We start from the raw sequence: 43,769 nt of genomic DNA, 5'->3' as shown, positions 1-43,769 counted from the left end.
GCTAGATATGAAATTTTGCGTCATACATAATCTGGAACCGCCGTATACGGAACCGTACGTACGGTGGTGTGAGAGGGACGGAGGTTAGTCACCTCCCCCTATCTCAATTTCAGATTTAAAGTTTGACAATTTTTTCATTCTAAATGGAGTGATAATCAATACAGCAATTAATACTAGGCCAAGGTAGCCGATAAATGGATACAGGTAGGCAACGAGGTCGGTAAATCCGATAAAGCTTAGTACAAAGGAAATGGCCATTGTAACCGTTAGAATAATGTTGAATTTTTTTGTTCCCGTCTCAACAAATCGGGCGACGAAGCCATAGAACATGGCAATGCCTGTATTAAAGATCATTCCGAAGATAACAATTGACATGATAAAACCTAATATTGGCGACATTTCGTTTACGATTCCGAGCAGCGGCATGTCCAAATCTCCAACATGTTCGATTTTGGAAAAAATAGCAAGGTGACTTAGGATGATTAATATTCCGATACCGAGTCCACCGGCAAAACCACCCCATGCTGCAGTTTTTGTGTTTTTCTCCGCACCGCCCATAACGATTGCCATCGAAGCTCCTACCGCAAGATTAAAAGATGCATAGTTAATGCCAGAAATAAACCAGTTCGGGAGTGTCGTCGGTGTTTCTTTTGCAAGCGCATTCAAGTCAGCATAGCTTCCATCCATTGTCAAAATACTATAAACGGAAATAATAATAACGAAAAGAATAAGAAAAGGTGTCACTCCAGCGATTGCACTAACAACCTTATTTGTCCCAAAAAATCCGACAAATAAAATGAGCAATGTCATAATTAACGTACCGGCAAAATACGGAAAACCAAATTGCTGATTGAGGTTTGAACCAGCACCGGCAAGCATAACGACGCCGATACCAATCAAGGTAAGAATGAGAATGAGGTCAATAATCGATCCGACAAGTCGTCCGCTGATTCTATAAATGACCGGTTTATGGGAAGTTGTTTGGGTACGGCTGCCAAGCCAGACGAGAATCATGCCGGAATAGGCAAATAATGCTGCAGAGATGATGCCTGCAAATATTCCCATCGTCCCAAAACTAGTAAAGTATTGAAGTATTTCCTGACCGGAAGCGAAGCCTGCCCCAACGATAATTCCAATAAAAGCGCTTCCAATTTTTAAAATTTCTTTTATTTGATGCATATGAAAAAATCCCCCTCTGTTTATTCCTAAGTAGGTACTACTTAGGGTTTCATTATAGCAAAAAAAAAATGCAAATGGGTTGTGCAAAAGTAAAAAAAGCAGCATTCTAATTTGTTTAAACGAACAACTAATGATATTTGTCGCTAATTAACTATAGAAGAAGGGATGCGGGGAATTGTGGTAAAATAAGTAGTAGAGACAGGAATCGGAGGGATTTCGTTTTGAGTTATTCAGCTAAAAGAAACAAGCTCCTTGCTGCGAACAAAAAGGATGCCTTTCATACAGCAGATGAATTAGCGGACTACATCGCCGAAATTTTAGAATGTCCCATCACTATTGAAGACTCCAACCATCATTTAATTTCTTACAGCAAACATACCGATAAAATTGATGAAGCACGGATTTCTACCATTATCCAGCGGAAAGTACCTGACAAAGTAATCAACGGGTTATGGAAAAGCGGCGTGATGACGAAATTGTTCGAAGGTGACGATCCGGTTGTCATTCCTGCCATTCCTACCGTCGGCTTAGGCAATCGGGTTGCCGTTTCTGTGCGGAAAAACAATGAAATTCTTGGATTTATTTGGGCCCATACGAATGAAAAAACATTACTTGATGACGAATTGCTTTTGTTAAAGGAAGCGGCGAAACAAGTGAAAAACTATATTGTGCAAAATAATTTGCGCAAGCAAAATTCAGCGGCAGGGTATAAAGATTTCTTTTGGCAACTCATGCTGGGGAATATTAACGATGAACAGAAAATCCTGCAACTTGCTAAACGGTATGACATGGATTTAAAAGGACGCATGGCGGTTGCCATTATCCAGTTTAATAGTGCGGTTTCGAAAACGGTGGAAAAACATGCCAACTATTTGGCAGAGACCCTCTATCATGTTCAGGTGGTTTGCCGTTTGTTTGATGACCAGCAATTGCTCCTTCTCGTTCGTATGAAAAAGGACACGGATACAACAAAAAAATTAAATAATTATATTCAATCATTTATCGAAGAAATAGGCAACCGTTTGGAAATTGACGATATAATTGGCGGAAGCGGCTTAATTTATCAGTCGCCCCTTGACATTCGCCATAGTTATAAACAAGCCGAGAAAGTGCTGCTAATGAAACAGAAATTCCCGGCGGAATTGAGGAATGTTTATACGTATCAAAATCTTGGAATCCACCAGTTTCTTGATGACTTGTATAGGTTAAGAAAAAATGAGAACTATAAAAATGAAATTATAGAGAAGTTAAAAGCTTATGATATGAAGCATCGAACCGAATTGCTTTCTTCATTAAAAGTGTATTTAGAGGCAGACAGTAATGTTTATCAGGCAGCAAAAGAGATTCATGTACATCCTAATACAATGAATTACCGGCTGAAGCGTATTAGTGAGATAGGAGGGATAGATTTAAAAGACCCGAACCAGAAAATTACTGTATATCTTGATTTGCTCTTAGACAACCTAATAAGCAAGTGATTGTGTAAATACACAACTTACTTGCTTGATTTTCATGTTTTTCTATAAGGAAATTTTAGTAAAAAAGATTTACGATTAGATTGTAATTAAATAAAAGGGGGAAATTCACTAATGATTATTGGTGTTCCAAAGGAAATAAAAAATAACGAAAACCGTGTTGCAATGACACCAGCAGGGGTTGTGAATTTAGTTAATGCAGGACAAACTGTCCTTATTGAATCTGGTGCTGGTTTAGGAAGCAGTTTTACTGATGAAGAGTATCGGAATGCTGGAGCGGAAATTATTGAAAGCGCTTCAGAGGTATGGGAAAAAGCTGACATGATCATGAAAGTAAAAGAGCCTCTTGAGTCAGAATATAAATATTTCCGTAAAGGGCTAGTACTCTTTACTTACCTTCATTTGGCAGCGGAACCAGCATTAACGAAAGCACTTGTAGAAAATGAAGTAACTGCCATCGCTTATGAAACAATTACTGTAAACGGCAAATTGCCATTGCTTACACCGATGAGTGAAGTTGCGGGACGTATGGCTGCACAAATCGGTGCTCAATACCTGGAAAAATCAAAAGGCGGAAAAGGAATTCTTCTTGGCGGTATCCCTGGAGTAAAACGAGGTAAAGTGACAATTATTGGCGGAGGAGTTGTTGGGGAAAACGCTGCAAGAATTGCTGTTGGGCTTGGCGCCGATGTAACAATTATCGACTTGAATCCAGACCGTCTCCGTCAATTGGAAGAAATTTTCGGTAAAGATGTACAAACATTAATGTCGAACTCCTTTAACATTGCTGAATCTGTAAAAGACTCTGATCTTGTTGTCGGATCGGTATTAATTCCTGGAAGAAGAGCGCCAAAACTTGTATCTGAAGAAATGGTAAAATCGATGCAGCCAGGATCTGTCATCGTTGACGTAGCCATTGACCAAGGCGGTAACTTTGAAACGATCAATGAGCCAACTTCCCACGACGATCCGATTTTCGTAAAACATGACGTATTGCACTACGCTGTTCCAAATATCCCAGGTGCAGTGCCGCGTACTGCAACAATCGGCTTAACAAACGTAACTGTACCATATGCAATCCAAATTGCTCAAAAAGGAGCAGAACAGGCAATTAGAGACAGTCAGCCAATTTTAACCGGGGTAAACGTAATGGCTGGTAAAGTGACTTACCGTGCTGTTGCAGAGGACCTAGGCTACGAATACGTGCCAGTTGAAGATATAATTAAATAATCTTTGACATACGGAAAAAATACCCTTCATCTTCTGCTGAAGAAGGGTATTTTTTCATCAGCATAGAATATTACTATCATAGGGGGGAACAAAATGAAGTACGGAAGCTATCGTCCTGCCTGGGCGGAAATTTCCCTTGATGCGATCAAAGGAAATGTAAAGGCTTTTAAAAAGCATATCGCAGAGGAAACAAAATTAATGGCAGTAGTGAAAGCCGACGGATATGGCCACGGTGCAGTGGAAGTAGCTGAAGCAGCCATTGAGGCAGGAGCAGATTATCTAGCCGTTGCCCTATTAGATGAAGCGTTAATATTGCGCAAGGCGGGAATCGATTTTCCGTTATTAGTTCTCGGCTACACACCGGCTGAGTCGGTAAAAGAGGCTATTGTTGAGAACATTACGCTAACCGTATTTACGGAAGAAGTTGCAGAAAAAATTCAGCAAATTGCCGATGAAATGAAAAAACTAGTCCGTATTCATATTAAAATCGATAGCGGTATGCACCGGATTGGCATCCGCGACAAATTGGAAGTATATGACCTTATTCAGAAAATAAAAAGCGATTATGTTTATATAGAAGGAATCTATACCCATTTTGCCGATGCGGACAATACCGATTCCGCTTATACGAAGAAACAGTTTCAAAATTATATGGAAGTCATCGATTACTTGCAGGAAAAACATATCGATATTCCGATAAAGCACTGCTGCAACAGTGCGGCAACCATCCAGTATCCGGAAATGCATCTCGATATGGTTCGTGTCGGTGTCAGCTTATACGGTTTATACCCGGAAGAGCACTTGAAAAATATGATCTCCTTAACACAGGCGATGAGCTTTAAAACAAAGCCTGTCTTCGTGAAAACGGTAAAAGCGGAAGAGCCGATCAGTTACGGATGCACCTATACACCGAAGAAGGATTCATTAATTGCAACGATTCCAATTGGTTATGCGGATGGTTTTTCCCGTTCTTTGTCCAATAAAGGATATGTAACGGTAAAAGGAGTAAACGTTCCAATCGTCGGCCGTATTTGTATGGACCAGTCCATGATAGACGTAAGCGAAGTAGGAAATGTCTCCCGCGATGATGTTGTTACGATTTTTGGTGATCCGAATGAAGGCTATATTTCCATGGGAGATGTGGCAAAAATCATGAATACGATTCATTATGAAACAGCTTGTCTGATCGGAAAACGCGTTCCGAGGGTCTATATTAAAAATGGACAAATCATAAAGGAACAAAGCCTTTTAACCAATATAATAAACGCTGAAAATATAACAACGGAAGCATAAATTTCGGATGGAATAAATTGGAATTCCCTTTTCATGAATTCATTATTACGAGCAATTTACGAATATTACACGGCTGACCATGCAAGAAATGGACGGTATTTTCTTGCATGGTCTTTTTTGTCATCTTTTTGCAAAAATCCTTCCAAATTTTGAGCAATGAATCCTCTCATTCTACGTTGTATCATTTGGATATACCAAAAAGGAAGGATGATAGAAAACATGATGAAAAAATTAGGCAAAGTTTTCGTTACCGTTGCTCTTAGTGCAACATTACTATTTCCGGTTGCTGCTTTTGCGGCAAGTTCATATACTGTTACATACGGGGACAGCTTATGGAAAATTGCTGTTAAAACCCAAACAGGTGTAAAAGAGTTAATTAATGCAAATCCACAACTTAAAAATCCAAATCTAATCTATCCAGGCCAAAAGATCAATGTTCCAGCGAAACAAAATTCCCAAGTGGAACAAGAAGTTATTAAACTAGTAAACCAGGAGCGTGCTAAAGCTGGTCTATCTCCATTAAAATATGATTGGGAGCTTGCTAGAGTGGCAAAACATAAATCCCAAGATATGCATGACCGCAATTATTTTGATCACAATAGCCCGACTTACGGTTCTCCATTTTCGATGATGAAAAGCTATGGCATTAAATATAAAGCTGCAGGGGAAAATATTGCCAAAGGCCAACGTTCTGCACAGCAAGTTGTAAATGCTTGGATGAACAGTCCCGGCCACCGCGCAAATATTTTAAATAAAGACTTTACTCATATTGGAGTTGGGTATGTAAAAGACGGACACTATTGGACACAAATGTTTATCAAAAAGTAAATTCACGACTTGAGAGGTATTTCCGGATTTCAGGAAATACCTTTTTTAAAAAAGTAAAATGAATCAATATTTGAAAAATTGTTGGGAATAAAGTATGATTTATACCAATACAGTAAAAGATTCGGAATGGAGGCAGAAATATATGTCAATTGAATCGGTGAAAGAACATTTCCGGAACTGGGGCCGGGAAGGAGATATTATGGAATTTTCTACTTCGAGCGCAACAGTTCAGGAAGCGGCAGATACGATTGGAGTAATTCCTGCACGAATTGCGAAAACTTTATCTTTCCGCGGGGAAGGGGAAGACCCGATTCTTGTCGTAGCTGCTGGAGATGCGAAAATTGATAATAAAAAATTTCGCCATACATTTGGTTTCAAAGCGCGGATGCTTTCCCCTGAGGAAGTATTAGAACAGACTGGCCATGTCATTGGCGGAGTCTGTCCATTCGGATTAAAGAAGAAATTAGATGTATTTCTTGACGTGTCTTTAAAGCGATTTCACACGGTTTTTCCAGCGTGCGGCAGCACGAATTCGGCCATTGAATTAACAAATGAAGAACTGGAGCAGTATTCCTCTGCAAAAGATTGGGTAGATGTTTGTAAAGGCTGGCAAGAAGAAGTACAACAAGCGCAATAATTGGTTTTGAAACATACTGAATCGGCATCGCCGATGCACAGTATGTTTTTTTGTGCAAAAAACACGTTGATATTTTTGAAAATTTATTATAAACTAAATTCAACAAAGTTGAATACAAATTAACATGGTTGAATATAATGTGATATAGTTGAATATAGTAATGATTCCAGAACGAGTGCAGCAGGAAAAACATATAACTGTATAAAGTTCGTCGATGAGTATATGGGTGCCGATTAATTTTAAGGGAGGGATATGGATGGGAAAACTGCCAAATTTCGTTCAAATTAAAGAGGTTGGCCCGCGGGACGGTTTGCAAAACGAGAAAACACCTTTGTCAACGGAAGACAAAATTAAATGGATCAATATGTTGTCGGAAACGGGAGTTACAGAAATTGAATACTCCTCCTTCGTCAATCCGAAATGGATCCCGCAGCTTGCTGATGCGAAGGAAGTCGGGAAAGGGATAAAAAGAAATCCGAACGTCACCTACTCAGCTCTAGTTCCCAATCAAAAAGGGCTGGAATTTGCGCTGGAGGCAGGAATTGACGGGGCAAGCGTCTTTATGTCAGCCAGCGAAACCCATAACCGGAAGAATATTAATAAATCCATCGATGATACTTTTCCTGTTTTAAAAGAAGTGATTGAAAATGCCAAAAAAGCTGGGAAACATGTTACCGGTTATATATCCACAGTATTTGACTGTCCATATGAAGGAAAAATTTCGCCAAATCAAGTTATCCCTATTTGCGAAAAATTGTTTGAATACGGAGTAGATGATATTTCTTTAGGGGATACAATCGGTTCTGCCGTCCCTTCCCAAGTGGAAAAATTGCTGCATCACCTGCTGCCGCGTTTTCCGAAAGAAAAAATCATCATGCATTTTCATGATACGAGGGGAATGGCCATCACAAATATATTTACATCATTACAATACGGCATAACCCGTTTCGACAGTTCCATTGGCGGTCTGGGCGGATGTCCTTATGCGCCTGGAGCTGCAGGAAACGTAGCTACGAATGATGTACTTTACTTATTGCATGGTTTAGGAATTGAAACGGGGATTGACGAAAGGAAGATACTTGAAGCTTCCGTATTGATCCAGAACAAATTAGGAAGAGTGCTTCCAAGCCGGTCTTTGCTTGCGAATGCAAATTAAATAATCCTGTAATGTGCACGAAGGCTTTTCTTCGTGTATTTTTATTTCCCTCGGCTTTTCTTGACGAAACATTTGCCGCTATTCTATGATTAAAGCATAGATAGGGCTAGGAAAGGAATGAGTTTCGATAGATCTGAATAAAATTGGACAAAAAATAAAACAAGTTCGATTGCGGCAGAAAAAAACGCAACAGCAAATCGCCGATGAGTGCGGTATTTCCAAAAGTTTGCTTTCAAAAATCGAGAATGGCCAGACGGCATCCGCCATTGCAACTTTATCGAAAATCAGCGAAGCGCTAGGTGTTTCTCTTTCTTGGATTTTAGACGACAAAACCGAAGAAGACCTTGTCCTGCAAAAACGTTCGAATCGGAAGGCGAGAGTTGGAGATGCTCATATGGGTTACTCCTATGAGCTGTTGGCAAACCGCAGCCATTATAGCGGTATAGAACCTACCATTGTACATGTAACGCCGAAAAAGCTTAACTTGCGAAAGGAAGCATATACCCATTCCCAAGATGAATTCATCTATATTTTAGAAGGGTCCATCTATTTGCTCTACGATAACGAAAACTATTATATGGAAAAGGGTGACAGTGCGTACTTTAAAGGTTCGAAACCGCATTTATTCGTCCCTGTCGGGGATGAAGAAGCTCAAGTTTTAACCTGTTTTATTGACCGGAATGATTAATTACATATCGTTGTCCATCCTGTAATAGCATCACAGGATGGACCTTTTTATGTTTTGGCAGAAAAACTATTTAGAATAATCCCATTTATGGTAGTATAATAAATAATTCCTTTTTAGCTTTCGTTTCCAGGAGGTGGAACCGTGAAATTTATCGCATTCGATATTGTCGAAACGGAAATACATACGGAAGAGGACTGGCTAATAATCCTCATAGATAGAGCGGTGAAAAAGGTCGTATACGTTACGACATCCAGTTTCCATCCAATAGCTCAAGTGGAAAGAGAAAGAACGCAGGGGAAAATAGAGAGAACACTTTTAGAAAAAGACTCGCTGCAATTATGCGCATTTCCGCTGCCGGAAGGGGTAAACGCGCAAGTTGCAAAAAAGCTTTTTCTTAAAGAGTTGGATGCAGAGGGAATGGATGATAGAAAGAACATGGATGATGTAAGCCTTAATGCCGCAACATGGGACAAGCATGTCCAGTGCGTGAAAGCAATTACCGGCCAAGTAAAGCGAATAATATAAAAGAACAGCCAATCTTTTCCAAAGCGGAAAAGATTGGTTTTTTTATTCTTTTTCTGTGATACAGAGAAAAATTACCGTGTCAATAATTTGTCACGATTTCACAGAAATGTGACGAAAATCACTATTTGGTGTGATGTATTTCACTTATCTGCCTCCTTTTTGAAATTAGAATGGAGGTGAGGATATCAATAAGGGGGGTAATGACGTGGAAACAAACAAAAATATTACGACTCATTCTGAACATGAAGAATCTTACAAGGGAGCATTATTTTCAACGCTCGTATTTGTCGGTGGAACGATTGTACTTTTTATCATCATACTTCTTGCTTTATTTATAGCAAGAATATAGGAGGGATTTAATTATGAAAATACATCGCGCGGAAGAAATTTGGCTAATCATTGGTGTAGCAATCATTGTTTTATCTATGGTTATTACAGGTTATCAAGCTTTTGCCCAAGGTTTTGCTCCGCCAAGCGGAATGGAACCAATTGATCCGCAAAAAGTGGATGAAACCGAACCTTTTGATAACCCGGGAGTATTTGAGGTCGGAGAGAATGAATATGAAGTTGTTATGACATTGCAAGCGTTCAGCTTTACCCCAAATGAAATTGAAATACCTGCTGGAGCAACAGTACATTTCACGATGACATCGAAAGACGTCATTCACGGTATTCAAATTCCTGGCACGAACATGAATGCGATGGTCATGCCTGGCCATGTACAAAAAATTACCGAGACGTTTGACGAACCTGGTGAATACTTGGTTATCTGTAACGAATATTGCGGAACCGGACACCAGCTAATGTCAACAACGATTACTGTGAAATAAAGGAGGGGGAATAGAGAATGGAATTAGCTGTAGAAAAAACATCTATTCAAGATAAGGTTCAAAAAGCATTAGGTGTCAATCCCCAAGATGCGAAGCTTTCATTAACCTTTTTAGTCATATCATTTGTTGCCGTATTCATCGGAGGATTTTTAGGACTGTTTCAAGGTTTAAACCGTGCAGGACTGCTCGAACTGCCGGCATGGTTTGACTATTATCAAACCCTTACGATGCATGGTATTTTATTTGTTCTCGTATTTACGACTACTTTCGTCGTAGCATACTTTTATGCAGGACTTTCCCATACTTTTGGAGGATTGCTGCCGATTGTCCGTAAACTTGGATGGACTGCCTTGTTCTCCATGGTGATTGGTGTCGTTATGGTAGCTTCCATGGTTATTGCCGGAGAAGCAACGGTTATGTATACGTTCTATCCACCAATGCAAGCATCTCCATGGTTTTACATTGGTTTAGTATTTTTAGTATTGGGAATCTGGATCGCAGCTGCAGGTGTTTTCATTCAAGTAGGAAATTGGAAAAAACAAAATAAGGGTCAGCGGATTCCGATTTTCTCATACTTTGCAACTGGCGTATTTGTTATGTTAACTTTTTCAAGCATTCTCGTTGCAGTTGAAGTATTTGCTCTAATTTTCTGGGCTTTTGGCATTAAAGAAACGATTAACGTTATCGTCAGCCGGACATTGTTCTGGGGCTTCGGCCATACGCTCGTTAACATTTGGTACTTGTCTGCAGCTTCTGCATGGTATGTTGCCATTCCAAAAATTATTGACGGATATCGTTTCAGTGATTCGCTGACAAGATTAGTTGTTTTCTTGCTCGTTATCTTAAATATCCCTGGCGGATTCCACCACCAAATCATTGACCCGGGAATTACGGAAGGATGGAAATTTGTTCACGTCTTTATGAGTCTTTCCATCGGGTTCCCGTCGATGATGACTGCCTTTGCCATGTTTGCTGTATTTGAAAAAACCGGCCGCAAGAAAGGCGGAAAAGGACTGCTTGGCTGGTTTAAGAAATTGCCTTGGGGAGACGTTCGCTTCCTTGCACCGTTTATCGGGATGGTTGCCTTCATTCCAGGGGGAGCTGGCGGTATCGCCCAAACAAATAACCAGCTGAACCAAGTTGTGCATAACTCTTTATGGGTTGTCGGTCACTTCCACTTAACCGTTGGGGTTACCGTAGCTTTAACATTCTTCGGGGTTGCTTACTGGCTCATTCCGTATTTAAGCAAACGTCAATTGACGCCGCAAATGAACAAATTAGGTATTGCCCAAACAATTTTCTGGACATTAGGTATGATCTTTATGTCTGGAGCAATGCACGCTGTCGGGCTTTTAGGTTCTCCGCGCAGAACTTCTTACTCTACCTATGGGGATCATGCAACGGCTCTAGGCTGGGAACCATATTTAATCTTCTTGGCCATCGGCGGTACGTTCCTCATTATCGGTGTCGTATTGATGGTATATATTGCGTTTAACTTGATGTTCTTAGCTCCAAAAGGAGTTACTGAATTCGCAATCGGGGAACAGGATCCAAATGATGCCCCATCCCCAATGTGGCTTGAACGCTGGGGACTATGCATTATCCTATTAATTGCGATCGTTGCTATGGGTTACGCAATGCCGTTAATGGAAATGATCAACGTTCCAGGCTCACCGCCAATCCGAACTTGGTAATTGAAAAAGAGATAGTCTATAGTTGTGATGGACTATCTCTTTCCTTTATACGTAAATAAGGACGTGATCAGCGTTGAAGAGAATCAGCAATAATTTGTTGTCCATAATCATCATACTCGTCTTCGGTTTCTTAATCTTTTTTGTAAGTACCGATGGCTTTCAAGCTTTTACTGCAGAAACGGCCCGGACGAAGGAATTAATTGAAGAAAAGCCCCAATTTCCTAATGTAACATTGGAGGACAGCAAAGAACGGGAATATTCTTTTTCTGAGTTCTCCGGGAAATATGTCTTTGTCACTTTTATTTATACTGCTTGTACTGATGTTTGTCCTGAATTGGAATTAAATATGGCTCAAGTATATGAACGAATTCCAGAGCAATATATCGGGGAGGATATTGTATTCTTAAGCATCAGTTTTGACCCGGAAAGGGATACACCGGAAACATTGGAAAAATACCGTTCTTATTTTAACAGTGACGGGGAAACGTGGCGGATGGCAAGAATACCGGATGAATCGGAGCTGAAAAATTTGCTGGATGAGTTTGGCGTCGTCGTTATACCGGATGATTCAGGAAATTTCACCCACAATTCGGCATTTTATTTAGTCGACCCGCAAGGCACGCTGGTCGAAGTGATGGATTACAAAAAAATTGAAGAAGCTGCAAATAAAGTAACAGCCATTTTAGAGAAGAAGGCGGGGGAGAAGGAATGAAGCAAGCAATCTATGGTTTCGTCATCTATATTTTCATGATGCTTCCCCCGGTTATTGTAATTTCTGAATCAAACATGGTTATCCACATGCATATGCAAATGCCTTTGCTCATTGTCATCGGCATGTTGTTTACTCCTTTATTAAAACAGAAATTCCCTCGATTTTTTGAAAAGTGGAATGCAAACGGCATCCCTGGCATTATTCTTTTTCTCATTATTTTAAGTTATTGGATGATCCCGAGAATGATGGATGAAGCAATTGCTTCCCCTTTTGTAGAAGCGTGGAAGTTTATTAGTCTTCCTTTTCTTGCCGGGGTTCCGCTGAGAGAAAGCTGGAGAAAATTAACCCCCTTCGTTAAAAAAATCGTATACGTTTTTATTGCTGTACTGTTTGGCTTGATGGCCTGGCTCTATATCGCAGCCCCTGTCCAGCTGTGCAATAATTACCTTATTTCCCAGCAAAAAGCACTAGGATGGACCTTTCTGTTCATGGGGCTTTGTCTGTTTATCTATTTCATTCAAACATTGTTTATCGAGGATTATGAATAAGAAGGATTCGCAAGTCACCTGCGAATCCTTCTTGTTTTTTTGCCGCATAATACCGTAATTAACTAAAAATGGAAAAAACAGCATGTCCAACAAAAACCCCCATTAGACTGTTTTCAAATCTAACTGGGGCATTTTTACGTTCTCTTTATCAATGGCTGCTCTTATGCATAACCGAACTCCATATAATGAAAATACCTAATGCGAGCAAGATACTTGCAATTAGCAGTCCGGAAATATGGAAAGGCAATGTTCGAATGCCGATCCATTGGAGAAAAGCATCGGCAAATAATAATAACTCATTCATGATCAAGCCGATGAAGAAGATGGCAAAGCCATTTCTGCTCTTCTGATGAATAGGAAGCAGTTTTGCCAGTGCAAATTGGGTCAAAATAAAGATGCTGATAAATCCGAGCAGCGTTAAATGAAGATACCCGATAACGACACTTCTCGTATCATAAACTAATTCGGCAAGTACAGGGGATATTAGCCCCAGCTCAGATGTGCTCTTTAAAAATAATAGCAGGAAAGTAATTTTCAAACCGAAAGCTTCCAGTTTGGAAAAATATTTCTTGTAGCCGTGAAAAGCGAATAAGATAAAAAGAACGCCAATCCATTGCCCAATACTACCAGCTGCCGCCAATACATTTGCAAAACTAGTTAACCCTTCCACCCAGAGAACAGACAGTAAATAGCCTGGAAATAGAGAAAAAAAGTATAGCCAAAATCCAAGCTTTAAATACCTTTGTTTAAACTGTATTTTTTGAGAGGAAAGAATCGTTATTAACAAACCGATTAAAAACAACGTGAGCCAGCCGTTATATTGGAAGTGCAAATAGAAATAAATGGACATATCATACAATGCGCCATCCTTCCAGCCGTTGGCAGAAATAATAGCCAAGGAATATGGTCCGAAGGATGAAATGATGAGTGCAAGGAGTGCTCCTTTATAATATAAGGAAGAAAGCTTTGGAAGATGGCGGTTCCTTTTAATATATCGGTAAATAAAAATGACAGCCCAATATTCGGCAAAAATATGCAAAGTGGAAAAAAGTATGGAAATAAAGCCATAGCCTTGTCCTAAAAATGCAAAAAACATGCACAATGATACGACGAAAAGTGTGAAGCAAATGATCATCGCCTGTCTTCTCTTTGCTATCCGTTCCCACTCGAGTTTGAGAAAAATGACGAATACGCCTAAAAATGCCCATCCAAGAAGAGCAATGTGGGAGTGGGCATGCAATATATGATCATAGGGAATAAAGAAATTGGGAAAATAAGGAAAGGCCCGCATCAACACCCCAGACAAAGCTGTAATTAGAAAAAAGAGCAAGGAAATATGTACATAAGTTTTTTTCATGTTTGTTCCTCCTAGATTCTCTACCACTATTTTATCAATAAAGATAAAGGGAAATAGGGCAAAAATGGGAATTTTCCTTGACGAAATTGTAGCGGTGTTGATGGGGTTTCAGAGATTTGAAAAAAAGGAGACAGGGGGAGCTATCCCCACAGCATCTCCTTCGCACGATCACTCATTTTCGATGGATTCCATGCCGGTTCCCATACTAAGTCGACATGGATATCTTGCACTCCTTCCACTTGAGATACCCGATGCTCCACTCCGGCAGCAATACTGTCGTGCATCGGGCATCCAGGGGTAGTCAGCGTCATCGTAATCGTAATATTCCCTTCATCATCTGCGCCTACGCCGTAGACGAGTCCTAAATCGACAATGTTTATACCCAGTTCCGGGTCAATAACATCGTATAAAGCTTCTTGCACTTTTTCTACGATATCCATCGGCACCAACTCCTTTTTCGCTGAGACTATTGAACAAGGACTTTTATGATTGACATCCCATAGACGAGGGAAGTGAAGGCAAGGATTCCAAGAAAAATAAATAACAATTTGCCGCTTGCAACACTAAAACTGATAATGATTCCTATAATGGCAACGGAAAAAAGAATGAATAAATAGATGCTTAATTTTTCATTCATCATTTCCTTTAATGTCGGCACTTTTTCCTTACCGATCCGATCTGCATACTTATGGGTCCACCATAAGAAGGGCACGATCTTGTAAAGGTAGCCGATGATGCTAAAAATAATCCAAATCATAATATAGAGGAAAATGAGCCAGCTCCATATATCGCGATGATGGACGGCAAAGAGACTGAATCCAAGTGCAATCGTATGAATAAGAAATCCGCTGCCAATGGCAATAAGAGAGAAAATGAAAGGCTTATCCAGCTTTTTCTTCACTCTTTTTTGCAAGATTTCTTTTATATCCAGGACAAACAGGCCAAAACCGGCCCATAGTAGCATCCAGCCTAATATATCAAGGAAGGATACCGGAAGCCAAAAAGAGGCGACTAAAAAACTTAAGCCAGCTATATAAATAATGAGTGACGGTTTTGCCCGCTTCATCGAAAAGCCGTGGGATAAGCTGAACATCGGCACTAATTTATACGAGAAGCCAAAAATTAAAAGCGTAAACCATCCGGCTACCCCGAATGTCATATGGGTGTATAGAATTGCTTCGTGATTTGGAATTCCGCCAAAAGCAAAATTCCAAACGAGAAGAAATCCTGCCAGAATCGCCAGCAATAGGAAGGAAAGGCTTGCGATGACGAAGTAATACATCATCGATTTTTTCTCTACCTTTTTCATCGTCCTTTCCATTTGCAGGAGAAACATGAACACTCCAATTACGGTCAATATGCCTCCATAAACAGCAAAGTTCGGCTTTATTCCTAACATGGCGCTAAGGAATAGAATTCCGAATGCGGTCATAAAAAATTGGACAAAGCCAAATTTCTCGTTCCATATTTGCACTAAAAAGGCAACAGGAACTAGCTGGTACATAGCTCCCATTGCAACCATTAACGCAAAGCCGAGCAAAAGGAAGTGGGCGCTCATCCATATTTCCGGAATCCGGAATTGCCCGGAAAGCAGCGAACTGCTGCTGAAAAATAATATAAATTGGGAAAGAATCAGTGCAATTAAGCCATAAACGATAAAACTGAGGGGCAATGTAATATTCGTGTCCGTTTTCATGTCTGCCCGGGGCATCATTTTAATCACCAGTCTTTGTAATAGTTATTTTAAAGCTGCCGTCCTCCTGAGGTTCTGTTTCGTGCAAATACCCTCTTTCGTCCAGTTCCTCATAAAGGAACATCGGCCGCCGGTCATTAATAATCGCCAGTTTTTCCCCTTTTTTCATCTTGTCCAAATTTTTTAACGTGCGCATCATTGGTGCAGGCGGTTCTAATCCGCGGTTATCAAGAATTTTCATCTCCGGAATCCTCCTTCTTCGTATAGATTACTTTCCAATGTTTCTTTTCAATTTTTTCTGCCTTATGCTCAAACCCTCTGCGACCTAATACTTTATGTAAAGGAAGCGGATTAAAGGGAGCATGTAAAACAAAAGCCTGACCCTCTTTTAATGATTTTACTGTCGCCATAATCTTGTCGAAAGGTTCCTTTTTCAGATGCAAATCTTCCCTCACGTCCAGTTCCACGTAGTCTTTGTTTTCCATGATATTCACCTCGGTTTCTGTTTTATGCCGTGGATATCGACGGCTATTCTAACCCTAAGAGAGGTTGTTACTTATATGATAATCATTTTCAATTAGCTATGAAGTGATATAAATCACATGCAGCGAACAAATAAAAAAGGCTCCAATTTCAGATGGGAGCCTATGTTTCAATTATTTGTTTTACTAAAATAATTCCTCTTTGAGAAGGGGAATGTCCAGTATTAAATGCCCGTCTTCCGCTGTTTGAATAAAGCCTTTCTTTTTCAGCTGGGTTAACGTTCTGCTTACTGTTTCCCGGCTGGAGCCGATCATATTGGCCATATCCTTATTTGTGAATTGGGTAGATAATTTCACTTCATCATTGCTAAGGCGGATTCCGTGATTTTTCGCCAAACGGATTAATAATAAAATAATCTGTTCGTACGTATTGTGGAGAATTTTTTCTTCCAGCCGTTTCTGCAAATCGACAAGTTTATCTCCCAGCACCCGAAAGATTTTAATACAAACTTCCGGATTAGAAATTAAAAATTCCTCGAATTCATTGATAGGTATATAGATTAGCACGGTATCTTCCATTACCTCGGCGTGGGCAGGGTAATTGTCGTTGCGGAAAAACCCTTGATGGGGAAACATTTCACCGCGGCTGAGAATGTTGACGATTTGCTCCTTTCCCTGCAAATCCGTCCGGTATATTTTTACTTTCCCATGATGGATAAAATAAACATTTGTTAACGGATCTCCTTGCATAAAAATATGAGTGCCTTGACGATAAGTTCGGTTTTTGGCGATACGGAGCACAGGCTCCATTTCAAATTCTGTTAAATTTTGAAACAACGGAAATCGCTGTAATAATTCCTTCACTGTATCTGGATACATTGAGCCTACCTCTTTCTCAATATATTTTAGCCATTTGCCTTCTGAAACGGATTTTTTTAATAAGGGCTTAGTGCGTAAAATCATAGCGAAAATGTGACAGGCATCACATCAAAGCGGTTTTTGCTAGTATAAGATAAACATATAAAGAAACAACAACTAGGAGGTTAATTGGCAATGAGTGAAAAACAAATTGCAGTAAGATTACACGCACCAGATATTGAACCGAGAATTCGTCACCCTAAAATATTTGAAGCCTTTGACGGCTTGGCATCTGGTGAATATTTGGAGTTAACGAATGACCACGACCCGAAACCGTTGCAATATCAATTCATGATGGAAAGAGAAGGCACTTTTACCTGGGAATATTTAGAAAATGGTCCCGACTTGTGGAGAGTAGTAATAGGCAAAAAGTAAATCGATTATAAATAAATCCTTGGAAGTTTTTCAAGGATTTATTTATTTTATCCATCCTGTACAAACTTTCGTCACATTAATTACTATTATATACCGTTTTCGTCACAAACAATGTGAAATAAATCACTGCTAAATCAGTTTTAAAAATGGTATGTTGAATAAAAATGAGCTGGAGGGAAAATTATGTTCAACCGGGATTATAACGAAAACCCCTTTATTGTTATATGGGAGCTTACTCGTGCGTGCCAGCTGCATTGTCTTCACTGCCGCGCGGAAGCTCAGCATCATCGCCATCCGCTGGAATTGACCTTTGAAGAAGGAAAAAATTTAATTGACCAAATTTATGATATGGATAATCCAATGCTCGTCTTTACCGGCGGGGATCCGCTAGAGCGACCTGATGTATTTGATATCGCCGAATACGCGATTAAAAAGGGAGTCCGAGTATCCATGACGCCATCGGCAACTCCGAATGTTACTAAAGAAGCGATGCAAAAGGCAAAAGATATTGGGCTTGCCCGCTGGGCGTTCAGTTTGGACGGTCACTGCAAAGAAGTGCACGACCATTTTCGCGGAACGGAAGGCTCCTTCGATTTGACGATGAAGGCCATCGAATATTTGCATGAATTGGACATGCCGCTGCAAATCAATACGGTAATTTCCCGATATAATTATGATTACTTAGAGGAAATGGCGGAAATGGTGGAAAAATTAGGCGTCGTCTTATGGAGTGTTTTCTTCCTAGTACCGACGGGACGGGGTAAAGAGTCAGATATGATCAGCCCTGCAGAACATGAAAAAGTTTTCCGCTGGCTATATCAATTGTCAAAACGGCTACCTTTCGACATTAAAACAACTGCCGGACAACATTATCGCCGTGTCGTCATCCAGCAAAAAATGCGGGAAAAAAGAGGCTTAAGCGATAAAGAGCATATTTACTATGAAGATGCAATCAATCAAGGCAAAACAGGAGCGATTGACGGGCTTGGCCGGGCTCCAAAAGGAGTTAATGACGGAAATGGATTCGTCTTTATTTCCCATACCGGCGACGTATATCCGAGCGGACTATTGCCATTAAAAGCTGGCAATGTAAGACAAACTCCGCTTGCGACCATTTATCGGGAATCAGAAATATTTAAAAACCTCCGGAACCCGGACAAATATAAAGGAAAATGCGGCGTGTGCGAATTCCGGCATGTTTGCGGCGGCTCCAGATCCCGGGCTTATAACGTTACCGGCGATTATATGGAAAGCGAGCCATATTGTGTTTATATTCCGAAAGCTTGGCGCGAGCAAGGAAAAGTTAAAGCATAATTTAATTGCACCTCGATGGACAGAGCAATCTGCCCAACGGGGTGCTTTTTTTATTGTTGAAAAGCAAAGTTGCGGCTCTCCATCCAAATTTTCTTTCTCTGGAAAAGGAGTATAAAAAAGGAAATTAATTCACATAATTGAAGATGTATATTTTTGTTGGCTTCTTGCGGCAAAAATCAGAAGGGAGGTAAGGATATGTCAGGACCTGGATTAAAAAATGCCTTCAGTCATGCTGCCATACATGAAGCTGCATTGAATGAAGCAATCGAGTTAAATGAATTGCTGCTTCAATTATGGAAAAAAGGAGATTTGGAAAAAGGAAAAGAAGTTGCCTACATTGCCGTCGAACATTGGGAGTCACGGACATTGAAGCATGCGGATGCAGAAGAGAGCGGTTTATATAAAGAATTAGCAGAAGAGTTTCCTCAATTAAAATCTGAAATTATTGCTCTTACAAGGGACCATGATACGATGCGTTTTTTGGTGAAAGAATTAAAAGAATTGCTGGCAAAGGATGGGTTTAATGAAGAAGTAATGGCACGCTTCCATGCATTGGTCCATGTAGATATGTTTCATAATCAGGAAGAAGAACGAATCCTTCAAGGACATGAATAAAGGAGGGATTGACATGAACCGGCCAGCTCCACTACAGTCGCTGTCTCCGAACCTTTATCGGCTGATTACCATGAAACTGGAGGACGAATATCATATCCATCCTTACGACATTCAAATTTTTGGAACAGAGAATGAGGATGGAATTCATGTCACTGTTAGCTACGGCAGCCAGTTTTCCCATCAGGCGGATCAGTTTTTTACTCATCAGGAACTCGATGATGGGAATTCGAAAATCGATTCTTTCATCGAAAAAACAGGTATACAGTGCCGGGAAGTAATGATTGATGATTACTTTAAGAAGATGACGCCTTAAGAGGAGGAGCAAAATGTTTTTATTTGAACAGGAAGCAGATTTGACTCAGGACCGGGAGGATTTAATCGCTGTGTTAAGGATGCGCTTCGGATTGCTGGAGCCCGGACTCGTTGAAGAAATATACCGTCTCAATGATTTGGATACAATTGAACGATTAATTTTGGTTGCCGCCAATGCACCAACATTAAAAGTTTTTTTACGAGAATTTGAGGAAGGAAAAGAAGGGTTTCGCATTGTCGGGGAAGAGTTTAATCCGATAGGGTGGATCTCTTCTGGAGGTGATAATGATGGCAGGAAGGAACAATAAATTATTACAGTCTCTGCAGTATATTAGACGCGGGAACAAAATTAATGATAATTGGACGGAGGAAAGTCCCCGTTCGCGGGATTCGGAGGAGCTGTACCGGAGACGCTGGTCCCACGATAAAATTGTCCGCTCCACCCACGGGGTTAACTGCACCGGTTCCTGCAGCTGGAAAATCTATGTAAAAGACGGGATTATTACGTCGGAAACCCAGCAAACGGATTATCCTTCCACGGGTGACGATTATCCGGAATACGAACCGCGGGGATGTCCGCGGGGAGCAAGTTTTTCCTGGTATACATATAGTCCGGCAAGGGTAAAGTTTCCTTATATTCGCGGCGATTTATATGACTTATGGAGAAAGGAACGGAACGAGGGAAAAAATCCGGTAGCGGCATGGGAAGCAATTGTCAGCAATCCGGAAAAACGGAAGAAATATGTTTCTGCCCGGGGCAAAGGCGGATTTGTCCGTGTCGAATGGCAGGAAATTTGTGAGTTAATTGCCAGTTCTATTATATACACAATTAAAAAATACGGACCGGATCGGGTTGTCGGATTTAGTCCGATTCCAGCCATGTCGATGGTCAGCTATGCAGGCGGGGCAAGATTTCTTTCGCTGATTGGAGGAACTTTATTAAGTTTCTATGATTGGTATGCTGATCTTCCTCCTGCATCGCCGCAGGTGTGGGGGGACCAGACTGATGTGCCGGAAAGTGCCGATTGGTATAATTCGAAGTACTTCATCATCTGGGGAACTAATTTGCCGCAAACCCGTACTCCTGATGCGCATTTTATGGTAGAAGCCCGGTATAACGGAACAAAAGTCGTCGGTGTCAGTCCTGACTATGCCGAATATGAAAAATTTGCCGACATCTGGCTTCCTGCACGGGCGGGAACAGACGGTGCTTTGGCAATGGCAATGACCCACGTCATATTGAAAGAATTTTATGTAAAAAAAGAAACTCCGTACTTTCTTAACTATGTAAAACGGTACACCGATTTGCCGTTTTTAGTCATTTTACGGGAGCATGGTGACGAATATCGGACAGACCGTTTTTTGCGGGCCTCCGACTTTGATGATAAAGAAAAGCTTGGCGAATGGAAAACGGTCATTTGGGATGAGAAAAAGAAAAACATCGAAATTCCAAATGGAACGTTGGGCCATCGCTGGGACGGCGGCAACAAGTGGAACTTGGAATTAAAGAATGGAGCCGGGGAAGAAATTCATCCCCAATTGAGTTTTCTTTCCACCTCAGATGAAATCGTTCCGGTCAGCTTTCCTTACTTTGCTGAAGAAGAGGGAGGGGCTGTTACCCGCGGTGTGCCGGTTAAACAAATAAAGGACAAAACGGGTAATTTGCTAAAAGTAACGACCGTTTTTGACCTGTTAATGGCCCATGCCGGTGTGGACCGGGGGCTGCCAGGGGATTATCCGGCCGATTATGATGACCCGAAACCGTATACCCCGGCATGGCAGGAAAGCATTACCGGAGTGCACCGAAATCACGTCATCCAAGTGGCAAAGGAATTTGCGGATAATGCGGAAAGAACAGAAGGAAAATCGATGATTGCCATGGGCGGGGGTACAAACCACTGGTTCCATAGTGATCAAATTTACCGTGCGATATTAAATTTAATCTTGCTGACCGGTTCCCAAGGAGTAAACGGAGGCGGCTGGGCCCATTATGTCGGTCAGGAAAAAGTGCGGCCGGTAGAAGGGTGGAATGTTATTTCCTTTGCGACCGACTGGGGAGTTGCGCCAAGGCTGCAAAATGGCACGTCCTTCTTTTATTTCGTCACCGAACAATTCCGCTATGAAATAAAAAACGATGACGAAAAAGAGGATGCATGGGGCAGCAAGTATCGAGGCATGCATCCTGCAGATGTCAATGCCCTTTCGGCAAGACTTGGTTGGCTCCCTTCTTTTCCCCAGTTCTCGCAAAACTCGATTGATATCGTAAAGGAAAGCAGAGAACAAGGAGCAAAAAGTGATGCAGAAGTTATTCAGCACGTCGTTGAAAAAATTAAAAAGGGCGAGATTGACTGGGCAATAGAAAATCCGAATGACCCACGGAACTTCCCGCGGGTATTTTTCAACTGGCGATCGAATTTGCTCGGTGACAGCGGGAAAGGGCATGAATATTTTGCGAAACATTTTATCGGAGGAGAACACCAGGTAATGGCGAATGCGGAAAGCTCCTGGCAGCCGGAAATGGTACACATTTCCGATACGCCGCCGGAAGGGAAAACGGATTTGTTTGTCAGTATTGATTTTCGTATGACGAGTTCCGGTCTGTTTTCTGATATCGTTCTTCCGGCAGCAACATGGTATGAAAAATACGATATTAGCAGTACGGATATGCATCCTTTTATCCACCCATTTAATGCAGCAATCAGTCCGCCATGGAAAGCGAAAAGCGACTGGGATACGTTCCGTGAAATAGCCAAAGTATTCTCGGAACTGGCGAAGGAACATTTGCCGAAAACTGAAGAACTGCTCATGCGGCCGTTAGGTCATGACTCGGAAGGGGAGATTGCCCAGGAGTTAGGGAAGATCAAAGATTGGCGCAAAGGGGAAACAGAACCGATTCCGGGCAAAACGATGCCGCATCTTCAAATAATGGAACGGGATTACCCTCGTACTTATGAAAAAATGATCACGATCGGACCGAATTTAAAGAAAGGCTACGGCGGTAAAGGAGTTAAACTCCCGGGAGAAAAAGTGTTTGCCGAATTAAAGGACCGGCTTGGGGAATCAACATTTGACGGCATCGGAAAAGGAAATCCGGATTTGTTTTCAGACCGCAAGGCAATCGATGCCATTCTCTTTATGTCGGGAGCTACAAACGGCAAGCGGGCAGTGGAAGGCTGGAAGTCCATGGAGGAAAAAACTGGCCTGAAACTTACGGAAATTGCCGAGGCAAGGGAAGAAGAAGATTTCACACTGGAAGCATTAACCGCCCAGCCGCGGACGTCCATTTCTACACCGATGTGGAGCGGAATGGAAAAAGACGGACGGCGCTATTCTCCGTTTACGGTAAATACCGAATATAACATCCCGTGGCGGACGCTGACAGGGAGACAAAGTTTTTACTTGGATCACGAAATGATTCTTGATTTCGGTGAAGCATTGCCGTTATATTTGCCGCCGCTCAATAAAGGTCCATTTGTAAAAAATGACCGACAAGTGGCAGATGACGGCAAGTCACTGACGCTAAGATATTTAACCCCGCATCAAAAATGGGGCATCCATACGATGTTTACCGAAGCGACGCCGATGGTGCAATTGTTTCGCGGCTGGCAGGTCGTTTGGATGAATGAAGAAGACGGTGCATCAATCGGACTGAAGGATAACGATTGGATCGAAGTGTTTAACCGAAATGGTGTCGTCGTTGCCCGGGTCGTGCTTACGTACCGGATGCCAAAAGGAATGGTGTACATGTATCATGCCCAGGACCGGACGATGGGAGTGCCAGGTACGGCAATCAATAAAAAGCGCGGCGGAACCCATAATAGCATCACGAGAATTTCCGTCAAACCAACCCATATGATCGGCGGGTATTCCCAATTAAGCTACGGGTTCAATTATTACGGTCCGACAGGAAGCCAACGGGACACCATCGCTATTGTCAGACCATTAAAGGAGGTTGATTGGCTTGAGAATTAAAGCTCAAGTGGCAATGGTCATGCACCTGGACAAATGTATCGGCTGCCACACGTGTTCGGTTACGTGCAAAACGACGTGGACAAACCGGCCGGGGACGGAATATATGTGGTTTAACAACGTGGAAACCCGCCCGGGAGTCGGGTATCCGAAACGTTGGGAAGATACGAACCGGTACAAAGGCGGCTGGATATTAAAGGACGGAAAATTGAAGCTTCGGGCCGGGGGTCCGATTTCAAAACTGGCGAAAATATTTTATAACCCGGATATGGCAGAAATGGAAGATTTTTATGAGCCGTGGACCTATGACTATGATAATCTCATCCACAGTCCGAAAAGGGATAATTTGCCTGTAGCCCGTCCGGTTTCGACGATTACCGGAAAATATATCGACAAGCCGGAATGGGGCTCCAACTGGGATGATGATTTAGCCGGCGGAAGCGAAAATGTGGCCAAAGACCCTAACGTGGAAAAAATGCAGGAGCATATCAAAATGGAATATGAGCGGACCTTTATGATGTACTTGCCCCGCATTTGCGAACATTGCCTTAATCCGTCCTGTGTCGCCTCTTGTCCGACAGGCGCTTTATATAAGCGGGATGAAGACGGTATCGTTCTAGTTGACCACGATGCGTGCCGGGGCTGGAGATTTTGCCAAAATGGGTGCCCGTACCACAAAGTGTATTACAATTGGAATACCCATAAAGCGGAAAAGTGCAATTTCTGTTATCCGCGGACAGAAGCGGGTCTGCCGACAATTTGTTCGGAAACGTGCGTCGGAAGAATCCGGTACATTGGTGTTGTTTTATACGATGCGGATAAAGTGAAGGCAGCGGCCTCTGTGGAAGATCCGAAAGACTTGTATGAAGCCCAATTATCTTGTTTTCTCGATCCTTTTGATCCGGAAGTCCAGGAAAAAGCAAGAAAAGCAGGGATAACGGACCCGTGGATTGAAGCGGCCAAAGAATCTCCCGTTTATAAAATGGCGATGAAATGGAAAATTGCCTTGCCGCTGCATCCGGAATACCGGACATTGCCGATGGTATGGTATGTGCCGCCGTTAAGTCCGATTATGAACCATATTACGAATGAGGACGAATTAGATACGGACGGATACATTCCAGCCGTCGATCAGATGCGCATACCGGTAGAATACTTAGCTTCGCTTCTATCTGCCGATGACACAGAAGTGATTCGGAAAGTGCTGCTGAAACTATCAGCGATGCGGGTATACATGCGCGGAAAAACCGTCGGCGGAGTAGACGAATTTCGCCAGAGCGAATTAGTAAAGCAGGCAGAGACTACTCCGGAAGAAATTGAAGAAATGGCAAGACTATTAGGTGTGGCAAAATATAATGAACGCTACGTCATTCCGACGGGACGGCGGGAAATGGATGACGACCTTCATTACAAACGGGGAGCATGCAGTCTGGAAGAACTTGCCCCTCCGGAAGGGATGAATCCGCGATTCGGCATGATGAAGGTGAGAGAAAACTTATGAAAAAAGAGGAGCAAGCATTATTGATTTTGTCCGCGAGAGCGCTAAGCTATCCGACGGAACAATGGAAAATAAAAATGAAAGAAATGAACGAAGTCATAGAAGAAATATTTCCGAAAAGAAAAGGGCAGAGAATAACTAATATGTACGCTCCGTTGCTGCGGACAGAAATCCGGGAATTGCAGCGGATATATGTGGAAACCTTTGATCTAAAATCGAATCTCGGCCTCTATTTAACGGCTTACGAGCTGGGGGACAGCAACCGGCGTGGTGCAGCGCTTATTAAACTGCAAAAAATCATCAATGTCCACGGTTTTGAGAGGGACGGATCGGAACTCGCCGATTACATTCCGATGCTTTTGGAATTTCTGGCCGTCGCACCAAAAAATGAAGAAACGAAACGGCTTTGGAAGCGGATGAGTGTTGCTGTCAGTTATATGACGGAGAAAATCGACCGGGAAAACCCGTACGCCCAAATTTTAGAAATTTTAACGGCGTACGTTTTCCCGGTTCCGTCGAAAGAAGAAATCCGGCAGCTGGAGTTAGGGCGGGAAAAAGCCGATTTGGAAGAACTGCCTTACCCGATCATGTATCAATAAAAACTACGATTACACCTTTAGGAGGAATGCCTGTGGCAGATATATTTTGGTGGGTTATCTTTCCTTATATTACGGGTACGATCATGATTTTCGGTTTATTGTACCGATACGCCTTCCGTCAGCTGACGTGGGCGGCACCGTCTACGAATTTCCTTGAAAAAAAGTGGCTGCGGATTGGTTCCCCGCTTTTTCATTACGGAATCATCTTCGCATTTATCGGTCACGTCATGGGGATGGTTATACCGATGGAGTTTTATCAGTCGCTTGGAATTTCCGATCATGCATATCATATCGGTGCGATATGGGGCGGCGGTTTGGCCGGACTGATGGTCGTTTTCGGATTAGTCATCCTTCTCATCCGCAAAATCACCATTGACCCGGTGCGGATAAAAGCAACGTTTGCTGATTTTTTTACGGTACTTGCCTTGTTATTTGTCGCCGGTACCGGCACGTACATGACGATTATTTACAATACGACGGTGGTCGCATATGAGTATCGGGAAACAATCGGTCCCTGGTTTCGCAGTCTGTTTATTTTCCAGCCGAAATATGAGCTGATGGGCGGCGTGCCTTTTATCTTTAAACTTCACGTCGTATCGGCCTTTGCCTTGTTTGCTTCCATTCCGTTTACCCGGCTTGTGCATATATTCAGTTTTCCGATACGATATCCGGCCCGGCCGCCGCAACAGTATCGCTCCCGCTCCAATTACCGGAAACAGGGAGTATAAAAAAACTCAAGCGGATTTTCCGCTTGAGTTTTTGTCGTCTAGTTCCAATCTATTATTTTCCTTTCGTAATATCATAAAATCGGCCGACGTAATAGATGACTTCATCTCTGTCATTTTTCACTTCGCTGATCGATAATCGTTCATGAAATAGCTCTCCATTTTTCCGTTTATTCCATATTTCGCCTTCCCAGTGACCATTCTTTTTGATGGAGTTCCACATATTATCGTAAAACTTGTCGTCGTGTTTCCCGGAACGCAATATTTTCGGCGTGTTTCCGACTGCTTCTTCTTTCGCATATCCGGTAATCCGGGTAAATGCGGGATTCACGTTGACAATGATTCCTTTCCGGTTCGTAATGAGAATGCCTTCAGCCGCCCCTTCAATAATTTGCCGTTCGATATTCACCTTGTCCTGGTAGTACATAAAGATGACAATGACAAAACTGACAAGGGCAAATTCGGACAGCAGCATAAAGGCGATGGCATGCTGGCCAGTAATATTATTCACTGCCGTTAGCAATAAAGGCGGGAAAAAGCCGCCCAGTCCCCCCATTGCTGAGACGACGCCATTGACAATTCCTGCCTGTTTCGAAAAATACAAAGGCACTAGCTTAAATACGGTACCGTTCCCGATTCCGACGGTAACGGCAACATTCAATGCTCCAATCGTATACCAGAAAATATCCGGGGAAAAGGATAGGATGATACCAGATAACGTAACCCCGGCAAAGACAAAAAGAAGAATGACAAATGCATTAAATTTGTCTGCTAATAATCCGCCAATTGGCCGCAACAATGTGGCGATAATAATAAATACGGCGGTCCGAATGCCTGCATCCACCGGACTTAAGCCGAAATTGCCGACTAGCAGGCTCGGCAAAAACATCGTAAAAGCAACAAAGGAACCGAATGTAATGAAATAAAATAAGCTCAAAAACCAAAGAATAACGTTTCGGTAAACACCTTTAATTTCATCAACCATCGATTTTTTCGCCTTTTTCTCTTTCCGGTCGCCAAAAAGGAAAACGAGCAGGGCGATGGCAATTAATAAAAAGAGGTACAGTCTGACCGTGCTTTGCCAGCCGATGGACTCGGCAAGAATCGGGGCTCCAAATGCAGTAATCGCCGTGCCAATGTTCCCGACCCCATAGACGCCATTAATAAACCCATGCTTTTCTTTCGGATAATATTTTGGCAGGGATGTAACCCCAATACTAAAGACGGCTCCTCCAACACCTAACAACAGTCCGCCGATCACTAAGTCGGAAAAGCTGTCGGCGACACTGATGAGAAATACCGGGATTAACAGAATTAGCAAGCTGATAAGAAATATGATGCGCGCTCCAAACCGGTCTGCGTAAAAACCGATGGGAATGCGAAGCAGTGAACCTAAAATAACAGGAATCGCCGTGACGACTGACACTTGTCCCGAGGTTAAGGCGATGTCTTCCTGAATGTAGCTCATTAGAGAAGAAAGTAAAACCCATATCATGAAACCGACGATGAGACTAGATGTTTGCAAAGATAATTGAACGGATGGCTTGCCCATAACATCATCTATCCTTTCTTTCAGCTAGCAATTAGTATATGTTTTTGCAGGGGAAATTAAACAAAATCGAGGTAGAAATCGGAAATCCGTGATTTCTTTCACTTGCCTTGAAGAGTTTACATGGTTAAATAGTCATATATGGCAAGACAATCATGAATGGAATTTGCTGGAGGGAAAGTTATGAGCTACTGGTTTTATTTCAATTTTATTTTATTCTGTCTTTTATTATGGAAGGTTGCATCCCATTTTTCCTTTCCATTGTTAAAGATACATATTATTTTCGGAGCAATCGGTTTTCTCTTCTTTTTATATAATTGGACAAGGAATGCTGTTTTTTCCACCATTCGTCAAGCAAAGGACCGGCAAATTAAAATAAAGCTGGCAAATCTGTCGCGCAAAGCTATGCCATATCACCGCTGGACAGGAACCCTCGCCTTAGTATTTATTCTTTTGCACGGTATAGCGGTATGGAATACATTTGGATTTACTTGGCAAAACGGAAAGATGATGTTTGGTCTTCTCGCGCTGCTCAATTTAATTGCCATGGTGGCGACAGGATGGCTGCGGCTCGTAAAACCGTCAGGCAAAATGCGGCGGCTTCATTTGCGGTTAGGAATATTATTGTTTTTCCTAATCGGGATTCATCTGTTATTATAGAAGAACAACGACCATGAAGAAGTGATATTTCTGCTAACATGGACTTATAATGGTATGAGAGCGGAGGAGGGGAGATTATTTATTGAAAAAAATAATGGATAAGTTTGGCAGACCGATGGAAGATCTTCGCATTTCGGTCATCGACCGTTGCAATTTCCGGTGTACCTACTGTATGCCGAGGGAAATTTTTGGAAAAGATTTTGTCTTTTTGCCGCGGGAGGCGTTACTGTCCTTTGAAGAGATCGAACGGCTGGCACAAATTTTCGTCGCCTTAGGGATTCGAAAGATTCGCCTAACCGGGGGAGAACCGCTGCTGCGCAAAGATTTGCCCGTATTAATTGAAAAATTGGCCAAGATAAATGGATTGGAAGATATCGGTTTAACAACGAACGGCACCTTGCTGGCAGTGAAGGCGGATGCTTTAAAGGAAGCGGGGCTGAAAAGAATTAACGTCAGTTTGGATGCTCTAGACGAACAGCTTTTCAAGCAAATTAATGATAGCGGTGTCGGTCCGGAACGGATATTAAAAGGGATTGAAAAAGCAAGAGAAACAGGATTGCAAGTAAAAGTCAATATGGTTGTAAAAAAAGGGATGAATGAACAGGAAATTCTCCCGATGGCGACATATTTTAAAGACTTGGGAATCACATTAAGATTTATCGAATTTATGGATGTCGGCCAGACGAACGGCTGGGATTACAGTAAAGTTATTACAAAGAAAGAAATATACCATAAATTATCCGAACATTTTGAATTGGAGCCTGTACCTTCTGCATATTTGGGGGAAGTTGCGAAACGTTACCGGTATAAAGGGACAAATACAGAAGTCGGCTTTATAACTTCCGTTTCCGAATCTTTCTGCTCCTCCTGTACCCGGATCAGAATTGCGGCCGACGGAAAGCTATATACGTGTTTATTTGCAGAAAAAGGGTATGATTTGCGGGAGCTGCTGCGCAGCGAAAAAACAAACGAAGACATAAAAAATGCCATTGTCCGGATCTGGAATCAGCGCAGTGACCGTTACTCCGACGAACGGACAATGGAGACGGCAAAACATAAAAAGAAAATTGAAATGTCCTATATAGGCGGTTAGGGTGAGAGTAGAGTGGAAAGGTATTCCCGGCAAATATTATTTAAGCATATCGGAAAAGAAGGCCAGAAACGCCTGAGTCAGAAACATGTTTTCATCCTGGGCTGCGGAGCGTTAGGTTCTGCCAATGCAGAAAACCTCGTACGGGCAGGCATCGGAAAATTAACGATTGCCGATCGGGATTATGTCGAATTAAGCAATTTGCACAGGCAGCAATTATATACGGAAAAAGACGTGGCAGAGCAGATGCCAAAAGCAATTGCTGCAATGCAAAAACTGCAGGAAATTAACGGAGCGGTAGAGATTGATGCCCATGTTGCCGATGTTTCCCCAAATATGCTGTCTTCTATGCTGGAAACGGCAGATCTTGTCATCGATGCAACGGATAATTTTGATGCACGGCTGATGCTGAACGACATCTGCCATCAACGAAGGATACCATGGATTTTTGGTTCCTGTGCAGGGAGTACAGGAATGACATTTACCGTCCTACCAGGTGAAACACCATGTCTGCAATGTTTGTTAGATTCGGTCCCCGTATCGGGAGCTACTTGTGATTCGGTCGGCGTCATCGTTTCTGCCGTGCAAATGGTGGTCGCCCACCAGACGGCTGAAGCTTTGAAAATACTTGTGGAAGATTATGACCATCTCCGCACCCGGTTTGTTGCCTTTGATGTATGGAACAATATGTACCAGCAATGGAATGTAAAGCGGGCGAAAAAGGATTCATGTCCTACGTGCGGCAATCATCCGGTCTATCCGGCGCTTAAAGCAGCAGGCGAGACAAAAACAGAAATACTTTGCGGACGAAATACGGTGCAAATTCGCTCGAAAAAACATTTAAATTTGGATTTATTGGCAGAAAGGCTGCAGGAAATGGGGAAAGTCATCAAGAATGAGTATTTATTATCGGTTGAATATGAATCTTATCGGCTCGTATTTTTTCAGGACGGCAGAACGTTAATTCACGGCACCGATTCGCTAGAAAAAGCAAGAAGCATTTACCATCAAGTAGCTGGTTAAGGGGGAACGGAAATGGTTGAAAGAAGGAAGCCGATTCCAGTAGCTGAAGCAATTTCACGACTCTATGAATATCGAAAATATGGGGAGGCGGAGTTTGTTCCCATTGAAAATTGCTTTGGCCGGTTTTTGGGAGCGGACATTGTCGCTACCCATCCGGTACCGCCCTTCGACCGCTCCCCCTATGACGGTTACGCGTTACGGTCAATGGATACTTTGCAAGCAACAAGGGAAAAACCGGTATGGTTCGAGGTGAAAGGGACGGTAGGTGCTGGATCTGTCTATCCGGAAAAAGTTGGCCCCTTCGAAGCTGTCCGGATTATGACCGGCGCCCAAATTCCTTCCGGATGTGACGCCGTCATTATGCTCGAGGCAACAAAGGAAATAGAAAAAGACGGCCGTACATTAATGCAGATTAAAAAGCCTATTCAGAAAGGAACGAATATTTCCTTTGCCGGTGAAGATACAAAAAAAGGTACTGTAATCCTGGAGAAGGGGACGTATATTCATCCGGGGGTAACGGCAATTCTTGCTACATTCGGGTATCAACGAGTCCCTGTCAGCCGCAAGCCAAAAGTTGGCATTATTGCCACCGGGAGCGAGTTATTGGAAGTGGATGAGGAGCTTCAACCGGGGAAAATCCGCAACAGCAATGCCTATATGGTGTATTCACAAATCATCCGTGCAGGCGGAGAACCGGTGTATTACGGTCAAACTAGCGATAATTTGGAGACGTGCTATCGGCAAGTGAAGAATACATTGGAAGAAGTTGATTTCCTCATAACGACCGGCGGCGTGTCTGTCGGTGACTATGATTATTTGCCCGCTATTTATGAAAGATTGGGAGCCAACGTCCTGTTTAATAAAATAAAAATGCGGCCGGGAAGTGTAACGACGGTAGCCGAGTTGGACGGAAAATTGCTCTTCGGCTTGTCGGGGAACCCTTCCGCATGTTTTGTCGGCTGTGAACTTTTTGTAAGGCCGCTGATACGGGAATTTTTAGGAAGCACAAATCCCTTTTTGCCGGCAGGGCAAGCCGTTCTTTCTGCAGAATTTCCGAAACCAAACCCATTTACCCGGTTTGTCCGCGGATATATCGGTTTTGAAAAGGATACGCTCGTTGCCAAACCAGTAGGATTAGATAAATCGAACGCCATTTCCTCTCTTGGTGCGGCAAACGGTTTTATCGTGCTTCAAGGAGGAACGGCAGGATATAAAAAGGGAACGGCAGTAACTGTTCTCTTTGTCGAGTCACAGGACGGCCAAGAGTTTGACAGATTTATTAAAATGAAGTTTTAGGGGGATCCAATGGAAAATCACTTGTTTGAAATCGTAGAAGAACCGATTCAAATCGAAAAGGTAATTGCAAAAGTGGTGAGAAGGGAAGCCGGAGCGATTACGACTTTTATTGGAACCGTAAGGGAGTGGACAAAAGGCCGAAGGACTCTCTATTTAAAATATGAAGCCTACGTATCGATGGCGGAAAAAATGCTGCGGCAGGTGGGAGAAGAAGTATGCGGGAAATGGCCGGATGTAAAAATTGCCATTACCCACCGAATCGGGGAATTGCAAATTTCAGATACCGCCGTTGTCGTTGCTGTTTCTGCTCCCCATCGGAAGGAAGCATATGCAGCCAATGAATATGCGATGGAACGGATTAAACAGATCGTGCCAATTTGGAAAAAAGAACATTGGGAAGACGGGGAGATGTGGATTGGCAATCAGTCAGAAACGGTTTCTTATGCGGAAGGAAAACCAATAATTAAGGGGGATAAACATTGATTCAAGTCCTTTTGTTTGCCGAATTGCAGGAAAAGACAGGAAAGGCAAAAATTAAGCTTAAAGCAGGCCATATGACTGTAACCGAATTAAAGGATGTCCTTATCGACAAATATGGCATCAAACAGCTGGATAAAGTAATGGTTGCCATTAATGAGGATTATGCGGAAGATGAAGATCGGATTCAGCCTGGGGATACGGTAGCTTTCCTGCCGCCTGTCAGCGGAGGATAATGTGGACATTATCCAAATCGTCGGGTATAAAAATAGCGGGAAAACGGCGCTGGCTAACGAGTTTATTTCCTATTTGCGAAATAAAGGGTTTCTCGTTGGCTCGCTAAAACACCATGGACATGGCGGAACCCCTGCAGGAATTTACAACAAGGACAGCGAGTCCCATCGGAGAAACGGTGCCGTCGTCTCTGGCGTGAAAGGGGAAGGGATGCTGCAAATAACAAAGGAAAAAGATTGGCAGCTCGAGCAAATGATAGACTTATTTCAGTCATTTCGCCTCGATATTCTTATCATTGAAGGGTTTAAAACGGCGCCCTATCCGAAAATTGTTATGATCCGAAATACGAAAGACCTTTCCTTGGTGGAGCAGCTGACGAACATACAAGCAATCGTTTCCCGGGTTCCTATCAAGGGAAGGTCTTGGGGTTTTCCGGTTTTTTCTGCCGAACAGTTGGCTTTCGTTGTCAAATGGTATATGAAAGAAATGAAGAAGACCTAGTTAATATTGCAAATTTCGATCGGGCAGTCTTCACAGCCAATCTCGTCCTTTAAGTATTGGATATCTTTAATAAAAATTTTTCCTGATTTTTCGATCGATATTATTCCGTCTTTCCGTAACTTTCCGAGCATTCGGTTGACGCTTTCCCGGGTGGCAGCACAGAATTTTGCCAAATCTTGATTCGTTAAAATCAAATCGATTAAAATCCCGTCTTCCCTTTTAATTCCGTAACTGTTGGAGAGGCGAATTAAGGTAGAATAGAGTGCACCTTTTTTTCCGTTTAAGAGAAGGTCTCTAATTTTCGACTGGAATTTCCGCATATGGTTGTGGGTCCAGCGCATAAATTCGAAAGCGAGGCTTTGGTTGCTAAGGAGTGTTTCTTCCAAAATATCTTTTTGAATGACGAGAACGTCCGTTGGCTGCAATGCTTTTCCGCTAAGCAAATACTTCGGATTGTCGCTAAACAAAGTTAATTCCCCGACAATATCCGATTTTCGGCAAATTCTTAAAATCAGCTCTTTTCCATCGGCGGTCAGCTTCGTAACTTGTACGAGGCCGGATTTAATAATATAAATTTCTTGGGCATCGGAACCTTCGCGAAAAATAAAATCGTTTTTATCTACTTGTCTCGTCCGTCCTAAAGATTCGAGCAAGCTGCGAAGATCTTCCGATATTATTTCCCCGCTTGTCCGTGAGTTTAAAAATAAACTGGTTCTCAATGGCCGTCCATCTCCTTTTCCCATAAGACGTCTATGTTGTCTATTTTTATTGTAACATCGATTGGGAATATGAATGTTAATGAAAATGCAAATTTGTTAAATATGTCACAAAGTGTTCATAAAGTTGTAATATATAGGAGGCTAGGCGAAAAAATGATTACGGCAGGCGGCATCGTTCTTGCCGGCGGGAAATCCCGTCGTTTCGGTTCTCCCAAAGCCTTTGCAACAATCGATGGACAACCCTTTTATATGCGCTCGGTAAAGGCGTTGATGCCATTTGTAAAACGAATGATAATTGTTACTAATGAAGATTTGAAACCATTTTTTGGAAAGGGCGAATATGATGTAGTGAAAGATATGGAACAATATACAGGTCATGGACCGCTGGCAGGAATATATTCGGCAATGGAACGTTTTTCCTATCCGTGGTATGCCGTTGTCCCTGTCGATGTTCCATTTATCGATGAAAATGTTTTTCGGGTAATGCTTCCTTACTGCCAAGAACCGGTACAAGCCGTAATTCCTGTTGTCAACGGGAAAAAGGAGCCCCTCATCGCTATTTATCACCATTCGGTGAAAGATTCGCTTTCCTTACAATTAAGCCGTGGAAAACGTTCAGTTCACCAATGGTTAAAGGAAATCCCCAATGTTTGCGAAGTGGCAATGGAAAATGAAAAACCGTTTATTAATATTAATCGGCAATGGGATTTTGAAACATATATTGCAAAAAGGAGGGGAATGGATTGAAAAAGGATTCCGTTGCATGTGCCGTCATTACGGTAAGCGATACGCGAACGAAGGAAACAGATAAAAGCGGGATGCAGATTATGGAACTGCTCCGCAAAGATGGCCATCATGTCCATACTTACGAAATCGTTTCGGATGACATAAAGCAAATTAAAAATATTGTTACCCTCGCTGTTCGTGACGAGAATATTGAAGCAGTTTTAATCAGTGGCGGGACAGGAATAGCAGAGCGGGACGTGACGATTGAAGCCGTCGAGCCTTTATATGATAAATTGGTTCCAGGATTTGGCGAACTATTTCGTATACTTAGCTTTCAGCTGGATATCGGTTCGAAGGCGATATTGTCGCGGGCATCATGCGGGGTAGCGAATCGCCGCATCGTATTTTGCCTGCCAGGCTCCACCGGTGCAGTAAGACTCGCGATGGAGAAACTGATTTTGCCGGAGCTCCTCCACTTTATAACGGAATTGCAAAAGGATATAAAAAATGGCAGCTCGTTATAAATGTTTGTTTATTCTCTTATTGCCTCTTTTCCTTGCAGCTTGTTCCACCTCAGAATCGACAGAGAAAATTCAAATTACTGTTTCCGCTGCATCCAGTCTCGCTGACAGCCTGTTTGAACTGAAAGAGGAGCTGGAAGGGGAAATGCCGCAGGTGGAGATACTGTATAATTTTGGCGGCTCAGGCTCGTTAAGGAGACAAATTGAGTATGGTGCTCCCATTGACCTTTTTTTGTCCGCCTCGAAAAAAGATTATGAACAACTGATTGATGCAGGAATAATTAAAACCGGAAGTTTGCTTGTACATAACGAGTTAGTTTGGATTATGCGGACGGACAACGTCGGACATGCTTCTCCGCCACAGGGGAGAATTGCCATCGGCACGCCGAAAGCAGTCCCTGCCGGCACGTATGCAAAAGAGGCATTGGAGAATATGGGACTATGGGAAAGTTTGCACGATCAAGTTGTATATGCCAAGGATGCCCGCCATGTAGTGACATTAGTACAGCAAGGAACGATTGATGCCGGTATTGTTTACCGCAGCGATGCCCAGCAGAGAAAAGAGTTAACGATGATTCCAATTGATTCCCGGCTTTACAGCGAAATAGAATATTTTATTGGCATTATCGCAGGAGAAAATGATATGAAAAAACAAAGAGCTGTGGAAGAAGTTTACCGATTTCTGTTAAGCGAAGAAGCAATGAATGTTTACAAGAATCATGGTTTTCAAATGTAAAAGTAGGTGAAAAATCGTGGAATGGTCCTGGCATCCGGTCCAATTATCCTTTTACGTTGCCGGCACGGCGACATTCATTACGTTTTTGCTGGCGGTTTTTGCTGTGTTTGCAGTTGCAGTGAAGAAAAGGAAGGGGAGAACGCTAATAGAGACGGTGTTTTTCATGCCGTTAGTTCTCCCGCCAAGTGTAATCGGCTTTATCCTTATCGTTATTTTCGGCAATGAAGGGTTTATCGGCAAACTCATTTATCGCCTGACGAACAGTTCCGTCCTCTTTACGTCAACGGCAGCGGTAATCGCAGCGGTCACCGTCAGTTTTCCTCTTGTCTATCAATCGTTAAAATCCGGCTTTTTATCCGTAGACAAAAACATTATTAATGCTGCCAAAGTGGATGGGGCAACGGACTGGACAATTTTCTGGAAAATTATTCTCCCATTGGCGAAAGGTTCCGCATTAACCGGAGTAATTCTCGGATTCACACGAGGATTTGGCGAATTTGGCGCCACATTTATGTTTGCCGGAAATATTCCGGGAAAAACCCAGACAATTCCTACTGCCATTTATTTGGCGATTGAAATGGGAGAAATGAAGATTGCTTCCTATTATGCACTGATTAGTATTGCTTTTTCCTTTCTGTTTTTATCGATTATTCATTTAAAAGATAAAAAAAAGCCAGCATAACGGGACCAGTTATTCGGATAACTGGTCCCTTTTATAATCCCCGCTTTTTCCTCCGCTTTTTTCAACTAAGTAGGTTGGGCCAATGACCATCGATTTGTCCACTGCCTTGCACATATCATAAACGGTTAAAGCTGCTAGAGAAGCTGCTGTCAATGCTTCCATTTCTACTCCCGTTGCACCTACCGTTTTTACCTCTGCCGTAATAACGAGTTTTACGTTTTCTTTCTCCTGATTTTGCCAATCAAATTGAAGATTCACCCCTGTAATCGGAATAGGGTGGCACATCGGAATTAAATTTGCTGTTTGTTTTGCTCCCATAATGCCGGCAACTTGTGCCACGGCAAGTACGTCTCCTTTCTTGTTTTTCTGTTCCACAATATTTTCGTAAACCGCCTTTTTCATCTCGATGCATGATTTGGCAATTGCTATTCTTTTTGTTTCATTTTTTCCAGAAATATCTACCATTTTAGCTCGGCCATGTTCATTAAAATGGGTCAAATCACTCATTTTTATCACCTCTATCGTTCATTATCAAAGTTTGGGACAAGTGTAGCTTAAACATGAGAAAAACACAATAAAAACAACGTTTTCACTGTAATAATAGGGAAAAATAAAAAAAGTGACAAATTATTTAATAATCCAGAAACTGTGACAAAAGTCACAACTTTCCATTTCGGATATTCGTTAATATAAAAGCGATTATAAGTTAGGAGGGAGCTATATGGTACAAACAGTTGCTTGGATTACTAGTTTAGTATTTATGTCACTTATCGTTATTGTATTCTTCGCAGTAGCTGTGAAATCAAAAGAAAGAAGAGACTATGAACCAATTAAAAAGAAATGGTACAAAGCAAGAAAGTTTTATGCAACGACGGTAATTACGATTTTAGTCGTTGCTGCTTTAGGGACGCTAAGACAGCTTCCTTATGACCAGCCGGTTTATGGTGAAGCAGTGGAACCGACCATTGTCGATGTGAAGGCGCTGCAATTTGGCTGGGACATGAGCCAGACTGAATTTAAAGTCGGCGAACCGGTTGAATTCCACGTAACGAGTCAAGACGTTACCCACGGGTTTGGGATTTATAATGAGGATAAAACATTAATCGCCCAAACACAAGCAATGCCTGAATATACAAATGTTGTTTATATTACTTTTGACGAACCTGGCACGTATGAAATTTTATGTATGGAATATTGCGGATTAGCCCATCACTTAATGATCGGCGAAATTACGGTAACGGAATAAGAAGGGGGAGTGAATCAATGAGCAAGGATATTGCCTATCATTATGAAGACAAGTCAAGAAACAAATTAGTTGCTGCCTACTTGCTGACAGGCGGTTTGGTCATTGGACTTATGATGGTTTTCGGAATTTTAATGTTATTAAATCAAGGCGGAATATTAAATCTTTCTCCTGCAACCTTTTATCAATTTCTGACGATTCATGGAACCGGAATGATCGGGGCTGCAGCATTGGCGGCAGCCGGCCTAATGTGGTATTTCTTAGGACAATATGTCCAGCTTTCGAAAAAGATTTTTGTCTGGAACCTCGTATTATTTATTATCGCGGTTGTCATGGTTATCGTTGGCATATTTTCCTTTGAATACGCAAGTGCCTGGACATTCCTCTATCCATTGCCGGCATTATCCGCCAATGCATGGGGTACGATTGGGGCGCTGCTTTACTTAGTTGGAATGCTCGTGTTAGGAACTGGATTTTTACTTCTTTATATTGACACAGGAAGAGCAATTATTCGGAAATATGGCAGTTTAACAAAAGGACTAGGCTGGGATATTCTCTTTGGCAAGAAAGATGTAAAAGATGCCCCGCCAAAAGCGGTCATCGCAAGTACAATGGTTACAATTGTAAATACAACAGCAATTATCGCCGGTGCAATTGTACTTATTATGAACATCATTAATGTGATAAATCCGTCATTTACTTTCGATCCGCTGCTTGCGAAAAACTTAACTTACGCATTCGGACACGTATTTGCAAACGCAATTATTTATATGGCTGTTATTGTCGTATACGAATTATTGCCTAAATATGCGAACCGTCCATGGGGAGTATCAAAATTATTCCTTGTAGCATGGACTTGTTCAACCATTTTCACCTTAGTCATTTATACACACCATATGCTGATGGACCCGGTAATGCCTAGATGGATGCTTATTATGGGGCAAGTTTTATCCTACGCGAACGGCCTGCCTGTTCTCGTTGTTACGGCATACGGTGCCTTAATGGTAGTGTATAAGTCAGGCATAAAATGGGATATGGCATCCAGATTAGCTTATCTGTCCATGTTTGGCTGGGTTATCGGTGTTGTGCCTGCCATTATTGACGCAACGATTGTAGTCAACCATGTCATGCATAATACGAAATGGGTTCCTGGTCATTTCCACATGTATATGGGGGTAGGAGCGGTAGTAATGCTATTCTCCTTTATGTATTACTTAGCGAAAGTGGACAGCGATGTACAAGATACGATGTTGGATAAAATTGGATTTTTCTGCTATGCTATCGCCATGTTCTCGATAAGTATCCAGTTCCTAGTTTCTGGTGCAATCAGCACACCGAGAAGATGGGCTACTCATTTTCCGGAATGGATGGGACCTGCTCAATTCGGTGCCATTGCCGGCGTATTCGCAGTCATCGGAACTTTGATTTTCGTTATTCATTTCATTCGCTACATGAAGAACAGAGGAACTGCAGGAAGCGATATGTATGAAAAGAAATTGGCGTAATCATCTGGCAACGATCATTAGCATCGTGTTAGGTTTACTAATCATTTATTTTGGTACAGATGGTTTGCATGCCTTTACGGCGGAAAGCGCCAGAACATATAGACTAATGCAGGAACAGCCTGCATTTCCTGAAGTTACTTTGGAAGACAGCAAGGAGAGGGTTTATACCCTCTCCGAATTTGAAGGTAAATATGTATTCCTTACCTTTATCTATACAGCATGTACCGACGTTTGTCCGGTGCTGGAACTTAACTTAAAGGAAGTATACGACCAACTGCCGGAAAAATACATCGGGGAAGAGATTGTATTTCTCAGTGTCAGTTTTGACCCGGATCGGGATGACCCGGAAACGTTAGAAACATATCGGATAGCTTTCGGCAGTGACGGGGAAACATGGAGAATGGCGCGAATCCCTGACAAGGAGGAGCTTCAAGCATTGCTGGAAGAGTTTGGAGTAATTGTTATTCCTGACGGAAACGGAGGATTTGCCCATAATTCGGCATTTTATTTCGTTGACCGTGAAGGTTATTTAATCGAAGTGATGGATTACCAGCAGACAGAGAAAGCCGCGGAAAAAGTACTTCAAGTATTGGAGTCAGAACTGGAGGGGTAAAACGATGAAATCATTACTGCTTGGAATATGCATGATTATCGTATTGGCCCTGCCACCGATGAGGGAATTGCTCGAATCCGTTATGATTGTCCATATGCTCGTCCAGCTTCCGCTTCTTATTATCTTCGGCTGGATTATCGGAAAATATTTGCTGCAGCGGTTTCCTGGGTTTTTTGCCAATTGGAACGGAAATGGCATTCCTGGGATTATTATTGTCATTTTTGTCACGACCTATTGGATGATCCCGCGGGCGGTTGATGAAGCATTAACGTATCCGGCCGTTGAATTATTTAAATTTATTAGTCTTCCTATTGTCGGCATTTTGCTTGCGGACAGCTGGAAAAAAATCCTGCTAATAGGAAGGAGTTTCGTGTTCTTAAATTATTTGTCCATGTTCGGTTTAATGGCTTGGCTCTATATCGATGCTCCGATTCAGATTTGCAACAATTATCTTGTGGCTGAACAAAAAGCACTAGGATGGGGATTTGTCATTATTACTGCTGCCATGGTCCTTTTTACGCTCCAGTATGTATTTATCGACCATTCAGAAAATCTTCCATCGGAATAAAAAATCATTTGGTCATACTTTGTTTGACCAAATTTTTTTGCCCTTTTGACAAAATAATGACACTTTTTCTCAACATTTTCCTCTAATGATCAAATGATTTTCCGTGTTACAATATTCATAGATGAATAGTATTAAAGGAAGAGATTCATATGATACATGGGAAAGCAGTAAATGCTTCTGTATGGCTGCAGGACTTGAAACTGTTAATTAAATATCGTGTATTGTTGGCAAATGTCGTTCCAGTATTCACTGGTTTTTGGCTGGCATTATATTTTACAGGCTCATTATTCGGGGAATACGTAACCGAATTTTTTTGCACGATGATTGGCACGACGCTCGTAATGGCAGGAGCATTGATGTTGAATAATTGGTATGAGGCTGACATTGATGCGGTAATGGACCGTACGAAACAGCGGCCAACGGTTACCGGCCATTTTTCGTTGCGCTCCATATTAGCAGCTGGCATACTTACTTCCCTTTCCGGATTTGGAATCTTGCTGTTTACTACGGGGGAAACGATCGTTTATACGTTCATTGGCTGGTTTGCTTATGTCGTTCTATATACGATATGGTCGAAGCGGCGGTACACGATGAATACAATTATCGGAAGCTTGTCCGGAGCAGTTACGCCATTGATGGGCTGGGCAGCGGTAGATTCTGCTTTGCACGTTATACCTATTTCCTTATTTGCCATTTTGTTTATTTGGCAAATCCCTCATACTTTAGCAACAGCAATGAAAAAATGTGACGAATATTCCCGTGCCGGGGTTCGCATGCTGCCTGTCGTTTATGGTTTTGCTATGACGAAAAGACAAATGGCAGTATATGTTGCTTGCTTACTTCCGATTCCTTTCTGGATGGTTTCATTAGGCAATGTATATGTCTTTGTTTTAACAGTGTTAAATATTGTCTGGTTAGGCCTTGTGCTTTACGGCTTTTATGCAAAGGATGATTTGAAGTGGGCACATCAAAATTTCCTTTTCTCCGTAAACTATTTAATGGTTGTTTTTCTGCTGCCGATTATCTTGACGATCCCATCGTTTCCTTTTTAATAAATGTTAAAGCACCGGCGATGCAAGCCATTGCCGGTGCTTCTTTTTTCATTTATCTTCAACATGCAGCTAGTTTTGCTTTATGCATATTTTATTTTAGTACCAAGCTGCACCGACGATAATGAGCAAAATGAACAATACGACAATTAAGGCAAAGCCAGTAGCACCGTAACCGCCGCCATAGCCTCCTCCATAGCCGTAACCGCCATAACCGCATCCGAATCCGAAGCCCATCACATTCCCTCCTTTATTTTAAAATTTTCCGGTTAGTAACCTACGTAGGCGGAACCTACGATAATTAATAAAATGAATAATACTACGATTAACGCAAAGCCTCCACCGTAGGAGTATCCTGCGCCTCCTTTGCTGCTCATTAGCGAATCACCTCCGTAGTCATTTACGTTACATTATATGTTTCCCGTCGGTTGTTGATATGGCAAATGTCCCGATTTTCTTTATATTTGGGCTTGCGTCCTTATTGTTTTATTCTGATTCGGCTTGTACTTGGGCAATCTTTTCTGCTTTTTCATCAAGGAGGGAAGTGCTCGTATGTTGACGTGTGCGGCAAAATTTTTGTACCAAATAATATCCCACACTATACCCTAAGTAACGCGGATAGAAGCCGGTACCATACATCAGCGGTTCATATTTTCGGTGGCTAGTTTTAATATTCCGATAAGGGAAAAGCAGGTCATTCCACATTTTTTCCAGCTGTTTTGGGGTATAGTAGCTGACCCATCCAGCATTATATTTTTTTCCAAACCGTTCTTTCACTGCCTGTTCTGCCAAACCTTCCAGTATCATGGCATCAAGTAGGCGATAATCCTTTTCCTTTCTCGGGCCGTGTCGCAAGCGGCAAAGATGATGATATTCATGGGTGAATAAGGCTTGAGCTTCTTTTATATCATGAATTTCCCCGAAAAACAGAAACAGGTTACCTTGAAAAACAAGACCTGATTTTCCTTTCAAATCTTCTTCAATCAATCTTTTTTCGCTGTCCACAGGCAGGATGAAAATATTTACGTCTGGTCCCTTCCACTTTTTTTGTAAATAATGGAGCTCTTTTTGCATAACTTTCCAGATGTTATTTTCTTTCAAATGGCTAAGCAACTGTTCTTTTTTTATCATTGGCCGCCGATACATTCCGTGCAACGTAAGATAGCGAAATAAGTCTCTGTCAGAAAGATGTTTTACGTAAGGGCGGATTTTTCTGCAAATTTCCCTTGGGTCATCATAGGACTGTTCCAGCCACTTTTCTGTATTAATTACTGCCATAAATACACTCCTCGTCATCTTGTTTGCTGCATTATATTCTTTATCTGCAAAACTCGTTTATCGCTTCGGGATTGTCATACGGAGCTAGCAGGATTATAAAGAGGAAGTAAATGGCTAAGCTAAGAGAAGATAAAATAGGGAGGTGGACGCATGGCAAAGAATAGGGAAAAACCGACGGCTAAAATTTTCTCGAATGATGCGTTGCGGGGAAAACCGTATCTTGATATTGACCGAGTAATTGATGCAGGAAAAAGCAAATCAAAATCAGCAAGGGAGTAGGAAAATTGAGATAGGGGGAGGTGACTAACCTCCGTCCCTCTCACACCACCGTACGTACGGTTCCGTATACGGCGGTTCCAGATTATGTATGACGCAAAATTTCATATCTAGCGGATATGCTCTTTAGCCCTTGGCTTGACCAGTATTTGGTGCCAAGGGCTATGTGTAATATGGGACTCTTTGCGATACGCCAATATGCTTTCCTGGAGTTTGACCATTCATATGCCTTTTGTGGCGATATTCCTAATGAGATTCGTTTTCTCTTCTTGGTTCTTGGCAATTTCCATTCTTTCCAACGTATCATTCGGAGTCTTCGGTGTAACCATGATTCTAACTCTTTTAGGTTGCTTGGCGTTTCGATTAACTGA

At 42.1% G+C, this 43,769-nt stretch carries 52 protein-coding genes and 1 pseudogene; 39 read left to right on the top strand and 14 right to left on the bottom strand.

Features of this window, described 5'->3' with window-relative positions; all coding sequences use genetic code 11:
- Window positions 1-84: 84 nt before the first annotated feature.
- Window positions 85-1,170, bottom strand: a complete 1,086-nt coding sequence (locus tag IEV18_RS07590) for a YkvI family membrane protein (protein ID WP_188391789.1) — start codon at window positions 1,168-1,170, stop codon at window positions 85-87.
- Between the two features lie 230 nt (window positions 1,171-1,400).
- On the opposite strand from IEV18_RS07590, the gene IEV18_RS07585 reads away from it, so the two are divergent.
- From IEV18_RS07585 to IEV18_RS07525, 13 genes are all read left to right on the top strand, one after another.
- Window positions 1,401-2,657: a PucR family transcriptional regulator gene (locus tag IEV18_RS07585; protein WP_188391784.1), complete on the top strand. Its 1,257-nt coding sequence runs from the start codon at window positions 1,401-1,403 to the stop codon at window positions 2,655-2,657.
- Between the two features lie 111 nt (window positions 2,658-2,768).
- On the top strand, window positions 2,769-3,884 hold the full coding sequence (gene ald, locus IEV18_RS07580; RefSeq protein ID WP_188391783.1) for an alanine dehydrogenase: 1,116 nt from the start codon (window positions 2,769-2,771) through the stop codon (window positions 3,882-3,884).
- 93 nt (window positions 3,885-3,977) lie between these two features.
- Complete coding sequence (alr, locus tag IEV18_RS07575; RefSeq protein ID WP_188391782.1) at window positions 3,978-5,177, top strand: alanine racemase; 1,200 nt, start codon at window positions 3,978-3,980, stop codon at window positions 5,175-5,177.
- Between the two features lie 219 nt (window positions 5,178-5,396).
- Window positions 5,397-6,005: a SafA/ExsA family spore coat assembly protein gene (gene safA / locus IEV18_RS07570; protein WP_188391781.1), complete on the top strand. Its 609-nt coding sequence runs from the start codon at window positions 5,397-5,399 to the stop codon at window positions 6,003-6,005.
- Between the two features lie 142 nt (window positions 6,006-6,147).
- Window positions 6,148-6,642, top strand: a complete 495-nt coding sequence (locus IEV18_RS07565; protein WP_188391780.1) for a YbaK/EbsC family protein — start codon at window positions 6,148-6,150, stop codon at window positions 6,640-6,642.
- Window positions 6,643-6,898: 256 nt separating this feature from the next.
- Complete coding sequence (locus IEV18_RS07560) at window positions 6,899-7,798, top strand: hydroxymethylglutaryl-CoA lyase (RefSeq protein ID WP_188391779.1); 900 nt, start codon at window positions 6,899-6,901, stop codon at window positions 7,796-7,798.
- A 127-nt stretch (window positions 7,799-7,925) separates the two neighbouring features.
- Complete coding sequence (locus tag IEV18_RS07555; protein ID WP_188391788.1) at window positions 7,926-8,486, top strand: helix-turn-helix domain-containing protein; 561 nt, start codon at window positions 7,926-7,928, stop codon at window positions 8,484-8,486.
- A 141-nt stretch (window positions 8,487-8,627) separates the two neighbouring features.
- Window positions 8,628-9,011, top strand: a complete 384-nt coding sequence (locus IEV18_RS07550; RefSeq protein WP_188391778.1) for a hypothetical protein — start codon at window positions 8,628-8,630, stop codon at window positions 9,009-9,011.
- A 205-nt stretch (window positions 9,012-9,216) separates the two neighbouring features.
- The gene (locus IEV18_RS07545) at window positions 9,217-9,360 is read left to right on the top strand and encodes a hypothetical protein (protein WP_188391777.1); all 144 of its coding nucleotides are present in this window, start codon (window positions 9,217-9,219) and stop codon (window positions 9,358-9,360) included.
- Window positions 9,361-9,373: 13 nt separating this feature from the next.
- Entirely contained in the window at window positions 9,374-9,841 is a 468-nt protein-coding gene (locus IEV18_RS07540) for a cytochrome c oxidase subunit II (RefSeq protein ID WP_188391776.1), read from the top strand.
- 17 nt (window positions 9,842-9,858) lie between these two features.
- Window positions 9,859-11,535: a cbb3-type cytochrome c oxidase subunit I gene (locus IEV18_RS07535; protein WP_188391775.1), complete on the top strand. Its 1,677-nt coding sequence runs from the start codon at window positions 9,859-9,861 to the stop codon at window positions 11,533-11,535.
- 73 nt (window positions 11,536-11,608) lie between these two features.
- Window positions 11,609-12,247 (top strand): SCO family protein, encoded by a 639-nt coding sequence (locus tag IEV18_RS07530; protein WP_188391774.1) that lies wholly within the window; start codon window positions 11,609-11,611, stop codon window positions 12,245-12,247.
- Entirely contained in the window at window positions 12,244-12,795 is a 552-nt protein-coding gene (locus IEV18_RS07525) for a hypothetical protein (protein WP_188391773.1), read from the top strand. Before IEV18_RS07530 ends, IEV18_RS07525 begins: the two co-directional genes overlap by 4 nt.
- A 148-nt stretch (window positions 12,796-12,943) precedes the next feature.
- Here IEV18_RS07525 and IEV18_RS07520 read toward each other — a convergent pair whose 3' ends face one another.
- The 6 genes from IEV18_RS07520 to IEV18_RS07495 all read right to left on the bottom strand — a co-directional run bounded on the left by IEV18_RS07520 (window position 12,944) and on the right by IEV18_RS07495 (window position 17,206).
- Entirely contained in the window at window positions 12,944-14,152 is a 1,209-nt protein-coding gene (locus IEV18_RS07520; protein ID WP_188391772.1) for a hypothetical protein, read from the bottom strand.
- Window positions 14,153-14,292: 140 nt separating this feature from the next.
- On the bottom strand, window positions 14,293-14,592 hold the full coding sequence (locus IEV18_RS07515) for a metal-sulfur cluster assembly factor (RefSeq protein ID WP_188391771.1): 300 nt from the start codon (window positions 14,590-14,592) through the stop codon (window positions 14,293-14,295).
- Between the two features lie 26 nt (window positions 14,593-14,618).
- On the bottom strand, window positions 14,619-15,863 hold the full coding sequence (locus tag IEV18_RS07510; RefSeq protein WP_229733586.1) for a hypothetical protein: 1,245 nt from the start codon (window positions 15,861-15,863) through the stop codon (window positions 14,619-14,621).
- Between the two features lie 4 nt (window positions 15,864-15,867).
- Complete coding sequence (locus IEV18_RS07505; protein WP_188391769.1) at window positions 15,868-16,086, bottom strand: DUF2249 domain-containing protein; 219 nt, start codon at window positions 16,084-16,086, stop codon at window positions 15,868-15,870.
- Window positions 16,073-16,330, bottom strand: coding sequence for a DUF2249 domain-containing protein (locus IEV18_RS07500; protein ID WP_188391768.1), 258 nt, complete (start codon window positions 16,328-16,330; stop codon window positions 16,073-16,075). Before IEV18_RS07500 ends, IEV18_RS07505 begins: the two co-directional genes overlap by 14 nt.
- Before the next feature lie 183 nt (window positions 16,331-16,513).
- Window positions 16,514-17,206: a Crp/Fnr family transcriptional regulator gene (locus tag IEV18_RS07495; protein WP_188391767.1), complete on the bottom strand. Its 693-nt coding sequence runs from the start codon at window positions 17,204-17,206 to the stop codon at window positions 16,514-16,516.
- Between the two features lie 174 nt (window positions 17,207-17,380).
- On the opposite strand from IEV18_RS07495, the gene IEV18_RS07490 reads away from it, so the two are divergent.
- The 9 genes from IEV18_RS07490 (at window position 17,381) to narI (ending at window position 26,655) form a co-directional block, all read left to right on the top strand.
- Window positions 17,381-17,620 carry a DUF2249 domain-containing protein gene (locus IEV18_RS07490; RefSeq protein ID WP_188391766.1) on the top strand — a complete coding sequence of 80 codons (240 nt, stop codon included), beginning with the start codon at window positions 17,381-17,383 and terminating at the stop codon, window positions 17,618-17,620.
- A gap of 183 nt (window positions 17,621-17,803) precedes the next feature.
- Entirely contained in the window at window positions 17,804-18,934 is a 1,131-nt protein-coding gene (locus IEV18_RS07485) for a TIGR04053 family radical SAM/SPASM domain-containing protein (protein ID WP_188391765.1), read from the top strand.
- Window positions 18,935-19,129: 195 nt separating this feature from the next.
- The gene (locus IEV18_RS07480; RefSeq protein WP_188391764.1) at window positions 19,130-19,549 is read left to right on the top strand and encodes a hemerythrin domain-containing protein; all 420 of its coding nucleotides are present in this window, start codon (window positions 19,130-19,132) and stop codon (window positions 19,547-19,549) included.
- A 13-nt stretch (window positions 19,550-19,562) separates the two neighbouring features.
- The gene (locus IEV18_RS07475; RefSeq protein ID WP_188391763.1) at window positions 19,563-19,862 is read left to right on the top strand and encodes a hypothetical protein; all 300 of its coding nucleotides are present in this window, start codon (window positions 19,563-19,565) and stop codon (window positions 19,860-19,862) included.
- A gap of 13 nt (window positions 19,863-19,875) precedes the next feature.
- Window positions 19,876-20,169: a hypothetical protein gene (locus IEV18_RS07470; protein ID WP_188391762.1), complete on the top strand. Its 294-nt coding sequence runs from the start codon at window positions 19,876-19,878 to the stop codon at window positions 20,167-20,169.
- Window positions 20,150-23,833, top strand: a complete 3,684-nt coding sequence (locus tag IEV18_RS07465; protein ID WP_188391761.1) for a nitrate reductase subunit alpha — start codon at window positions 20,150-20,152, stop codon at window positions 23,831-23,833. The genes IEV18_RS07470 and IEV18_RS07465 overlap by 20 nt, the downstream gene beginning before the upstream one ends.
- Window positions 23,823-25,331: a nitrate reductase subunit beta gene (gene narH / locus IEV18_RS07460; protein ID WP_188391760.1), complete on the top strand. Its 1,509-nt coding sequence runs from the start codon at window positions 23,823-23,825 to the stop codon at window positions 25,329-25,331. Before IEV18_RS07465 ends, narH begins: the two co-directional genes overlap by 11 nt.
- Complete coding sequence (gene narJ / locus IEV18_RS07455) at window positions 25,328-25,927, top strand: nitrate reductase molybdenum cofactor assembly chaperone (RefSeq protein WP_188391759.1); 600 nt, start codon at window positions 25,328-25,330, stop codon at window positions 25,925-25,927. Before narH ends, narJ begins: the two co-directional genes overlap by 4 nt.
- Window positions 25,928-25,959: 32 nt before the next feature.
- On the top strand, window positions 25,960-26,655 hold the full coding sequence (gene narI, locus IEV18_RS07450) for a respiratory nitrate reductase subunit gamma (protein WP_188391758.1): 696 nt from the start codon (window positions 25,960-25,962) through the stop codon (window positions 26,653-26,655).
- A 52-nt stretch (window positions 26,656-26,707) separates the two neighbouring features.
- Here the strand turns inward: narI and IEV18_RS07445 are convergent, their stop codons facing one another.
- A complete protein-coding gene (locus IEV18_RS07445) occupies window positions 26,708-28,204 on the bottom strand; it encodes a nitrate/nitrite transporter (protein ID WP_188391757.1) in 1,497 nt (498 codons plus the stop codon).
- Between the two features lie 180 nt (window positions 28,205-28,384).
- On the opposite strand from IEV18_RS07445, the gene IEV18_RS07440 reads away from it, so the two are divergent.
- From IEV18_RS07440 to mobB, 7 genes are all read left to right on the top strand, one after another.
- Window positions 28,385-28,861, top strand: a complete 477-nt coding sequence (locus tag IEV18_RS07440) for a hypothetical protein (RefSeq protein WP_188391756.1) — start codon at window positions 28,385-28,387, stop codon at window positions 28,859-28,861.
- 94 nt (window positions 28,862-28,955) lie between these two features.
- Window positions 28,956-29,954 (top strand): GTP 3',8-cyclase MoaA, encoded by a 999-nt coding sequence (gene moaA / locus IEV18_RS07435; RefSeq protein ID WP_188391787.1) that lies wholly within the window; start codon window positions 28,956-28,958, stop codon window positions 29,952-29,954.
- Between the two features lie 12 nt (window positions 29,955-29,966).
- A complete protein-coding gene (locus IEV18_RS07430; RefSeq protein WP_188391755.1) occupies window positions 29,967-30,974 on the top strand; it encodes a ThiF family adenylyltransferase in 1,008 nt (335 codons plus the stop codon).
- Between the two features lie 12 nt (window positions 30,975-30,986).
- Window positions 30,987-32,270, top strand: coding sequence for a molybdopterin molybdotransferase MoeA (locus tag IEV18_RS07425; RefSeq protein WP_188391754.1), 1,284 nt, complete (start codon window positions 30,987-30,989; stop codon window positions 32,268-32,270).
- Window positions 32,271-32,279: 9 nt separating this feature from the next.
- On the top strand, window positions 32,280-32,753 hold the full coding sequence (locus IEV18_RS07420; protein WP_188391753.1) for a molybdenum cofactor biosynthesis protein MoaE: 474 nt from the start codon (window positions 32,280-32,282) through the stop codon (window positions 32,751-32,753).
- Window positions 32,750-32,983, top strand: coding sequence for a molybdopterin converting factor subunit 1 (moaD, locus tag IEV18_RS07415; RefSeq protein WP_188391752.1), 234 nt, complete (start codon window positions 32,750-32,752; stop codon window positions 32,981-32,983). Before IEV18_RS07420 ends, moaD begins: the two co-directional genes overlap by 4 nt.
- A 1-nt stretch (window position 32,984) precedes the next feature.
- Window positions 32,985-33,482, top strand: a complete 498-nt coding sequence (gene mobB / locus IEV18_RS07410) for a molybdopterin-guanine dinucleotide biosynthesis protein B (RefSeq protein ID WP_188391751.1) — start codon at window positions 32,985-32,987, stop codon at window positions 33,480-33,482.
- Here the strand turns inward: mobB and IEV18_RS07405 are convergent.
- Window positions 33,479-34,201, bottom strand: a complete 723-nt coding sequence (locus IEV18_RS07405; RefSeq protein WP_229733584.1) for a Crp/Fnr family transcriptional regulator — start codon at window positions 34,199-34,201, stop codon at window positions 33,479-33,481. The genes mobB and IEV18_RS07405 overlap by 4 nt on opposite strands.
- A gap of 153 nt (window positions 34,202-34,354) precedes the next feature.
- Here IEV18_RS07405 and mobA point away from each other — a divergent pair, with 153 nt between their 5' ends.
- Genes mobA through modB form a run of 4 tightly spaced genes read left to right on the top strand, consistent with a single transcriptional unit; the run spans window position 34,355 to window position 36,866 of the window.
- Window positions 34,355-34,948: a molybdenum cofactor guanylyltransferase gene (gene mobA / locus IEV18_RS07400; RefSeq protein WP_188391749.1), complete on the top strand. Its 594-nt coding sequence runs from the start codon at window positions 34,355-34,357 to the stop codon at window positions 34,946-34,948.
- Entirely contained in the window at window positions 34,945-35,451 is a 507-nt protein-coding gene (locus IEV18_RS07395) for a MogA/MoaB family molybdenum cofactor biosynthesis protein (RefSeq protein WP_229733583.1), read from the top strand. The genes mobA and IEV18_RS07395 overlap by 4 nt, the downstream gene beginning before the upstream one ends.
- Complete coding sequence (gene modA, locus IEV18_RS07390) at window positions 35,435-36,184, top strand: molybdate ABC transporter substrate-binding protein (RefSeq protein ID WP_188391748.1); 750 nt, start codon at window positions 35,435-35,437, stop codon at window positions 36,182-36,184. Before IEV18_RS07395 ends, modA begins: the two co-directional genes overlap by 17 nt.
- Before the next feature lie 16 nt (window positions 36,185-36,200).
- Window positions 36,201-36,866: a molybdate ABC transporter permease subunit gene (gene modB, locus IEV18_RS07385; protein WP_229733582.1), complete on the top strand. Its 666-nt coding sequence runs from the start codon at window positions 36,201-36,203 to the stop codon at window positions 36,864-36,866.
- 9 nt (window positions 36,867-36,875) lie between these two features.
- On the opposite strand, the gene moaC is transcribed toward modB, so the two are convergent.
- Window positions 36,876-37,373, bottom strand: a complete 498-nt coding sequence (gene moaC, locus IEV18_RS07380; protein WP_188391747.1) for a cyclic pyranopterin monophosphate synthase MoaC — start codon at window positions 37,371-37,373, stop codon at window positions 36,876-36,878.
- A gap of 214 nt (window positions 37,374-37,587) precedes the next feature.
- On the opposite strand from moaC, the gene IEV18_RS07375 reads away from it, so the two are divergent.
- The 5 genes from IEV18_RS07375 to cyoE all read left to right on the top strand — a co-directional run bounded on the left by IEV18_RS07375 (window position 37,588) and on the right by cyoE (window position 41,847).
- Window positions 37,588-38,112, top strand: a complete 525-nt coding sequence (locus IEV18_RS07375; RefSeq protein ID WP_188391746.1) for a cupredoxin domain-containing protein — start codon at window positions 37,588-37,590, stop codon at window positions 38,110-38,112.
- 17 nt (window positions 38,113-38,129) lie between these two features.
- The gene (locus IEV18_RS07370; protein ID WP_188391745.1) at window positions 38,130-39,614 is read left to right on the top strand and encodes a cbb3-type cytochrome c oxidase subunit I; all 1,485 of its coding nucleotides are present in this window, start codon (window positions 38,130-38,132) and stop codon (window positions 39,612-39,614) included.
- The gene (locus IEV18_RS07365; protein WP_188391744.1) at window positions 39,595-40,227 is read left to right on the top strand and encodes an SCO family protein; all 633 of its coding nucleotides are present in this window, start codon (window positions 39,595-39,597) and stop codon (window positions 40,225-40,227) included. The genes IEV18_RS07370 and IEV18_RS07365 overlap by 20 nt, the downstream gene beginning before the upstream one ends.
- Before the next feature lie 4 nt (window positions 40,228-40,231).
- A complete protein-coding gene (locus IEV18_RS07360; protein WP_188391743.1) occupies window positions 40,232-40,795 on the top strand; it encodes a hypothetical protein in 564 nt (187 codons plus the stop codon).
- A gap of 149 nt (window positions 40,796-40,944) precedes the next feature.
- Complete coding sequence (cyoE, locus tag IEV18_RS07355; protein WP_188391742.1) at window positions 40,945-41,847, top strand: heme o synthase; 903 nt, start codon at window positions 40,945-40,947, stop codon at window positions 41,845-41,847.
- Window positions 41,848-41,943: 96 nt separating this feature from the next.
- Here the strand turns inward: cyoE and IEV18_RS17575 are convergent.
- The 3 genes and pseudogenes from IEV18_RS17575 to IEV18_RS07340 all read right to left on the bottom strand — a co-directional run.
- Window positions 41,944-42,024, bottom strand: a pseudogene (locus IEV18_RS17575) (YjcZ family sporulation protein); the annotation flags it as partial.
- An 89-nt stretch (window positions 42,025-42,113) separates the two neighbouring features.
- Window positions 42,114-42,221: a YjcZ family sporulation protein gene (locus IEV18_RS07345; protein WP_188391740.1), complete on the bottom strand. Its 108-nt coding sequence runs from the start codon at window positions 42,219-42,221 to the stop codon at window positions 42,114-42,116.
- Window positions 42,222-42,330: 109 nt separating this feature from the next.
- Window positions 42,331-43,122, bottom strand: a complete 792-nt coding sequence (locus tag IEV18_RS07340; protein ID WP_188391739.1) for a DUF2268 domain-containing putative Zn-dependent protease — start codon at window positions 43,120-43,122, stop codon at window positions 42,331-42,333.
- A 150-nt stretch (window positions 43,123-43,272) separates the two neighbouring features.
- Here IEV18_RS07340 and IEV18_RS17435 point away from each other — a divergent pair, with 150 nt between their 5' ends.
- A complete protein-coding gene (locus tag IEV18_RS17435; protein ID WP_268235416.1) occupies window positions 43,273-43,401 on the top strand; it encodes a hypothetical protein in 129 nt (42 codons plus the stop codon).
- An 82-nt stretch (window positions 43,402-43,483) separates the two neighbouring features.
- On the opposite strand, the gene IEV18_RS17245 is transcribed toward IEV18_RS17435, so the two are convergent.
- The coding region (locus IEV18_RS17245; protein WP_229733581.1) for a maturase at window positions 43,484-43,769 on the bottom strand (286 nt) is incomplete at its 5' end.

It is taken from the genome of Compostibacillus humi (genome assembly GCF_014637175.1).
Classification (GTDB): domain Bacteria; phylum Bacillota; class Bacilli; order Bacillales; family Amphibacillaceae; genus Oceanobacillus; species Oceanobacillus humi.
The sequence above is the reverse complement of the archived record's forward strand: the minus strand, read 5'-3'. Positions and strand labels throughout refer to the sequence as shown.

Coding starts and splice junctions, on each gene's coding strand:
- ald (WP_188391783.1), top strand. CDS start 2,769: ATGATTATTGGTGTTCCAAAGGAAATAAAAAATAACGAAAACCGTGTT.
- alr (WP_188391782.1), top strand. CDS start 3,978: ATGAAGTACGGAAGCTATCGTCCTGCCTGGGCGGAAATTTCCCTTGAT.
- safA (WP_188391781.1), top strand. CDS start 5,397: ATGATGAAAAAATTAGGCAAAGTTTTCGTTACCGTTGCTCTTAGTGCA.
- IEV18_RS07565 (WP_188391780.1), top strand. CDS start 6,148: ATGTCAATTGAATCGGTGAAAGAACATTTCCGGAACTGGGGCCGGGAA.
- IEV18_RS07560 (WP_188391779.1), top strand. CDS start 6,899: ATGGGAAAACTGCCAAATTTCGTTCAAATTAAAGAGGTTGGCCCGCGG.
- IEV18_RS07540 (WP_188391776.1), top strand. CDS start 9,374: ATGAAAATACATCGCGCGGAAGAAATTTGGCTAATCATTGGTGTAGCA.
- IEV18_RS07535 (WP_188391775.1), top strand. CDS start 9,859: ATGGAATTAGCTGTAGAAAAAACATCTATTCAAGATAAGGTTCAAAAA.
- IEV18_RS07525 (WP_188391773.1), top strand. CDS start 12,244: ATGAAGCAAGCAATCTATGGTTTCGTCATCTATATTTTCATGATGCTT.
- IEV18_RS07520 (WP_188391772.1), bottom strand. CDS start 14,152: ATGAAAAAAACTTATGTACATATTTCCTTGCTCTTTTTTCTAATTACA.
- IEV18_RS07515 (WP_188391771.1), bottom strand. CDS start 14,592: ATGGATATCGTAGAAAAAGTGCAAGAAGCTTTATACGATGTTATTGAC.
- IEV18_RS07510 (WP_229733586.1), bottom strand. CDS start 15,863: ATGCCCCGGGCAGACATGAAAACGGACACGAATATTACATTGCCCCTC.
- IEV18_RS07505 (WP_188391769.1), bottom strand. CDS start 16,086: ATGAAAATTCTTGATAACCGCGGATTAGAACCGCCTGCACCAATGATG.
- IEV18_RS07500 (WP_188391768.1), bottom strand. CDS start 16,330: ATGGAAAACAAAGACTACGTGGAACTGGACGTGAGGGAAGATTTGCAT.
- IEV18_RS07495 (WP_188391767.1), bottom strand. CDS start 17,206: ATGTATCCAGATACAGTGAAGGAATTATTACAGCGATTTCCGTTGTTT.
- IEV18_RS07490 (WP_188391766.1), top strand. CDS start 17,381: ATGAGTGAAAAACAAATTGCAGTAAGATTACACGCACCAGATATTGAA.
- IEV18_RS07485 (WP_188391765.1), top strand. CDS start 17,804: ATGTTCAACCGGGATTATAACGAAAACCCCTTTATTGTTATATGGGAG.
- IEV18_RS07480 (WP_188391764.1), top strand. CDS start 19,130: ATGTCAGGACCTGGATTAAAAAATGCCTTCAGTCATGCTGCCATACAT.
- IEV18_RS07475 (WP_188391763.1), top strand. CDS start 19,563: ATGAACCGGCCAGCTCCACTACAGTCGCTGTCTCCGAACCTTTATCGG.
- IEV18_RS07470 (WP_188391762.1), top strand. CDS start 19,876: ATGTTTTTATTTGAACAGGAAGCAGATTTGACTCAGGACCGGGAGGAT.
- IEV18_RS07465 (WP_188391761.1), top strand. CDS start 20,150: ATGGCAGGAAGGAACAATAAATTATTACAGTCTCTGCAGTATATTAGA.
- narJ (WP_188391759.1), top strand. CDS start 25,328: ATGAAAAAAGAGGAGCAAGCATTATTGATTTTGTCCGCGAGAGCGCTA.
- IEV18_RS07445 (WP_188391757.1), bottom strand. CDS start 28,204: ATGGGCAAGCCATCCGTTCAATTATCTTTGCAAACATCTAGTCTCATC.
- IEV18_RS07440 (WP_188391756.1), top strand. CDS start 28,385: ATGAGCTACTGGTTTTATTTCAATTTTATTTTATTCTGTCTTTTATTA.
- moaA (WP_188391787.1), top strand. CDS start 28,956: ATGGATAAGTTTGGCAGACCGATGGAAGATCTTCGCATTTCGGTCATC.
- IEV18_RS07425 (WP_188391754.1), top strand. CDS start 30,987: ATGGTTGAAAGAAGGAAGCCGATTCCAGTAGCTGAAGCAATTTCACGA.
- IEV18_RS07420 (WP_188391753.1), top strand. CDS start 32,280: ATGGAAAATCACTTGTTTGAAATCGTAGAAGAACCGATTCAAATCGAA.
- mobA (WP_188391749.1), top strand. CDS start 34,355: ATGATTACGGCAGGCGGCATCGTTCTTGCCGGCGGGAAATCCCGTCGT.
- modA (WP_188391748.1), top strand. CDS start 35,435: ATGGCAGCTCGTTATAAATGTTTGTTTATTCTCTTATTGCCTCTTTTC.
- moaC (WP_188391747.1), bottom strand. CDS start 37,373: ATGAGTGATTTGACCCATTTTAATGAACATGGCCGAGCTAAAATGGTA.
- IEV18_RS07375 (WP_188391746.1), top strand. CDS start 37,588: ATGGTACAAACAGTTGCTTGGATTACTAGTTTAGTATTTATGTCACTT.
- IEV18_RS07370 (WP_188391745.1), top strand. CDS start 38,130: ATGAGCAAGGATATTGCCTATCATTATGAAGACAAGTCAAGAAACAAA.
- IEV18_RS07365 (WP_188391744.1), top strand. CDS start 39,595: ATGAAAAGAAATTGGCGTAATCATCTGGCAACGATCATTAGCATCGTG.
- IEV18_RS07360 (WP_188391743.1), top strand. CDS start 40,232: ATGAAATCATTACTGCTTGGAATATGCATGATTATCGTATTGGCCCTG.
- cyoE (WP_188391742.1), top strand. CDS start 40,945: ATGATACATGGGAAAGCAGTAAATGCTTCTGTATGGCTGCAGGACTTG.
- IEV18_RS07345 (WP_188391740.1), bottom strand. CDS start 42,221: ATGAGCAGCAAAGGAGGCGCAGGATACTCCTACGGTGGAGGCTTTGCG.
- IEV18_RS07340 (WP_188391739.1), bottom strand. CDS start 43,122: ATGGCAGTAATTAATACAGAAAAGTGGCTGGAACAGTCCTATGATGAC.
- IEV18_RS17435 (WP_268235416.1), top strand. CDS start 43,273: ATGGCAAAGAATAGGGAAAAACCGACGGCTAAAATTTTCTCGAATGAT.